Annotated in this window: 57 protein-coding genes (2 of these 57 running past the window's edge); 20 read left to right on the forward strand and 37 right to left on the reverse strand. The window is 34.8% G+C overall.

Annotation, left to right across the window (positions count from 1 at the left end; all coding sequences use genetic code 11):
• The 5 genes in view from hisIE to QYS49_RS17885 are tightly spaced (at most 25 nt apart) and all read right to left on the reverse strand, a layout consistent with a single transcriptional unit that may run on beyond the window.
• Positions 1 to 171 carry the 5' portion of a bifunctional phosphoribosyl-AMP cyclohydrolase/phosphoribosyl-ATP diphosphatase HisIE gene (gene hisIE, locus QYS49_RS17865; RefSeq protein WP_308349318.1) on the reverse strand. Its footprint begins 426 nt before the window's first position, so 171 of the gene's 597 nt are visible here — the first part of the coding sequence; its start codon is at positions 169 to 171; the stop codon falls past the left edge of the window.
• Between the two features lie 25 nt (positions 172 to 196).
• Positions 197 to 952 (reverse strand): imidazole glycerol phosphate synthase subunit HisF, encoded by a 756-nt coding sequence (gene hisF, locus QYS49_RS17870; RefSeq protein WP_308349320.1) that lies wholly within the window; start codon positions 950 to 952, stop codon positions 197 to 199.
• A gap of 1 nt (position 953) precedes the next feature.
• Positions 954 to 1670: a 1-(5-phosphoribosyl)-5-[(5-phosphoribosylamino)methylideneamino]imidazole-4-carboxamide isomerase gene (gene hisA / locus QYS49_RS17875; protein ID WP_308349322.1), complete on the reverse strand. Its 717-nt coding sequence runs from the start codon at positions 1668 to 1670 to the stop codon at positions 954 to 956.
• Positions 1671 to 1674: 4 nt separating this feature from the next.
• On the reverse strand, positions 1675 to 2259 hold the full coding sequence (gene hisH, locus QYS49_RS17880) for an imidazole glycerol phosphate synthase subunit HisH (RefSeq protein WP_308349324.1): 585 nt from the start codon (positions 2257 to 2259) through the stop codon (positions 1675 to 1677).
• Between the two features lie 8 nt (positions 2260 to 2267).
• On the reverse strand, positions 2268 to 2567 hold the full coding sequence (locus tag QYS49_RS17885) for a TraR/DksA C4-type zinc finger protein (protein ID WP_308349325.1): 300 nt from the start codon (positions 2565 to 2567) through the stop codon (positions 2268 to 2270).
• 202 nt (positions 2568 to 2769) lie between these two features.
• On the opposite strand from QYS49_RS17885, the gene QYS49_RS17890 reads away from it, so the two are divergent.
• The gene (locus QYS49_RS17890; protein ID WP_372587679.1) at positions 2770 to 3297 is read left to right on the forward strand and encodes a YceI family protein; all 528 of its coding nucleotides are present in this window, start codon (positions 2770 to 2772) and stop codon (positions 3295 to 3297) included.
• A gap of 39 nt (positions 3298 to 3336) precedes the next feature.
• Here the strand turns inward: QYS49_RS17890 and QYS49_RS17895 are convergent, their stop codons facing one another.
• On the reverse strand, positions 3337 to 4290 hold the full coding sequence (locus tag QYS49_RS17895) for a hypothetical protein (protein WP_308349328.1): 954 nt from the start codon (positions 4288 to 4290) through the stop codon (positions 3337 to 3339).
• Positions 4291 to 4449: 159 nt separating this feature from the next.
• Here QYS49_RS17895 and QYS49_RS17900 point away from each other — a divergent pair, with 159 nt between their 5' ends.
• The gene (locus QYS49_RS17900; protein ID WP_308349329.1) at positions 4450 to 5337 is read left to right on the forward strand and encodes a Ppx/GppA phosphatase family protein; all 888 of its coding nucleotides are present in this window, start codon (positions 4450 to 4452) and stop codon (positions 5335 to 5337) included.
• A 1-nt stretch (position 5338) separates the two neighbouring features.
• On the opposite strand, the gene QYS49_RS17905 is transcribed toward QYS49_RS17900, so the two are convergent.
• The 9 genes from QYS49_RS17905 to pdxA form a co-directional block, all read right to left on the reverse strand.
• A complete protein-coding gene (locus QYS49_RS17905) occupies positions 5339 to 5824 on the reverse strand; it encodes a RidA family protein (protein WP_308349330.1) in 486 nt (161 codons plus the stop codon).
• On the reverse strand, positions 5814 to 6497 hold the full coding sequence (locus QYS49_RS17910) for a hypothetical protein (protein ID WP_308349332.1): 684 nt from the start codon (positions 6495 to 6497) through the stop codon (positions 5814 to 5816). The genes QYS49_RS17905 and QYS49_RS17910 overlap by 11 nt, the downstream gene beginning before the upstream one ends.
• A gap of 21 nt (positions 6498 to 6518) precedes the next feature.
• On the reverse strand, positions 6519 to 7874 hold the full coding sequence (gene accC, locus QYS49_RS17915; protein ID WP_308349333.1) for an acetyl-CoA carboxylase biotin carboxylase subunit: 1356 nt from the start codon (positions 7872 to 7874) through the stop codon (positions 6519 to 6521).
• 53 nt (positions 7875 to 7927) lie between these two features.
• Positions 7928 to 8404: an acetyl-CoA carboxylase biotin carboxyl carrier protein gene (accB, locus tag QYS49_RS17920; RefSeq protein WP_308349334.1), complete on the reverse strand. Its 477-nt coding sequence runs from the start codon at positions 8402 to 8404 to the stop codon at positions 7928 to 7930.
• Positions 8405 to 8446: 42 nt separating this feature from the next.
• Positions 8447 to 9013: an elongation factor P gene (efp, locus tag QYS49_RS17925; protein ID WP_308349335.1), complete on the reverse strand. Its 567-nt coding sequence runs from the start codon at positions 9011 to 9013 to the stop codon at positions 8447 to 8449.
• Between the two features lie 26 nt (positions 9014 to 9039).
• Positions 9040 to 10038 (reverse strand): beta-ketoacyl-ACP synthase III, encoded by a 999-nt coding sequence (locus QYS49_RS17930; RefSeq protein ID WP_308349338.1) that lies wholly within the window; start codon positions 10036 to 10038, stop codon positions 9040 to 9042.
• A gap of 231 nt (positions 10039 to 10269) precedes the next feature.
• Positions 10270 to 10461 (reverse strand): 50S ribosomal protein L32, encoded by a 192-nt coding sequence (gene rpmF, locus QYS49_RS17935; protein WP_013455314.1) that lies wholly within the window; start codon positions 10459 to 10461, stop codon positions 10270 to 10272.
• Between the two features lie 20 nt (positions 10462 to 10481).
• The gene (locus QYS49_RS17940; RefSeq protein WP_308349344.1) at positions 10482 to 11012 is read right to left on the reverse strand and encodes a YceD family protein; all 531 of its coding nucleotides are present in this window, start codon (positions 11010 to 11012) and stop codon (positions 10482 to 10484) included.
• A gap of 56 nt (positions 11013 to 11068) precedes the next feature.
• Positions 11069 to 12079, reverse strand: a complete 1011-nt coding sequence (gene pdxA / locus QYS49_RS17945) for a 4-hydroxythreonine-4-phosphate dehydrogenase PdxA (protein WP_308349345.1) — start codon at positions 12077 to 12079, stop codon at positions 11069 to 11071.
• 86 nt (positions 12080 to 12165) lie between these two features.
• On the opposite strand from pdxA, the gene rsmA reads away from it, so the two are divergent.
• The 6 genes from rsmA to QYS49_RS17975 all read left to right on the forward strand — a co-directional run bounded on the left by rsmA (position 12166) and on the right by QYS49_RS17975 (position 17200).
• On the forward strand, positions 12166 to 12951 hold the full coding sequence (rsmA, locus tag QYS49_RS17950; protein WP_308349346.1) for a 16S rRNA (adenine(1518)-N(6)/adenine(1519)-N(6))-dimethyltransferase RsmA: 786 nt from the start codon (positions 12166 to 12168) through the stop codon (positions 12949 to 12951).
• Positions 12938 to 14317 (forward strand): magnesium transporter, encoded by a 1380-nt coding sequence (gene mgtE / locus QYS49_RS17955; RefSeq protein ID WP_308349348.1) that lies wholly within the window; start codon positions 12938 to 12940, stop codon positions 14315 to 14317. The genes rsmA and mgtE overlap by 14 nt, the downstream gene beginning before the upstream one ends.
• A 10-nt stretch (positions 14318 to 14327) precedes the next feature.
• Positions 14328 to 15263 carry an NAD(P)-dependent oxidoreductase gene (locus QYS49_RS17960; protein WP_308349350.1) on the forward strand — a complete coding sequence of 312 codons (936 nt, stop codon included), beginning with the start codon at positions 14328 to 14330 and terminating at the stop codon, positions 15261 to 15263.
• An 81-nt stretch (positions 15264 to 15344) separates the two neighbouring features.
• Entirely contained in the window at positions 15345 to 16187 is an 843-nt protein-coding gene (locus tag QYS49_RS17965) for a pentapeptide repeat-containing protein (RefSeq protein WP_308349352.1), read from the forward strand.
• 133 nt (positions 16188 to 16320) lie between these two features.
• Positions 16321 to 16794: a transcription elongation factor GreA gene (gene greA, locus QYS49_RS17970; RefSeq protein WP_308349353.1), complete on the forward strand. Its 474-nt coding sequence runs from the start codon at positions 16321 to 16323 to the stop codon at positions 16792 to 16794.
• 10 nt (positions 16795 to 16804) lie between these two features.
• The gene (locus QYS49_RS17975; protein WP_308349354.1) at positions 16805 to 17200 is read left to right on the forward strand and encodes an HIT family protein; all 396 of its coding nucleotides are present in this window, start codon (positions 16805 to 16807) and stop codon (positions 17198 to 17200) included.
• Between the two features lie 87 nt (positions 17201 to 17287).
• Here the strand turns inward: QYS49_RS17975 and QYS49_RS17980 are convergent, their stop codons facing one another.
• From QYS49_RS17980 to QYS49_RS17995, 4 genes are all read right to left on the reverse strand, one after another.
• Positions 17288 to 17968: a CPBP family intramembrane glutamic endopeptidase gene (locus tag QYS49_RS17980; RefSeq protein WP_308349356.1), complete on the reverse strand. Its 681-nt coding sequence runs from the start codon at positions 17966 to 17968 to the stop codon at positions 17288 to 17290.
• Between the two features lie 185 nt (positions 17969 to 18153).
• Complete coding sequence (locus tag QYS49_RS17985) at positions 18154 to 18639, reverse strand: hypothetical protein (RefSeq protein WP_308349358.1); 486 nt, start codon at positions 18637 to 18639, stop codon at positions 18154 to 18156.
• A gap of 29 nt (positions 18640 to 18668) precedes the next feature.
• Positions 18669 to 19067, reverse strand: coding sequence for a response regulator (locus tag QYS49_RS17990; RefSeq protein WP_308349360.1), 399 nt, complete (start codon positions 19065 to 19067; stop codon positions 18669 to 18671).
• A 278-nt stretch (positions 19068 to 19345) separates the two neighbouring features.
• Positions 19346 to 19993: a DUF2459 domain-containing protein gene (locus tag QYS49_RS17995; protein ID WP_308349362.1), complete on the reverse strand. Its 648-nt coding sequence runs from the start codon at positions 19991 to 19993 to the stop codon at positions 19346 to 19348.
• A gap of 406 nt (positions 19994 to 20399) precedes the next feature.
• Between QYS49_RS17995 and QYS49_RS18000 the strand changes: the two genes are divergently transcribed.
• The 3 genes from QYS49_RS18000 (at position 20400) to QYS49_RS18010 (ending at position 27707) form a co-directional block, all read left to right on the forward strand.
• The gene (locus tag QYS49_RS18000) at positions 20400 to 21314 is read left to right on the forward strand and encodes a leucine-rich repeat domain-containing protein (RefSeq protein ID WP_308349363.1); all 915 of its coding nucleotides are present in this window, start codon (positions 20400 to 20402) and stop codon (positions 21312 to 21314) included.
• 401 nt (positions 21315 to 21715) lie between these two features.
• A complete protein-coding gene (locus QYS49_RS18005) occupies positions 21716 to 22450 on the forward strand; it encodes a phosphatase PAP2 family protein (protein WP_308349364.1) in 735 nt (244 codons plus the stop codon).
• 589 nt (positions 22451 to 23039) lie between these two features.
• Positions 23040 to 27707, forward strand: coding sequence for a cadherin domain-containing protein (locus QYS49_RS18010; RefSeq protein ID WP_308349366.1), 4668 nt, complete (start codon positions 23040 to 23042; stop codon positions 27705 to 27707).
• A gap of 747 nt (positions 27708 to 28454) precedes the next feature.
• Here QYS49_RS18010 and QYS49_RS18015 read toward each other — a convergent pair.
• Positions 28455 to 28628 carry a hypothetical protein gene (locus tag QYS49_RS18015; protein WP_308349367.1) on the reverse strand — a complete coding sequence of 58 codons (174 nt, stop codon included), beginning with the start codon at positions 28626 to 28628 and terminating at the stop codon, positions 28455 to 28457.
• Here QYS49_RS18015 and QYS49_RS18020 point away from each other — a divergent pair.
• Positions 28600 to 29733: an FISUMP domain-containing protein gene (locus QYS49_RS18020; RefSeq protein WP_308351596.1), complete on the forward strand. Its 1134-nt coding sequence runs from the start codon at positions 28600 to 28602 to the stop codon at positions 29731 to 29733. The two genes, QYS49_RS18015 and QYS49_RS18020, sit on opposite strands and share 29 nt — an antisense overlap.
• A gap of 715 nt (positions 29734 to 30448) precedes the next feature.
• On the opposite strand, the gene QYS49_RS18025 is transcribed toward QYS49_RS18020, so the two are convergent.
• Complete coding sequence (locus tag QYS49_RS18025) at positions 30449 to 30646, reverse strand: hypothetical protein (RefSeq protein WP_308349368.1); 198 nt, start codon at positions 30644 to 30646, stop codon at positions 30449 to 30451.
• 191 nt (positions 30647 to 30837) lie between these two features.
• Between QYS49_RS18025 and QYS49_RS18030 the strand changes: the two genes are divergently transcribed.
• Complete coding sequence (locus QYS49_RS18030; RefSeq protein ID WP_308349369.1) at positions 30838 to 31599, forward strand: hypothetical protein; 762 nt, start codon at positions 30838 to 30840, stop codon at positions 31597 to 31599.
• A gap of 8 nt (positions 31600 to 31607) precedes the next feature.
• The gene (locus QYS49_RS18035; protein WP_308349370.1) at positions 31608 to 32270 is read left to right on the forward strand and encodes a DUF5675 family protein; all 663 of its coding nucleotides are present in this window, start codon (positions 31608 to 31610) and stop codon (positions 32268 to 32270) included.
• Between the two features lie 674 nt (positions 32271 to 32944).
• On the opposite strand, the gene QYS49_RS18040 is transcribed toward QYS49_RS18035, so the two are convergent.
• Entirely contained in the window at positions 32945 to 33430 is a 486-nt protein-coding gene (locus QYS49_RS18040) for a hypothetical protein (RefSeq protein ID WP_308349371.1), read from the reverse strand.
• Positions 33431 to 34387: 957 nt separating this feature from the next.
• Here QYS49_RS18040 and QYS49_RS18045 point away from each other — a divergent pair.
• The gene (locus QYS49_RS18045) at positions 34388 to 34621 is read left to right on the forward strand and encodes a hypothetical protein (protein WP_308349372.1); all 234 of its coding nucleotides are present in this window, start codon (positions 34388 to 34390) and stop codon (positions 34619 to 34621) included.
• 391 nt (positions 34622 to 35012) lie between these two features.
• Here the strand turns inward: QYS49_RS18045 and QYS49_RS18050 are convergent, their stop codons facing one another.
• The 7 genes from QYS49_RS18050 to QYS49_RS18080 all read right to left on the reverse strand — a co-directional run bounded on the left by QYS49_RS18050 (position 35013) and on the right by QYS49_RS18080 (position 41041).
• Positions 35013 to 35210, reverse strand: coding sequence for a hypothetical protein (locus QYS49_RS18050; protein WP_308349373.1), 198 nt, complete (start codon positions 35208 to 35210; stop codon positions 35013 to 35015).
• A gap of 84 nt (positions 35211 to 35294) precedes the next feature.
• Complete coding sequence (locus QYS49_RS18055) at positions 35295 to 36083, reverse strand: hypothetical protein (protein ID WP_308349374.1); 789 nt, start codon at positions 36081 to 36083, stop codon at positions 35295 to 35297.
• A 107-nt stretch (positions 36084 to 36190) separates the two neighbouring features.
• Positions 36191 to 36742: a hypothetical protein gene (locus QYS49_RS18060; protein ID WP_308349375.1), complete on the reverse strand. Its 552-nt coding sequence runs from the start codon at positions 36740 to 36742 to the stop codon at positions 36191 to 36193.
• Positions 36743 to 37033: 291 nt separating this feature from the next.
• Entirely contained in the window at positions 37034 to 38518 is a 1485-nt protein-coding gene (locus QYS49_RS18065; protein WP_308349376.1) for an LA2681 family HEPN domain-containing protein, read from the reverse strand.
• A gap of 2 nt (positions 38519 to 38520) precedes the next feature.
• Positions 38521 to 39423 carry a hypothetical protein gene (locus tag QYS49_RS18070; protein ID WP_308349377.1) on the reverse strand — a complete coding sequence of 301 codons (903 nt, stop codon included), beginning with the start codon at positions 39421 to 39423 and terminating at the stop codon, positions 38521 to 38523.
• 3 nt (positions 39424 to 39426) lie between these two features.
• Complete coding sequence (locus QYS49_RS18075; RefSeq protein WP_308349379.1) at positions 39427 to 40221, reverse strand: nucleotidyl transferase AbiEii/AbiGii toxin family protein; 795 nt, start codon at positions 40219 to 40221, stop codon at positions 39427 to 39429.
• 25 nt (positions 40222 to 40246) lie between these two features.
• The gene (locus QYS49_RS18080) at positions 40247 to 41041 is read right to left on the reverse strand and encodes a type IV toxin-antitoxin system AbiEi family antitoxin domain-containing protein (protein ID WP_308349380.1); all 795 of its coding nucleotides are present in this window, start codon (positions 41039 to 41041) and stop codon (positions 40247 to 40249) included.
• A 596-nt stretch (positions 41042 to 41637) separates the two neighbouring features.
• Here QYS49_RS18080 and QYS49_RS18085 point away from each other — a divergent pair.
• From QYS49_RS18085 to QYS49_RS18095, 3 genes are all read left to right on the forward strand, one after another.
• The gene (locus QYS49_RS18085; protein ID WP_308349381.1) at positions 41638 to 42693 is read left to right on the forward strand and encodes a DNA/RNA non-specific endonuclease; all 1056 of its coding nucleotides are present in this window, start codon (positions 41638 to 41640) and stop codon (positions 42691 to 42693) included.
• A gap of 224 nt (positions 42694 to 42917) precedes the next feature.
• Entirely contained in the window at positions 42918 to 43142 is a 225-nt protein-coding gene (locus tag QYS49_RS18090) for a hypothetical protein (RefSeq protein WP_308349383.1), read from the forward strand.
• Positions 43143 to 43330: 188 nt separating this feature from the next.
• The gene (locus tag QYS49_RS18095; RefSeq protein ID WP_308349384.1) at positions 43331 to 44365 is read left to right on the forward strand and encodes a hypothetical protein; all 1035 of its coding nucleotides are present in this window, start codon (positions 43331 to 43333) and stop codon (positions 44363 to 44365) included.
• Between the two features lie 150 nt (positions 44366 to 44515).
• Here the strand turns inward: QYS49_RS18095 and QYS49_RS18100 are convergent, their stop codons facing one another.
• The 5 genes from QYS49_RS18100 to QYS49_RS18120 all read right to left on the reverse strand — a co-directional run bounded on the left by QYS49_RS18100 (position 44516) and on the right by QYS49_RS18120 (position 52283).
• A complete protein-coding gene (locus tag QYS49_RS18100) occupies positions 44516 to 45064 on the reverse strand; it encodes an MltR family transcriptional regulator (RefSeq protein WP_308349385.1) in 549 nt (182 codons plus the stop codon).
• A gap of 216 nt (positions 45065 to 45280) precedes the next feature.
• Positions 45281 to 48388 (reverse strand): type I restriction endonuclease subunit R, encoded by a 3108-nt coding sequence (locus QYS49_RS18105; protein WP_308349386.1) that lies wholly within the window; start codon positions 48386 to 48388, stop codon positions 45281 to 45283.
• Positions 48375 to 49559, reverse strand: a complete 1185-nt coding sequence (locus QYS49_RS18110) for an AAA family ATPase (protein WP_308349387.1) — start codon at positions 49557 to 49559, stop codon at positions 48375 to 48377. The genes QYS49_RS18105 and QYS49_RS18110 overlap by 14 nt, the downstream gene beginning before the upstream one ends.
• 1 nt (position 49560) lies before the next feature.
• A complete protein-coding gene (locus QYS49_RS18115; protein WP_308349388.1) occupies positions 49561 to 50739 on the reverse strand; it encodes a restriction endonuclease subunit S in 1179 nt (392 codons plus the stop codon).
• Positions 50736 to 52283, reverse strand: coding sequence for a type I restriction-modification system subunit M (locus QYS49_RS18120; protein WP_308349389.1), 1548 nt, complete (start codon positions 52281 to 52283; stop codon positions 50736 to 50738). The genes QYS49_RS18115 and QYS49_RS18120 overlap by 4 nt, the downstream gene beginning before the upstream one ends.
• A gap of 373 nt (positions 52284 to 52656) precedes the next feature.
• Between QYS49_RS18120 and QYS49_RS18125 the strand changes: the two genes are divergently transcribed.
• Positions 52657 to 53355: a hypothetical protein gene (locus QYS49_RS18125; protein ID WP_308349390.1), complete on the forward strand. Its 699-nt coding sequence runs from the start codon at positions 52657 to 52659 to the stop codon at positions 53353 to 53355.
• Between the two features lie 201 nt (positions 53356 to 53556).
• Here QYS49_RS18125 and QYS49_RS18130 read toward each other — a convergent pair whose 3' ends face one another.
• Positions 53557 to 54924: an ApeA N-terminal domain 1-containing protein gene (locus tag QYS49_RS18130; RefSeq protein ID WP_308349391.1), complete on the reverse strand. Its 1368-nt coding sequence runs from the start codon at positions 54922 to 54924 to the stop codon at positions 53557 to 53559.
• Between the two features lie 223 nt (positions 54925 to 55147).
• On the opposite strand from QYS49_RS18130, the gene QYS49_RS18135 reads away from it, so the two are divergent.
• A complete protein-coding gene (locus QYS49_RS18135) occupies positions 55148 to 56182 on the forward strand; it encodes an ankyrin repeat domain-containing protein (protein ID WP_308349392.1) in 1035 nt (344 codons plus the stop codon).
• Between the two features lie 227 nt (positions 56183 to 56409).
• Here QYS49_RS18135 and QYS49_RS18140 read toward each other — a convergent pair whose 3' ends face one another.
• Both QYS49_RS18140 and QYS49_RS18145 read right to left on the reverse strand, forming a co-directional pair.
• On the reverse strand, positions 56410 to 57384 hold the full coding sequence (locus QYS49_RS18140; RefSeq protein WP_308349394.1) for a hypothetical protein: 975 nt from the start codon (positions 57382 to 57384) through the stop codon (positions 56410 to 56412).
• A 145-nt stretch (positions 57385 to 57529) separates the two neighbouring features.
• A protein-coding gene (locus tag QYS49_RS18145) for a hypothetical protein (RefSeq protein ID WP_308349395.1) crosses the window boundary here: on the reverse strand, positions 57530 to 57671 show its 3' portion. Its footprint extends 608 nt past the window's final position; only the last 142 of its 750 coding nucleotides appear in the window; the start codon falls outside the window, past its right edge; it ends in the stop codon at positions 57530 to 57532.

The raw sequence follows: 57671 nt of genomic DNA on the forward strand, positions 1-57671 counted from the left end.
CCAAAGCCTTTGCTTAGATCTGCTGTAAAAAGTCACTTTACCAGTTGATTGAGTTTTTTCCAAAGCCTCTTCATTCATATAGCCTAACATTAGGACTTTTCCTGTAATAGAATCTTGAATGATGGCCGGCAGTAAACCATTTTCACCTTTTGAAAAATCGGGTTTTTGCATAACTAATATTATTAAAATCTAATGATTAGATTCTTGTAGGTATATTTTTACTCTTTAAAAATGTTTTTAATTCAGGAATTCCAATTTCTTTGAAATGGAATATACTGGCAGCTAAAGCCGCATCAGACTTCCCATTTGTAAAGGTATCACAAAAATGTTGCATATTCCCTGCCCCGCCAGAAGCAATCACAGGAACATTCACCAATGATGAGATTTTAGATAATAATTCATCTGCAAAACCGGCTTTAGTACCATCATGATCCATTGAGGTTAATAGAATTTCACCTGCGCCTAATTCAACGGCTTTTTGAATCCAAGTTTCGGTCTCTAATTCAGTAGGTTTTGATCCACCATGCGTATGCACAATATTCTTATCCCCTACTTTTCTGGAATCTACAGCCACCACTATGCACTGTGAGCCAAATTCATTCGCCATGTCTTTAATAATCTGAGGATTTCGAACGGCTGCAGAATTAATAGATACCTTATCTGCTCCAGCTGCCAAAAGCACTGAAACATCCTCTACTGTACTAATTCCTCCGCCTACTGTAAATGGAATATTAATAGCTTCGGCTACTTTTTCAACTAGCTCAACCAAAGTTTTTCTTTTTTCATTAGTGGCGGAAATGTCTAAAAACACTAATTCATCCGCTCCTTCTTCAGCATAAATTTTAGCCAATTCAACCGGATCACCAGCATCTCTTAACTCCAAAAAATTGACACCTTTCACGGTACGACCATTTTTGATATCCAAACAAGGGATTATTCTTTTTGTAAGCATATTATTGAAACTGCTTTAATTCTGATAAGTTTATTCTCTTTTCATAAATAGCTTTGCCAACGATAGCACCGTAAGCCCTCATTTCTTCCAGGATTTGTAAGTCTTTTAAGTTACTTACGCCTCCGCTGGCTATCAATTTAACATCTGGAAACCTATCTAAAATATCTTGGTACAATTTATTTGAAGTGCCTTGCAATGCACCATCTTTAGAAACATCAGTGCAAATCACATACTTTAATCCTTTTGCTAAATAATGCTCTAAAAAATCAAAAATATGCTTTTCAGAACTTTCTTGCCAACCGTGGATAGCAATATGCTCTCCTTTTACATCAGCACCCAAAATAATCTTTTCTCCTCCAAATTCTTCAATCCATTCGGTAAATAAAGCTTCATTTTTAACGGCAATGCTTCCTCCGGTTATTTGATTTGCACCAGCATCAAATACGGCTTTTAAATCTTCTGTACTTTGAACTCCTCCACCAAAATCTATGGTTAAATTAGTATTCTCCGAAATGGATTTTAGTACCTCCAAATTCACCACCTTTTTTGCTTTTGCTCCATCTAAATCCACTAAATGTAATCTCTGGATTCCAGCTGCTTCAAATTCTTTGGCAACTTCTAAAGGATTATCGTTGTATTCTGTTTTCTGGTTGTAATCCCCTTTGGTAAGGCGGACACATTTTCCATCAATGATATCAATGGCTGGTATTATATGCATAATCTTATAATTCGAATAAAAAATTCTTTAAAAATTGCTCTCCTGCTTCCGCACTTTTTTCGGGATGTGGCTGAATAGCATAGAAATTGTCCTTATGGAGAACATTACTAAAAGGCAACATATATTCCGTTTGTGAAATCGTTTGATTACATAATTCAGCGTAGTAGGAATGCACAAAATAGAAATATGCTGGTGATTTTATCCCCTTAAAAATAACATCTTCTGATATACTTCCAGTATTCCATCCCATATGGGGTACTTTTAATTCATTGGGAAATTTCTTCACTTTAGCATCAAAAATACCTAAGCATTCTGTATCTCCTTCTTCAGAATGACTACATAATAATTGCAAACCTAAACAAATCCCCAAAAAAGGACCCTCTATGGATTGAATCACTTTATCTAGACCTCTATCCTTCAAATATTTCATGGCAGACATAGCTTCTCCTTGTCCAGGAAAAATTACTCGATCTGCTGCTAATATCTCATCAGGATTATCCGTTAAATTTCCTTCAATTCCTAATCGCTTTAATGCCAACATTACTGATTTAATATTGCCCGCATTATATTTTATTATTGCTACTTTCATTTATTGTATTATATATTAGCGCATTTAATAAATCTTGAACTAGAGGGTATCAAAAGTAATCTATTGATATTGATTTCATTATCGCACCTAGAACAATTGCCGAATTTAGGAGAATCATAAAGTGAAAGCCACCTATGCAAACCATTTAATTCGCTCTCAGTCTTTTGAATTTGAGATTCACTGATCGCTTTATTGTTAATATAATCCATTCGACTCAATCTACCTACAGCATTATCCAGACCTTTAGGCTTACTTGCTTCTCTTAGTTCCTTTATGGAAGCTTTAAATTCTATTAATTTAGCTTCCATCTTTTCCTTTAATTACAATTTCTCTTCTTCAGTCATAACACTGTTTTCATCACTAAAAAATGCAAGTTACTAATTGTATTCTTAACCTTTGATAATATTATGATGAAGCTCAAAATTTTATTTTTAATAGGTAAGAACCATTTATATGTATCTACGTTTAATGTTTATACATACATTTTTAAACGAACTTAATAAATAAACAATTATGGCAACTAAATGGAATATTGATCCAACTCACAGTGAAGTGCAATTCAAAGTTAAGCACTTAGTAATCTCAACCGTAACAGGACAGTTTAATAAATTTGAAGGGAGCTTAGAATCAGATAATGAAGATTTTGATGGTGCAAAAGCTGAATTTAAATTAGAGGCCGCTAGTGTTGATACCAACGTTTCAGATAGAGATAACCATCTGAAATCAGCTGAGTTCTTTGATGCTGAAAAATTTCCACACATTAAATTCACTAATGGGAAACTAACAAAGTCAGGCGATAACTATAAATTAATGGGAGACTTAACCATTAAAGATAATACTAAATCGATCACACTTGATGTAGAATATGGCGGATCAATGGTTGACGGATATGGTCAAAACAAAGCTGGTTTTGAAATTACAGGAAAAATCAACAGAAAAGAATTTGGTTTGACATGGAATGCTGTAACCGAAGCTGGCGGAGTAGTAGTTGGCGATGATGTTAAATTAATATTGAACGTACAAGTAACACAATCATAAAAATAAAAAGGGCTGGTTTAAAACCAGCCCTTTTTATTTTTATCTTCTTCGGTTTCTATTAAAGAGACCACCACCTCTTCGACCTCTTTTAGGCTTAATATTATATCTTTTCCCACCAGGGCTAAATATTCTATTTAATAGCGCACCTTGAATATAAAATTCAGCTTTAACATTAAAAGTCATATAATAATCATCACTTTCAGGATTCCCTCTTACGTTATCTCGGCTGGTCCCGTTGGGATCCGATAGAGCAGCTGCAATGGCCTCTTCATCGCTATTTTGCCAATCAAATTGGTCTAAATCAGGATAACCTCTTCCACTTACATCATCTAAATAATCAGTAAATGTAATTCTACCAGTAACCTCTGCTGTAACATCAAGAAAACTTGTGACTTTAACTCTTACACCAGCACCAACTGGAATAACCATAGCAAAACGATCATATGTGTTAGGTCTTTCAGTTTGATATTGACGTAATGAAACCATTTCTCCTGCCCTTGGCACAGCTCTTAGTGTATCACCTGCTTGATTTCTTAAAAACTCAGGAACCTCTGCTCGGGGATCAAACAAAAGCACCCCTATTCCAGCAGATACATATGGATTTATAAATTTCCTTTGTGTAAATCGATTCGGTACACCAAATAAGCTAATTGTTGTAAAAGCCGATAACTCCAAATTATTAGAAACAAATGACAACCCACGAGAACGTGTATTTAATTCTGGATCTAAATTAGCATCATCACCCGAAAGTTGAAAAGCCATTAAATTTACTCCTACATTAATTCTGTCGGCTACCCGATATTGCAACCCTCCTACAATATTTAATTTTGTATCAAAATAAGAACCCGGATTTGTTAAATCCCCTAACATATGAGCATAGCCTACACCACCAGTAGCCATCCATTTCCTACTTATTCTACTTGAATAGAAACTTTGCGCGACAATATCTTGCACAAATAATATTAAAATCGATATGATGAGGAGCTTCTTCATAAAATTCTTCCAATAACAAATATAAATATTTTTTTAGAATATATCATAAAGGATAGACTTTATCCTGATAAATTTAAAAAACTTAAAAATTTTCAAGCATTCAAAGCTTTTTGTTCTATTTAATAGATACAAATCAATTGAATTTTTGTTTTTTTGAATATGTTAAAACTAGCTGCTATTGACATTGGTTCCAATGCTATTAGAATACAATTAACCAGAGTAACGCTTTATCAAGGGAATATTACATTTAAAAGACTTGAGTATGTTCGTTTCCCGCTAAGATTGGGACAAGATGTTTTCACAACAGGAAGAATAAGCGAACAATCTAAAATCAAATTTCTTAAATTAATGCAGGCCTTTAAGATTCTCATAGACCTTTATGAGGTTGATGATTATATGGGCTGTGCTACTTCTGCCATGCGTGAAGCCGAAAATGGGAGATATTTAATTGATCAAGTGAAAGCAGAGTTAGATTTAGAAATCGACATTATAGATGGTAACAAGGAAGCTTATATGATCAATAAAGCCATATTTCCTTATATGGATGAAAAAGCTTATTTGCATATTGATGTTGGGGGCGGAAGTACTGAATTCAATTTTTATCAAAATAATGAAAAACTCTTATCAAGGTCATTTCGAATTGGCTCGGTAAGGCACTTGGAAACCGATAGTAGCCACCATATGTGGGATGAAATGAGGAACTGGATCGAGCAAAAAGTGATTAAAAAATCAGTTAAAATTCATGCTATTGGAACTGGTGGAAACATTAATAAAGTAAAGGATTTAGCAAGAAAAAAAGCGGGGAAACCCATTAGCTTAAATAAAGTTAAGGAAATTCAAAAGTATATTAAAGGATTTGACATGGAGGAAAGGATCAATAAACTACAATTAAATCCTGATAGGGCTGATGTTATCATTCCCGCCTTGGATATCTACATTAATGCTATGGCTTGGTCAAAATCACCAAGTATAATTGTGCCGGACAGTGGGCTTAAAGATGGGATTATGCAGGTGTTATTTGAGCGGAATAAAGAGATATTAAAATGATCTATTTAGCAGCAACAGCCTCCACCTCAACCAATAATTCTGGACGAGCTAATTTATAAACACCTATTGTAGAACGTGCTACTTTATTAGGGTTTTCTTCATTATTGAAATACTCCCCATAAGCTTTAAACCAAGCATCCCAATCAATTTCACCAGTTTCATTAGGCGCTAAGTAAACTCGTAAGAAGAACACATCTTCCATTTTGTACCCTTCTGCTTCAATAATTTCTTTTATTCTCTTTAAAGCGCCTATACTTTGTTGATATGTATTTCCATATTTAGACATGTCTCCTGACGGGGCATCAGGATTTAATACCTCACTTACTAATCCTGATGTATAGAAAATATCTTTTCCTTCAGGTATAAAAACACCCTTTAAAATGCTGGAATCAGTCCGGTCAATTCTTCTGATTTCTTTAGATTCTTTATCCTTTTGGCAAGAAAACGATATTAAAGCCACTAAGATTAAAACAATGCTATTTTTCATAATCAGAATTTTTAAGAGTGAAACGTTTTATAATGGATAGCTGAAGTATAAAAAGATTATCATTATTATCTGGATTTCCGAAATTGGAAATATTATCTAAATAATCAGTTTGAGGATTTAGAAATCCAGTTCTCAGATGAATACCAAAATCATTAGGTAAGAAATAGTAAGCATTAAATGTGGTAGGCAACAGAACCGTAAAATTAGAATATTCTTCACCCTGAGCACGACTATCAAGTTGATTGGCTAAGTTATTATTATCTCTATCGTAAACTGCAAACCTCATGAATCCAAAACCTTGAGACAAGTAAATTGAGTAATTAGGCTTCTTGAGAATGTGGAAACTTGGTTCTATATGTAGCGACTGATAATTTGTTCTAGCAAAGTCATTGAGTTGAAATTCACTTTGATCGAAGAAGCGGACTTCTCTATTCTCGGATTGCACCTCTCCTGCACTGAACCAAATCCCAACATTTAGCCACCGGTTTGGGGTAAATTGCATAAAAGCCGATAGCTGAACTCCTGGCTTTTTGTAAGTAGGCTCTAAATCTGTTTTGGGAATACTAGATCCAAAGCTAATCCCTGCAAATTTTGTGAAAGTGGAATCTTGTCCAGAAACAGAAAAAGCAAGCAGGAAACATATAAAAGTCAATATTCCTGCTTGCTTTCTCATATAATATGAATTATGTTTTATTTATTTTCCACTTTTCAATTTAGTGAAATCATAATCATCTAAAAACTTAGTAGTAAAATTACCAGATTTGAAAATCTCATTATCCATCATTTCGATATGAAAAGGAATAGTAGTTTTCACTCCTTCAATCACGAATTCTTCCAGTGCTCTTTTCATTCTGACCATCACTTCTTCTCTAGTTTGCCCTGAAACAATCAGCTTGGCAATCATCGAATCGTAGAATGGAGGAATAGTATAACCAGCGTAAACATGACTGTCAACTCTTACTCCATGACCGCCTGGTAAGTGTAAATTTGTAATTTTCCCCGGGCTTGGTCTGAACCCATTAGCAGGATCTTCAGCATTAATTCTACATTCCATTGCACAAAGGTGCGGGAAATAATTTTCTCCTGATATGGTCATTCCAGCAGCTACCTTGATTTGTTCTTTAATTAAATCAAAATCAGTAACCTCCTCAGTAATAGGGTGCTCCACTTGAATACGCGTATTCATTTCCATAAAATAGAAATTGTTGTGTTTATCCAAAAGGAATTCAATTGTTCCAGCACCTTCATATCCAACAGCTTCAGCACCAGCAATTGCAGCTTTCCCCATTGCATCACGCAATTCATCCGTCATAACAGGACAAGGAGTTTCCTCAATTAATTTTTGATGTCTTCTTTGAATAGAGCAATCTCTTTCAGATAAGTGACAAGCTCTACCATTTTTATCTCCTACTATCTGAATTTCAACGTGACGAGGTTCTTCTACAAATTTCTCTAAATAAAGCGCGTCATTCCCAAAAGATGCTCCAGATTCTTGACGAGCTGAATCCCATGCTTTTTTAAATTCACCTTCATTATTTACGATTCGCATCCCTTTACCACCACCACCAGCAGTGGCTTTTAGTATTACAGGATAGCCCATATCTTTCGCAATCTTTTTGCCTTCTTCTACGGATTCTAATAATCCTTCAGAGCCAGGTATAGTAGGAACTCCCGCAGCTTTCATAGTAGCTTTTGCAGTAGCTTTATCACCCATTTTACTGATCATTTCAGGATCAGCACCGATAAATTTTATACCATATTCACCACAAATCTTTGAAAATTCAGCATTCTCGGATAAAAACCCATAACCTGGATGAATAGCATCTGCATTGGTGATTTCAGCAGCAGAAATAATATTTGGTATATTTAGATATGAATCTTTACTGGCAGCAGGTCCAATACAAACAGCTTCATCCGCAAAGCGAACATGCAAACTGTCTTTATCAGCTGTGGAATAAACCGCTACAGTACTGATTCCCATTTCTTTGCAAGTTCTGATAATTCGCAAAGCTATTTCACCTCTATTGGCAATTAATATCTTTTTAAACACGATTTCTTTCTTTTAATAAAACATTAAGAATAACTCTTGACTTATGAAAAATATCAAGAAGGATCCACTAAAAATAATGGTTGGTCGTATTCAACAGGCGTAGCATTATCTACCAAAATTTTCACAATTTTACCAGAAACATCTGATTCAATTTCATTGAATAATTTCATTGCTTCAACTATACAAACCGTATCACCAGCTTTTACTGAATCTCCAACATTAACAAAAGCAGGATTGTCAGGGTTTGGCGTTCTGTAGAATGTTCCAATCATTGGAGATTTGATAGCTACATATTTATCATCATCAGAAGCTGCCGGTTTTTCTTCTCCTCCTGAACTTGGTGCAGGCGCTGGAGCTGCTGAAGGAGCAGGTGCTGCTGCAGGTTGCGGAGCTGGAGCTGCCGCTTGAACAACTTTAGCTTCAGTGTTCTTTTTAACTTTAATTTTAAATTCTTCGGTTTCTATATTTACTTCATCCAATCCGGATTTAGAAATAAAATCAATTAGGTCTTGAATCTCTTTCGCTTTCATAGCTGTTGGTTTAGTTAAAAGTCAAAATTTTTAAATTACAATTTATTTTTTTACTCTTTCTGCGTAAGAACGAGTTCTAGTATCTACCTTAATAAGTTCATCTTGATCAATAAACAAAGGTACTTTTATTTCTGCACCTGTTTCCACGGTTGCAGGCTTAGTTGCGTTAGTAGCTGTATCTCCCTTAATTCCTGGTTCTGTGTAAGTAATCTTCATTTCAACAAATGGTGGCAACTCACAACTTAAAGGTTTCTCAGTTTCGGCATGGATTAAAATATCTACTTCTTGCCCTTCTTTATATAAATCCACATTATCGATTACTTCGTCCGGAATAGAAATTTGCTCAAAAGTTTCTGTATCCATAAAGTGCATTCCAATATCATCTTTATATAAAAACTGATGCGGTCTTCTTTCTATTCTTGCTGTGGTAACTTTATGACCAGAAGTGAAAGTATTATCTAATACTTTTCCTGTAGTAAGACTTTTTAATTTTGTTCTTACGAATGCAGGTCCTTTACCTGGCTTCACATGCTGAAATTCAACGATAGTAAACAAATCGTGATTATACTCTATGCAAAGACCATTTTTAAAATCAGAAGTATCTGCCATATTATTTAAGTATTAATTTAATAAAATTATTTAGAATCGTAAGCCCATTTAATATAAACTGAGCCCCAAGTAAACCCACCACCAAAAGCAGCTAATACAATGTTGTCTCCTTTTTTCATTTGATTTTCATACTCCCACAAACATAACGGAATTGTACCACTGGTCGTATTTCCAAATTTATGAATATTAAGCATTACTTTATCTGAACTAACTCCCATCCGTCTAGCAGTGGCATCGATAATTCTTTTATTGGCCTGATGGGGTACTAACCAAGCTACGTCCTCAGAAGTTAAATTATTTTTAGCCATGATGTCTGCAGCAACCTCTGCCATATTGGTAACAGCAAATTTAAATACTTGACTACCCTCTTGATATACGTAGTGTTCTTTAGCAATCAAAGTTTCAGGTGATGCAGGTTTCCTACTCCCTCCGGCTTTCATATGAAGAAATTGTTCTCCAGAGCCATCCGTATGTAAAATTGAATCTCTTATTCCAAAACCTTCAGTGTCAGGCTCAAGTAAGACTGCTCCTCCACCATCTCCGAAGATGATGCAAGTTTGTCTATCTTCATAATCAATAATAGAGGACATTTTGTCTGCTCCAACTACGATTACTTTTTTATACTTACCTGTTTCAATGAATTGGGATGCTGTAGAAAGTGCGAAAATAAATCCTGAGCAAGCTGCTTGTATATCGTAACTAAAAGCATTCTTTGCTCCTACATTATTACTGATAACATTTGCAGTAGCAGGGAAAAGCATATCAGGAGTAGTGGTGGCACAAATCAAGAGATCTATATCTTCGGCTTTGTTACCTGTTTTTTCAAGCAATCCTTTAACAGCTTGAGTTCCTATTACTGAAGTTCCTTGATTTTCACCTTTAAGAATTCTTCTTTCCTTTATTCCGGTGCGGGAAGTGATCCATTCATCATTGGTATCTACCATTGTTTCCAACTCTTTGTTGGTCAACACATAATCTGGCACCCACCCGTGAACTCCTGTAATAGCTGCGGTTATTTTAGTCATGTTATGATTGTATTTTCTTTGGCTATTCAGCTGCTAATATATATAATAATGATTTGAAGCAAGCCAAAATATTAAGAAATGCATAGCTCCACAATAAATCAGCAGTTGATGATTTTAGAATAATTAAATTTAAACATGATAGAATGCCAAAAATAATAATTACTCAAAAAATATAGCCAATAAAAAAAGCTTTGCCGCCAAGCAAAGCTTTGAAATTTTAAATTGACTTAATTAAGCCAATACTTCTTTTTCCATTACTACATTACCTTTGTAGTAAAGTTTACCTTCATGCCAGAAAGCTCTGTGTGGCAAATGCGCCTCGCCTGTAGTAGGACAAATCGCCAATAATTTTGCCGTTCCTTTTTTATGAGTCCTTCTTTTATCTCTTCTAGTTCTAGATATTTTTCTCTTAGGATGCGCCATTTTATTCTAAATTTTAATTCTTATTTCTTTTTATTTAAATCTTTTAATGCTGCCCACCTTGGGTCAATGTTTTCTTCCTCTTCCTCAATTTCGTCTTCAGCATCATCTATGTAAACATAATCATTATGCTCTTCGTCTTCCTCTATTTCGTCAGGATGCAACTTTTTCAAAGGTATTTGCAAAGCGATGGTTTCGTAAATAAAATGCCCCACATTAATCACTTGCGTGTTTTTTGTGATGACCATTACATCCTCTTCCAACTCTTGCTCTTCCTCCCCATATTTATACAACAACTTTTTGTTGATTTCTATGGGATATTGAAACGGTTCCAAGCTTCTGTCGCTGATTAAATCAACATAACCGGAGAAATCTAAATTCAACTCCATTAGATTTTCTCTTTTATCTAATAGCGCTTGCACTATAACTTCTCCACTTTCAACCAATTCACCTTCAAACTCACTGAAAAAGGCTGAATTTACTTTAAATTCATATTCATGCTGCTTGATTCCAAGCTTATAAACCTGAATGTCGAAATCCTTCAACTTTTCCATCCCATCTGAATTAAGAGCGCAAAGATAAAAATATTATTTGATATTACTAAACTGCTTTAAGAATATTCTTTTCTATTCTTTATGATATCGATTGCCAAGAACAAGGCTTGTCGCATAGAAGTTTCATCTGCAAGCCCTTTTCCTGTTAAATCATATGCCGTTCCGTGATCGGGCGAAGTTCTTACAAAAGGAAGCCCTGCTGTAAAATTCACCCCATTTGAAAAAGCCAAGGTCTTAAAAGGAATCAAGCCTTGATCATGATACATCGCCAAAACGGCATCAAAATTTTTATATTGCTGATTTCCAAAGAAACCATCAGCCGGAAAAGGACCGAAAACTAACTTCCCTTTTTCTTTTCTTCTTTCAATTAGTGGCTTAATCATTTCTTCCTCCTCATTTCCTATCACTCCACCATCTCCAGCATGCGGGTTTAATCCTAAAACTGCAATTCTAGGTTTTTTAATCCCGAAATCATGCTTTAAAGATTTTTCTAAGACATCCAGTTTGCTATCTATTTTTTCTGAGGTTATTTTGTCGCTCACTTCCTTAATTGGAATATGACCTGTCACCACACCAACCCTTAAATCTCCATCTACTAAAAGCATCAAGCTATCTTTTACTCCTGCTTCTTGAGCGAGATATTCTGTATGTCCGGCAAATTTGAAATCTTCAGACTGTATATTATGTTTATTAATAGGAGCTGTAACGATTGCATCCACTTTTCCTTCCATTGCATCTTCAACTGCTTTTTTTATACTTATAAAAGCATATTTCCCAGCTTCTTCGGAAGATTGTCCCATGGTGATATTCACCGTTTCTTCCCACAAATTCAGCACATTGAGTTTTTTATCGCTCAATTCTTCCAGCTTTTTCAATTGAAAATAATTGAAATCCCGAATATTTAATGCTTTTCTATAATAAGAAAGGATTTTACCTGAACCATATACCACAGGAGTCATCAGCTTTATAATTCTAGGATCCTCCAAAGCTTTAATGATCACTTCAGGGGAAATACTGTTCACATCTCCGATGGTTATGGCAATGGTTGGTTTATTAAGTTCTTCCATATCTTAATTATGCGCTTGAAGTCGAATTATAAAATAATTATGATTAAATTCTGTGCAATTTAGTTTTTTTTTATCTGCTTTGAAAAATGAAGGGAGTTCGAGCGAAAAAACATTTAGGGCAACATTTTTTAAAAGATCAAAATATAGCCCAGAAAATAGTAGAAAGCCTCACAGGGCATAAAAATTACCAACATCTTTTAGAAATTGGTCCGGGCACTGGTGTGCTCAGTAATTTTTTGATCGATAGAGCAGAATATGAATTGCTTTTCATGGATGTTGATCAGGAATCAGTCGACTACCTTCAAAATCTGTATCCTGATTATAAAGATAAAATTATAAAAGAAGACTTTTTACGAATTGATTTAGGACATTATTATAAGGAGCCTTTCGGTATCATCGGGAATTTTCCTTACAATATTTCTTCTCAAATCTTTTTCAAGGTTTTGGAATATAGAGATCAAATTCCAGAAGTAGTGGGCATGATTCAGAAAGAGGTAGCTGAACGAATTGCTGCAAAAGAAGGAAATAAAACGTATGGGATTTTAAGTGTATTACTTCAAGCTTTTTATGATGTGGAATATCTTTTTTCTGTTCCGCCTAATGTTTTTAACCCTCCACCAAAAGTAACTTCAGCCGTTTTACGCTTAAAAAGAAATGAAACTCAAACTTTAAGCTGCGATGAGAAGTTGTTTTTTAGGGTTGTGAAACAAGGCTTTAATAATAGAAGAAAAACTTTAAGAAATGCTTTAAAGAGTTTCGATCTATCTGATGAAATAAAGTCATTAGATTTGTTGAATAAACGTGCCGAGCAACTGACCGTTAATGATTTTGTAGAATTGACAAACCACATTGCTAGTAATGGAGAAACTTGAGGAAAAAGAGCATATTGACCAATTTGAACTTTCAAAAGAGTATTTAGAGAAATTGCAGCTTGCCATATCTGAGCAAGATGATCAATTTATTAAAAATACACTTGATGAAACTAACCCTGCCGATATCTCCACTATTTTATTGGAGTTCGAAACGGAGGAGTCTCGCTATGTACTGGATGTATTAGAAAATGAGGTCAGTGCGGAAGTAATAAATGATTTAGATGAAGATGTTCGTTCCAAATATCTAAAGGAATTTAATACTACCGAGATAGCTGCAATGCTGAATGAATTAGATTCAGATGATGCGGTGGATATCATTAATGAGTTGCCTTTAAAAGACAGAGAAGAAGTAATTGCTTCTTTGGAAAATAAAGAAAAAGCAAAGAACATTTTAGACCTTTTACGTTATGAGGAAGACGTAGCGGGAGGTTTGATGGCAAAAGAGCTCATCAAAGCCAACGAAAACTGGTCCATTAATCAGTGTATAGAGGAAATTAGAAGACAAGCCGAAAATGTAGAGAAAATCTATTCCGTTTATGTAGTTAATGACCAAAATGTTTTGCTTGGAAGAGTTTCACTAAAGAAAATCATTTTAGCTGATGATCATTTAAAGGTAAAGGATCTTTATGATGAAGATGTTATATCGGTGGAAACCTATATGGACGAAGTGGATGTAGCGGAAGTGATGAGAAAATATGATTTGGATGCGGTTCCGGTTGTGAATGTTCAAGGTAAATTAATGGGACGTATTACCATTGATGATATCGTGGATGTTATTACCGAACTAGCTGAAGAGGAAAGACAGATGATGGCGGGTATTTCCGAAGATGTAGAGGAAGATGATAGTGTTTGGATGCTGACTCGAGCTCGTTTACCTTGGCTAATAATTGGCATGTTCGGAGGTATTTTAGGTGCTCAATTTATCGGAGTTTTTGAAAAAGATATTTTAATGGTGCCAGCCATGGCATTTTTTATTCCCTTGATTACAGCAACCGGAGGAAATGTAGGGATACAATCTTCTTCTATTGTTTTGCAAAGTTTAGCGAGCAAATCTGTTTTTGATGATTCATTTCTAAAGAGAATCACAAAAGTATTAGCTGTTGCCATATTGAATGGAATTGTAATTGCAGGAATAGTAATGGGTATGAACCTCATTTTAGGTCAAGAAATCAAGTTAGCGATTGTGGTCTCAATCGCATTATTTACGGTCGTTTTATTGGCTTCTTTTATGGGAACCGTAACGCCATTAGTGTTGGATAAATTAGGTATAAATCCTGCCTTAGCTGCTGGTCCTTTTATTACTACAGCAAATGATTTATTGGGGTTATTAGTATATTTTTCCGTTGCCCACTTCCTACTTATCTAATTAAAAAATAATGAAAATACTTGTTATAGATGAAATGCATGAAAGCATCACTCCTTTGTTGAATGAACTCAACTTAGAAGTGGATTATATGCCTAAAATAAATCGTGAGGAAATCATTTCAATTATTGGGGATTACGAAGGATTGATTGTTAGAAGTAAAACCTATATTGATGCTGAACTACTACAAAATACTAATAAACTTAAATTTGTAGCCCGTGCTGGAGCTGGTGTGGATAATGTTGAGGTTAATGAGCTAGAGAAAAGAAATATTCATCTCATAAATGCTCCAGAAGGCAATAGAGATGCCTTAGCTGAACATACTATGGGCATGTTGTTATCTCTTTTTAATAAAATCAATTTGGCTGACCAAGAGGTAAGAAACGGAAAATGGGATAGAGAAGGAAATAGAGGAGTCGAATTAATGGGCAAAACAATTGGCTTACTAGGCTTTGGCAATATGGGAGGAGCATTTGCAAAAAGACTTAGTTCTTTTGGTTGTAAAATAATAGCCTATGATGCAGAAAAAACAGGATTTTCCAATGATTATGTAGAAGAAGTAAACTTAGAAAAGATGCAAGCGGAAGCTCAAATTCTGAGTTTGCATATTCCTATGAATGCTCAAAACAAAGGAATTATCAATTCTGAATTCCTTTTAGGATTTAAAAAATTAGATTATATTATCAATACTTCTAGAGGAGAAGTTTTAATCTTAAAAGATTTATTAAAATTGTTAAAATCTGGAAAAATGAAAGGAGCCGCATTGGATGTATTAGAGAATGAAAAAATCAACTCCTTAAAAGATAGTGAACTATTTGTTTTCCAAGAACTTACAAGTTTAAAACAAGTAATATTGACTCCTCACATAGCCGGATGGTCTTTCGAATCATATGAGAAAATAAATAGAGTGCTAACCCAAAAAATTAAATTATTGGTCGAAAAACAATAATTTATATGGTTATAAATATACAAAGATGCTAAAATACCTATAAATTAGAGGATAGAATTCTATTGAGATACAGTATAGCATATGAGCAGAAGCGAATTTAAAATTATAGTAGAAGAAAAAGTTAAAAACATAACAAAGAAGCCAATTCTAACTTCTGTTATCGTTCTTGTTTTTCTTTCTATCTTAGTTTTGGGATTAAGTTTATCCTACTATTTAGAAGATTTCAGAGGTTTCTTTAAGGAAGTTCTAGCGGAAGCTCACGGTATGCTTTTCGATATTGCTATAATCGGTATATTAATTTATTGGCTAAGAGAAAACGGAGAAAAACAGCTTCGAATCAAAATGTATAAAGATGAGATTGATGATTTCCGTCAGTGGGAATCAGAAGAGGCTGCATTTAGAACTGTAGGTAATATCAAAAGATTAAATAGACATAAGATTACGGAAATCAATTTGGTAAATTGTCATATGACCAAGACCAATATGAGTCACGTTGACCTAACTGGTTCTAACCTTAATTCATCCAATTTTAGTCATGCCAATGCTATTGAATGTAATTTCTCTGGCACTAGAGCAAATCAGACTAATTTTGAAAATGCCAAAATGAATCAAGCAAATTTTGAAGGCGCATTTGCTAGTGGTGCAAACTTTAAAGATACCTTCCTTATTAAAGCTAATTTCAAGAATGCTTTTTTAATTAAATCGGATTTCACCAATGCCTATTTAATGGAGGCGGATTTAAGTAATTGCCACCTTACGGGAGCTACATTTGATGAAGCTAGTCTTTATAAAGCCAATCTAATTGGGGCTGAAGGAATAACAGCAGATCAATTGAAAAATGTAAAAACACTTTATCTAGCTGAACTTGATGACGATATTAAAAGCGAGATAAAAGAGAAATACCCTCAACTTTTAGGTAAATAGAACGTTAGCTTCTACATCTTGTTTTCAATATTAAATTCTCGTACATTTGTGTAAATATTTAGAAACAAGATAGACGGCTCATGCAAAATTGTGCCGTTTTTTTATTTTATAGAAATTTCAATTTTTAATAAGGATGAGTACAGTATCATACTACACAGAAGAGGGTTTAAGAAAAATGAAGGAAGAGCTCCATCATTTAAAAACCGTAGAAAGACCGAAAGCTTCAGCTGACATTGCAGAAGCAAGAGACAAAGGAGACTTAAGCGAGAATGCAGAATATGATGCTGCTAAAGAGGCTCAAGGTTTACTTGAAATGAAAATTAACAAATTGGAAACCGTTGTGGCTAATGCTAGAGTCATCAAAGAATCCGATGTGGATACTTCGAAAGTTGGGCTATTAACCAAGGCTAAGATAAAGAATAAGAAGAATGGCATGGAAGTAACCTATACAATGGTTTCTGAAGAGGAGGCGAATTTGAAAGAAGGTAAAATTTCTATCAAATCACCAATCGGAAAAGGAATCATGGGCAAAAAAATAGGGGATGTTGCACAGGTTGACGCTCCTGCCGGAAAAATGGAATTTGAAATTTTAGATATTAGTCTTTAATTAAATAATTATGGCAAGTATTTTCACAAAAATCATCAATAGAGAAATACCAGGACATATAGTAGCTGAAAATGATGACTATATCGCTTTTTTGGATATAAATCCATTGGTAGAAGGTCATGTTTTGGTAGTACCTAAACAAGAAACTGATTATATTTTTGATTTGGAAGATAATGTTCTTTCAGGATTGCATCTATTTGCCAAAAAAGTAGCCAAAGCTATTGATAAATCCATTAAGTGCACAAGAGTTGGAGTGGCTGTAATCGGTCTAGAGGTGCCTCATGTGCATGTGCACTTAGTGCCATTGAACTCTATGGATGATATCAATTTTAGTAAAGGCAAATTAAATCCATCAGAAGAAGAACTGAAAGCTGTAGCTGAAAAGATTAAATCTAATTTGGCTTAATATTTTCATAAAAAATATAAAAAGGGCTGATGTTGAAACATATCAGCCCTTTTTTATTTTCAAAAAACCAACTAATCCAATAGCTAATTAATTAAAAAGTAGCTTTTCTGAGATATTATCATAATCTAACCACATTAAAGTTAATGCAGTCGTATTGATAAATCCGTGAGTCAATATAGTATACCAAATTACTTTCCTATGTTGGATAAAGATAAAACCGAAAATTATAGAGATTAAGCCTGTACTTATCACTCCACTCCAGCCTTGATATAAATGGCTGAACCCAAAAACCAAAGAAGTAAGAATGATAGCGAACCAATTTCCTGCTTTTTCAATTTGGAAAAGTTTCGATAATCTTGTAATTAAATAACCACGAAATAAAATCTCTTCAATAAACCCTCCTACTACCCATCCAATCAATAGCACACTTAAATAATTGATGAAATTATTACGAATGCCATCATAAGCTGTCAAATCAACTTCTGCGGCTGTAATTATTTCAATAACAGGATTAACTACAATCTGAAAACTTACTTCAATTAGGATTCCATAAATTAGGCATAAAAACACTGTTTTGATCCAACCATCCTTTGGACTTCTAAAGCCTATAGATTTGAATTTTTCTTTGTGGTCTTTGCCAACTAACAAATACACCAGAACAATAATAAATCCGATCAATACGCCTATTGGAGGAAAAGCCAATGCAACTAAAAGGCACGCTATTGCTAAAAATAATTCAACTTTGCTGATTTTCTTAAAAAGTCCCATATCATTGCGCTTAAGTCACTGAAATTAGGCTTGTACTAAACCCAACATTTTTTTGTCTATTAATACAATTGTACTTTTCTAAATATATACTAAAATATAAAAATCTAATATATTATAGGTTTTGCATAGAGAAATTTAGGACATATAAGGGTATTAATGTTTCAGATAAGCAAAGGATAAATAAATTAACTTTTCTCTTCCAGCATTTCCTCGAGCTGGAGATTGTAATCATACTGCAAATCTTCCTCCATTTTATTAATGGTTTTGCGAATGGAAATGATTAATCTATCATATAAATTTATCAAAACTGTATTTCCCTTTATTGAAGGAGAAAGCGAAAGCATTTTATGGCAAAAATAAATCAGCAATTCAACCTCAGTTGTTTTCTTTTTTGAATAGCGGATATATTTTCTGGTGAGTCTCAACACTTTCCGGATGGTCTTTTTCATCCAATAGTAATTCTTATTATTGATTTCTGAGAATTGTAAATCAATTTCATCTTTAACTGATTGGATATATCCCTCCTCATTTGCAGCCTCAAAAAGCAAATAAGTCAGAAGCTCTTTATTCTCCTTTTTAAACCGAGATAAGCTCAAGCAATAAGACAACAGCTCTTCTTCTGATTTATGCTTTAATTCTTTTTTGATTTCTGCCAGTGTTGCTGCTTTCATAAAATTTGAGATTTCAGAAAGCAACAAAATCATTCCTTAATTAAAATACTATTATCAGTGATTATTTTTTTCAAGTTCTCTACATCAAGAGGCTTTTCAATATAGGTCAAAGCTCCGTTTTGAAGAGCAAAACTTTTATCTGAATCCAAAACCGAAGTAGTTAAAATTATAATAGGTATATGACCTTTTCCATATGTGTTTTTTACAACTTGCAAAACCTCTAAACCATCAATTTTGGGTAAATTCAAATCTAAAAGCACCAAATCAGGCTCTTCACAATGAGAAAACTCATGCTGCTGTAATAAAAAATCAATAGCATCTGCTCCATTATTAACAACTTCTAATATTAAATCAGAGTAAAACTCCTCTAAATAGACTTGAGTAAGCACAACATCAATCTCGTTGTCTTCTACCAATAAAATTTTCATAGCGTATCATCTTAACAGAAAAAATTAAAATGATGGATGATGAGAAGGTGCCATTAACTATGCTTGATGAAAGCAAAAACCACCTTAATGTTGCTCAATATTAGGTCATCTAGTTTTCATAATTAAGTCAAATTCGATTAAAGTTGATTTATTAAAGACCAATGTGCTTTTTCTTTCGAAATGAAATATCTAACGAAATTTTAGAATAAAAGAACACTATGATAGATCAATTTTTAACGTAAAATCGGAATGCTGATCTATTAGTTTGCTTATAAAAGCTATTTATATTTATTCATTAAGCCAAAATCAAAGGGAGTCCACAAACATGCTTTTAATCCACTTTTTTTAAATCCTTTATTCACCCATGAGTTACAAGTTTTGTAAAAAGAAAAACTCCCTTTTGCTCTATAGAAATCATCTCTTGAAGTATAGCCTTTATTTTTAAGTAATATTAGCTCTCCATTTTTATTAAAATCGAAAGACTCATATAAATATGTATTCAATCTACTGAGCTCAGATTCTGTTATTTTAATTTTAATCCAATGGTTTTGTATATTTTGATAACGAGTGGTATGAATCAATGACGAACCATTTAAGAATACAGCTTTAAATGCCACATCAAATTTCAAATCTCCCCAAGTTCGGGTATTTAAATAAAATTCTTCATCACCCCATCCAAAGCCTAAAAAATTTTCATTTGGTTTATGTACTAAGTTAGACAGTAACGATGAATCAATATTTTTCTTGGGGATGACAATATCTAAATGAACTCCATTTGAAGCTAAATAAATGGTTTTATCAGGTATTTCATAGGATTCATTTCTGTCAATTGTGATGGTACTAAGAACCAAGGAAACAACTAAATAAGTAAAAGGAATTAACAAAAAATATAACCCGTATTTAATTATTTTCTTGACTATTTTCATTTGAATTAATTCATGAATTCTATCATGGCTTTAAGGATTTCGGCTTAATATACAATCAATTTCATTGGTTTTTTTTACAGTCAATTTATGGATTGAATAGTACCTGTAGGGAAACCACCGTCTCTTCTAATTTGATGATTGGTCATATTGAATGAATTTGTTACACTTGGGAGATACTTTTGACAAATAAAAAAACCTAAAATAATTTATACTTTATTCGCTTTTTTTGGCTTAACACTTAAAGTGATAGACGGAAGGCCGTACATTTTCTCAAAGGCTTATATGAATACGAAACAAATTTAAAGCAATAATTTTTACTTTTTATCATATAAATTAAATATTAAATTAATTATATCTTTTTGCTTTTTACTATAACTAATCCTATATTGAAAAAAAACCAATAGCTATGACAAGAACAGTAATATTTATCAAACATTCTATTCGGAAGGTTAGATTCTTGCCACTTGTTTTACTAATATTGGGGACCATCTCCGCCTGCGAACAATCCTCACAACAACTACTCCCTTTAGAGCAGCTCGAAGACGAAAAAACATACAAAAATCTTGAAGAGGCCCTGGAAGAGCCTGAAAATGTGTATAAGCTAGATTTAAAAATGAAAAATCTTACCACCCTCCCTGAAAGCATTGGAAAGCTAAAAAACCTGCAAAGATTGAATTTGGGGGGAAACCAACTTACCACACTTCCAGAAAGTATTGGAAAGCTGAAAAACCTGCAAAGGTTAGATTTATTTGTCAATAAACTCACTACCCTACCAGAAAGCATCGGAAAGCTACAAAACCTAAAAGGGCTATATTTGCGAGATAACCGCCTTAGCAGTCTGCCAGATAGCATTACCAAGCTAAAAAAACTGATATGGCTTAATTTGTATAACAATAAACTCACTAGCCTGCCGGAAAGCTTTGGAGAGCTGAAAAGTCTTGAATACCTGGAATTGCATAAAAATGAACTCACAACTTTACCGGAAAGCTTTGGAGAACTGCAAAGCTTGGAATCTCTTAAATTAGGCTCCATTACCGGTGGTAACAAACTCTCCACCCTTCCTGAAAGCATTGGAAAATTGCAAAAACTACGAATTCTGCGGTTAAACCGTAATCAACTTACCACCTTACCGGAAAGCTTTGGAGAGCTGAAAAGCCTACAAATTTTGCACTTACAAGATAATCAGCTTACTGCTCTTCCAGAAACTATTACTAATCTGAAAAATCTGCAAGGGCTATATTTAGGTGACGAACAACTCTCTAACCTACCGGAAACTATCCTTAAGTGGGCAGAAGAAAATGATGTGGAAATCAGACGGTAGCAAAAACCTAGAGAAGAGAGGGACTTAAGAACTGCACAAATACTTTCTGTCTCTAATCAAAAACTGATGTTTTTTTCGGGCAGTAGACCAATGAATTTTATACCTTAAATTCCCAGTCACCAAAACAACCGAAACCGTTGGACGAGCTAGAATTGCAGCTATAACCACATTCCAGTTCAATTACAATTTTTTATTAGAATTGCTAAATCAATACAGAAGCATACTTAGCCCCAAAACTTCAATTAAAATTGAGCAAAAAACCTCAACAAATTTTGTTGAGGTTTTTCATTTTAGGATACTTGAGCTTCACTTTAATATTTTCATTGGTTCTATTTAGTAAAAGCAATGCGAATTCAGTATTAACAACAAACAAACTGAATTGAGGTTATAGAAATAATAGCATGAAATATATATTTATACTCATCTTTTCCTTCAATATCTTCAGTCTCGAAGCACAGAACTTTTCAAATGAAAGTTCAGATTCTCTGAAAACAAAGAACACCTTTTTAAGAAGCTCCATACTACCTTTAACTATAATAACTGCAGGAGTTACTGCCAACAAAAGTCAGTTTGAAAAAGATTTAAGATATGATATAAGGGCAAAGGTAGGCAATGATTTTCAATTTAAAATTGATGATTATTTCCAATACGCACCCATTTTAGAAATTTACCTCGCTGACGCCCTACATATCGAAGCTAAAAACCATTGGTTCGACCAAACTAAATACCTGCTGATTTCAAATGTCATATCAACTGCTATTACACAAGGTTTAAAACGAATCACCCTAAAAACAAGACCAGATAATTCCACGAATGATTCCTTTCCTTCAGGGCACACCACCTTTTCATTTACCAACGCAAGTGTTTTAATGCATGAATTTAGAGACAGTGCCCCGATTTTAGCTTATAGCGGATATTTCTTTTCCACTACAACAGGCGCTTTCAGAATGATAAATGACCGACACTGGATATCGGATGTATTATTTGGTGCAGGCATTGGGATAATGGCTACTGAACTGGTTTACTATTTGGAACCTCTTAAAAACTTTAACCCTTTTAAGAAAAATGAAAACATCATTTTTTTACCTATGATTAACCAAGATAGTAAGGGATTTTATTTTTCATATACTTTCTGAAGAAATCGGTTTTTAGGGTTATATAATTAACATCTTTTTTGATGAGGAAATCTAATCAATAAAAAAGAACAAAATTTATCAAATTCTTGTCATTATAATCATCAAAAAGCTACTGTCGCATAAATAACTATTCTGATGAGTCTTGCCATGTGGGTTGTATTTCAAACAACAACTTTTTGGCTTGGGAGCCTAAAGACCACTTCCTATTGCTTTTTTACCTCTTTAGCTACTTAACAGAAAAAAACAAACGCCTATGAGCGAAGGTTTGTGTGGGGAAGTAGTGCATGGAAGAATTGTTTAAAGTGTATTAATGCACTTTAACTGTAATGCATCAAAACTGATTTGATTTATTTCGGATTTTGATGATGCAGATCTGAATATAAGAGATTATCTAGAGAAAAGATAATGGGTGCGGAGTAGAATAGAGAAGAATCTATTTCCTAAAATACAATTATCTCTTTAAATCATTTATAAATCCTACTAAAGATAAGATTGATCGAATATTGATAATAATTTTGCATAAACTATTGCACACCTGAAATAATAAGTCAGAACTTGCATAAAGTTTTAGTATATAATCCACAAAGCAATGAGAAAATTATCCTTTATTCTAATCTTTCTTTTTTCACTGAGTCTTAGCTTCGGTCAAGATGTTTCTACTGCTACTTTCTTAAGGGAAAAAGGTCTTTTCCCTGATCTTTCAGGACCTACTGGTTTGGCTATAAGCAGTGATGGAACAAAAATGTTTGTTTCAGGAAATCCAGTCTCAGGAGAAGGTATTGCTCTCTATGATCTGAGCACGGCTTATGATGTAACCTCAGCCATAAGAAATACCACCGTATTTCTTGATATAAGCGCCAGTGGTTATTCACCAGTTGATATCGCTTTTAACTCAGATGGTACGCGACTATTTATCATGGCCAGTAAGTTTGATGGCGTTGAGTATTTTGAAGAAATTTTAAGGTATGATTTAAGCACGGGCTTCGATTTGAATACCGCTTCCTTTGTTACTGCTTTTGATGTTACTACCCAAGAAGATTTTACCACTGGTATTGCATTGAGTGCTGATGGTACCAAAGTGTATGTAATCGGTAAAACCAATAATACGGTTTTAGAATATAGCATGCCTACAGCTTATGATTTGGCAAATGCATCAGCAACGGGTAATACCATAAATGTCTCCACAGAAACAACGGCTCCTGAAGCTATCCGCTTTAGTAATGATGGTAGCCAGCTTTTTGTGCTGTATTCAGAGAATGCAACAGCACTAGAGATTTATGTATACAATTTAAGTTCACCATACACACTTACAGGAGCTAGCTATGCAGGAACAGGAGCCTCTCCAGCTTTAGATTTTAATAGAGTTTGGGCGCAAGGAATGGTGTTTTCGGGAGAAGATAAAATGTATTTAGTTGGTACCAATAGTACTGATGCTCCTATCGTAGAATATGACTTAACAGTACCTGCTGGTGATACAGAACCACCTGTTTTTACCTCACTTACTACTGCAAGTTTTGCAGAAAATGGAACAGGCGTTGTTTATACAGCCGCGGCTTCAGATGCGACTAGCGTTACGTATGGTTTGGCTACTGGAGAAGACAATGATTTATTTAACATTAACGCGACTAATGGTGAATTAACCTTCAAAAGTGCCCCAGATTTTGAGGCACCAGCTGATGGGAATACCGATAATGATTATAAAATTACCATTACAGCGACAGATGGAATAAATGCTGCTTCTGAGCTGAGTGTAAATATCACCGTAACTAATTTAAATGATAACACACCAGTTATCAATGCTTCTCAAAGTTTTACCGTCGATGAAAATGCAGCTGCAGCAACAGCAGTAGGAACGGTTGCAGCCACCGATGAAGATGCAGGAACTACTCTCAGCAGTTGGAGCATTACAGGAGGTACTGGTGCAAGTGTATTTTCAATTGATGCAAGCACAGGTCAAATTACAGTGGCTTCCGGAGCTTCTATAGACTTCGAAACCACACCAAGCTACACGCTAACAATTACAGTGAGTGATGGTGCAAACACCTCAGATGCCGGAACAGTCAATATTGCTGTTAATGACTTAAATGACAATACGCCAGTAATCACAGCTTCTCAAAGTTTTACTGTCGATGAGAATGCAGCTGCAGCAACAGCAGTAGGAACGGTTGCGGCCACCGATGCAGATGCAGGAACTACTTTAAGTAGCTGGAGCATTACAGGAGGTACAGGAGAAAATTTATTTTCAATTGATGCAAGTACAGGTCAAATTTCTGTTGCTACCGGAGCTTCTATAGACTTTGAAACCACACCAAGCTACACCCTAACAATAACAGTGAGCGATGGTACCAATACCTCAGATGCCGGAACAGTCAATATTGCTGTGAATGACTTAAATGACAATACACCAGTTATCACCGCTTCGCAAAGTTTCTCGATCGATGAGAATGCAGCTGCAGGAACAGTTGTAGGAACAGTTACAGCCACAGATGCCGATGCAGAAACCACCTATAGCAACTGGAGCATTTCCGATGGAACAGGATTAAGTGTTTTTTCAATTGATGCAAGCACAGGTCAAATTACTGTTGCTACCGGAGCTTCTATAGACTTTGAAACCACACCAAGCTACACACTAACAATTACGGTGAGTGATGGGGCAAATACTGCTGCACCAGTAGCGGTTGCTATTAATGTCAATGATCGCTTTGAATATAGTGGGGGTAAAGGAACGGCAGAACAACCGTATTTAATTGGTAGTGCAGAGGACCTTATTTTTTTAGCTGCAAACCAAGGAGAATGGGGCTTGTATTTTGAACAAATTAATGACATCACTTTAGCCAGTGATAATTCTCTAGCGTCGATCATTTCATTTACTGGAGGTTATGACGGTGCGGAACATATAATAGGTAATTTGCAGTTTTCAGGTGGTGCGCTGTTTAGTACTATTGAAGAAGGAGCCTACGTACAAAATTTAGGACTTGATATCAATTCTTCGGGATCATCTGGTTTTGTTAGTGAAAATCAAGGATCAATAAACAACTGTTTTGTTACTGGGGATATAGGCTTCACACTGTTTGGTGAAGGTTTCTGTGATATCAATTCTGGAACAATCACCAATTCATATTCACTCGTAAATTTAATTGGTCCAGATAATGCAGTAGCATTTGTTAGAAATAATTCAGGTACAATTGTGAATTGTTATTATGCTGGAAGAATTGATAACGTTCTTAATGCTTCTGGATTCTCTGCAAGTAACAGCGGGTCCATCACTAATTCTTATTGGGATACAACAATAAGCGGAACGACTAATAGCAATGGAGGCGAAGGTAAAACCACTGCTGAAATGCAGACCCAATCCACCTTTGTAGGTTGGGATTTTGAAACTGTCTGGAAAATGGATGATTATCCAGTATTTATTTGGCAGGAGATTGCACCAGAAAGTTGCCCGGTTATAGCCAGCACCACCCCAGTAGATGAAAGCTGTGCAGGATTAGGAGGTATAGATATTACATTAACTTTACCTCAGGATGAAGCAGGAAATGCCATCATTGAAAGCCATGAGGTAAGCATTACCCCAATCACAGCAGATGGTAGTACCGGAACGCCAGTGGTAACTACAGAAACACCTGATGCAAACGGCTTAATTGCTATGACTGGTTTAGCAGCAGGTACTTATCAAGTGAAGGTAAATACTACAGCTAATATTGCAAATGAAGGAGCTTGTGATGCCAATCAAGCGGAAGTAACCATTGCCGCTCCAACGGCACCAAGCATTGTAACAGATAATGTAACTTACGACTGGAATTGTGAGAGCGGAAGCATCTCAGGTATTACCCTAAGCGCAGGTTCAGCTGAGCTCAGTACTATTCAATATCAGTGGCAAGATGCACAAGGTGCTAATGTAGGTGAGCTTACTGCTTATAATGAACCGGAGATTGTTTTAGGTGATGTAGCAGCTGGCACTTATACCTTAAATATTAGTGTAGCAGAAGGGAATGAAATATGTGTAAATACGGCCAGTTTTGAATTAACAAATGATGGCTCTTGTAATCAACTTTCTGGCGAAACCTTAGCAAAGTTATGCACCCTTCATGCATCTCTCCCAGAATATGCTCAAGCAGCCTTAGGTTGGGACTGCTCTACTCAAAGCAACAAAGCTGAAGATTGGCCTAGGGCTACCTTCGATGGCAATGGAAATGTTACAGCACTGGATCTAAGTAGTCTAGAATTAGAGGAATTACGAATTGAAGTATTTGAAAGCTTTCAGCAATTAGAAACTATAAACGTTTCTGATAATAGGCTCACTTTTAAAGATCTAGAAGAATTGTCACCAGTGGTGAAAACCATAATTTCTACTAGCCAAGCGAATGTTGGTGATAGAATTGATGTGTCTTTCAACGAGGGAGAGGATGTTACTTTAAGTATTCCTAATGGAGTGACTGGTATTGACGGCATAGTTAAATGGTATTATTTTGTTTTAGGAGAATCTAGTAACGATAAGAAACCACTAGGTAATGGTCCAGAGATAACTATAGATAATCCTTCTAATGCGTTCAATGGTGCAACCGTTTTTGCTGAAATAACCAATCCAGGCTTTCCTGATCTAACCATTCTTCGACAGGATATACGTTTATTTATGACTCAGCCAGCTGTAAGGGTAAATCCGTTCAAAATTAGATTACGCATGGGGATGGCTGGATATTCAAGTCGGCCAGTAAACCGGATTACTATTTCTAATGGCAATGAGGTCCAAATTGATGGCGAGCCTTTAGTAGGGGCAAGGTTAAGTTTGAGAGATGTGGCCGCTGATGTATTTATTCAAACTGGTTTAACGGATGAAAATGGTGAGTTTGAATTGTTAGCTGAATATGGGAAAGCTTATGAGCTATACATCTTGTTGCCAGACCAATCTCAGCAATATATTATCGAAATTCCAGCAAATGATTCTGGTGAACTGCAAGTAGCAGGTCAAATAAATGCGGATGGAACCTTGGACGTAACGATAGAAAATGTCGTATTGAGCAATGATCAAGAATTGATTGAGGTACAAGTTTACCCTAACCCATTCTTAGATCAACTGATTGTAGATGTAGAAGGCCAGGCAAAATTAAAGGTATTTAATATGTCCGGGGTGCTACAATATGAAGAAACATTTGATAGACATACTACAGTAGATTTATCTAATTTAGCCAAGGGCGTATATTTGTTAGAAATAAACAATGCCAAAGGCAAAGCGGTAAGTAGGGTTGTTAAGAGATAAAGCTCTAACAAACTATAAAATACTACAAAAAGAAAAGGGCGGTCATAACTGCCTTTTTTTTACTCAATTTTGAACATAAATCATTCGCAATTTATATGTTTTCGGTACGCTTGAATGTTCAAAAGGCTTGCTGTTTATTTATAAAGGGTAATTACGGCTATACTTTAGACTAATATCGGTAATTCTCAGAAAGTTTGAGTGCCATTCAATACCATATCAGACAAGGTAATCTTTATCGGAAGTGTGTTTTTGACAAAGGCTATTTGGGAGAATACTCTGGTGGCTCATCAACTATATTAATTATGGCAATACAAAGTGGAATTGTCAAATCCACAGTAAATATGTAGGGTATATCTTTCTACAAATCTATAGATGGTTATTAAGCCATGAGATTGGCTTGTAAGAAAATTAAGAAGAAAAGCCGTAGTTCTTAACTACGGCTTTTTTATGTCCAATCGGCAAAGAAACTAGCTTCATAAAAATAAATATATAATACTAATAATTAAATAAATTCACTTTTAATGTACTTTAATAATAATATATATTATTAAAACTGTATATTTATATGATATATAGTCATATGTTTATATCTGAATTTACAGTGATACTTGAAAATTTAAATATTATTTATGTTTTGAAGTGATTTATACAATGTTATAGCGCTTAAAAAGGGGGTGAAATTATCAGTAGAAAAACAGGAATGCTAGTAAAAATGAGTACAAATATTTATCAGTAATTAAATTAAGTTTAACAAAATAAATTTCCAAAAATGAAAAAAATATCAATACTTTTAGCCCCGATGCTGGCGATACTATTTACCTTCCAAGCCTGCAACGAATAAGATGAAGCACCTGCACCGATAATTTCCGGATTATCACCTTCTGAGTTTACTCTGGCATCAGGTGATACGGAAACCCTCATTATTTCAGGTTCCAATTTTGGTACCGATCAATCGTCAGTGACAGTAGCTTTGGATGGTACAAACTTGACAGTGCAAAGTGTGACCGATACCAGAATAGAGGCAGACGTAACTGCGAGCGCTAGCAGTGGTACAGTAACTGTAATAGTAAATGGGAAGACAACTACCAGCAGCCAGTTGGTAACCATCAATCAGCCACCGGTAATCAGTGACTTTACCCCAAAAAGTGGAGCTGTCGACACGGAAGTAACAATCAACGGAAGTAATTTCACCGCTGATGCAACAGTTACTTTTACTAATAATCATGAAGCCAATGTAGAATTTGTATCAGCCAGTGAATTGAAAGCAATTGTACCGCAGAATGCGGTAACAGGGAAAATTAAGGTAACGGCTTTGGGGATAGCAGTAGAAACAAAAGAAAATTTTGTAGTGGATGCAGAAGAAGAAGAAGAAGAAGAAGAAACCCCCAGCGAACCATTTATTGATTCTCGCGATGGAAAAGAGTATCATACAATAACCATTGGAGACCAAGTATGGATGGCCGAAAACCTTGCATACTTACCAAGTGTAAATCAAGTTGCCGATGGTTCTGAAGATGCAGCGGGTGCTTATTATTATGTATACGGTTATGACGGCACAGATGTAAATGAAGCCAAAGCAACAGACAATTATGTAACCTTCGGTGTTTTATACAATTGGAGTGCCGCTATGAATGGCTCGGAAAGCAGCAGTGGCAACCCAAGCGGAACACAAGGTGTTTGTCCTGAAGGTTGGCATTTACCTAGTGATAGTGAATGGAGACAATTAAAAACTTACCTAGGTGGATCAAGTGTTGCCGGTGGCAAACTTAAAGAAACCGGAACAACCCATTGGAAAAGTCCAAATACTGGAGCAACTAACGAAACTGGATTCACAGCTCTACCAGGAGGCTTCCGTGTCGATTATGGAATGTTCCTCAACGTTGAAAGCGTTGGTTACTGGTGGAGTGCCAGAGAGGACGGTGGTTCGACTGCCTGGTACCATGACATAGACTACGATGAGACCAGCGTAGATAGGAACCTCAGCTATAAGGAGTTTGGGTTTTGTGTCCGTTGCGTGAAGGATTAATTTAATCATTTGATATGGGAATATCTCATAAACTGTGTAAGTTCTAAAATAGGGCTAAATCAGTTTATGAGCTATTCCCTATTTTGTTTTCTAAACAAAAGTCCTTTATCTCTGGGTTATCGGGGTAATCAAGCACTCATGTATTTTGATAATAGTTTATCTGAAATTTCTGAATACTTCAAAAGGTTTTGAATATAGATTTATAACTTCATTCTTTTGATATGTAACTCGATTTTTCTGGCTTGTGAATAATCCTCTCATTTTATTGTGTAGTATAACCTCCAGTCATCTGTTTTCTGAGTGAAGTTTAATTCACTAAAATTCTTTTCCAAATGATTTTTCAATCGCTCTTCCACAGTCAAGATGGTAATTCCAGTATAAAACCTATCTAATTATTCTGAATAATAGTATGTAAACGAATGCTTCCATAACGAAAAAAGCCCCAGAATTACTTCTGAGGCTTGATTTCGTGGGCCCACCTGGGCTACACTAAAACCTTATTAATATCTGATATTCAGATACTTGTGATTTTATTGATTTAAAAGGGCACGAATAGGGCACTAAAAATTTAATCGTTTTTGTCGCCAAATATCGGCTCTTATTGAAGCTAAAACTGCCAAAGAACTTTTCTTTGATATGTTAAATATACACAAAAAAGGGCAAATTTTATGAATAAAAGGCGGGAAATTTCTGGATTAGAACCTAAAAATTTGGCTTAATCTGTGAGGTATTCTTGGACTGTTTCAGCATCTATTCCAGTGTAATCTGAGAACTCGGAAACAGTAATAAGCTGATGTTTCTCTTTTCCTTTTTGCTCTCTTATACGTTCTAATATTCGTCTTCCAGTGCGCTCGCTCTTACCTGTTATCCGCTGGATGTCCTTTGGGTATATGATGGTTCTTTTCAATATCATCTCTCCATACTTTACTGATACTTTATCTATACTTTATCCTTGGCTTTTATATACTCTAATATAGCTAATTTTTAGAAAGCTTGATTGTCATATTTTGCCAATGTAGTCAACACGACCTTTTGCGGAAGTCAGTTTTTGACAAACGCACATTTGAGGAATACTTTGGTGGCTCATCAAATATATTTTCAATTATGGCAAGACAAAATGGAATTATCAATTTTACAGGTAGAATGGGCGGAGTGTCTTTTTACAAGTCCAAGGATGGTTATTTAGCAAGGAAATCCGAAGGAGTTTCAAAAGAAACTATTAAAAATGATCCAGCTTTTCAGAGAACTAGGGAAAATGGTTCTGAATTTGGAAGAGCTGGTAAAGCTGGAAGGCTTTTGAGAACCTCTGTTCGACCATTGCTTTTGAAAGCTGCAGATAGTCGGGTGACCAGTAGAATGACTCGAGAAATGGTGAAGGTCGTGAAAAGCGATACCTCCAACGCTAGAGGGGCCAGGACGGCTGTTGATGGAGACATTGAATTATTAAGAGGGTTTGAGTTCAATCAAAGTGGAAAGCTGAATGCTACCATGTATGCGCCTTTTACGGCTGCTATTGATCGAGCAACTGGCGAAGCAACTGTGGAGATTCCTAGCTTTATTCCTCAGAATACTTTTGCTGCTCCTGGAGGTGCTACTCACATGCGTTTAGTGGCCGCTGCAAGTAAAGTGGATTTTGCAGAGGAAACTTTCAATCTTGATACAGATGAAAGCAGTGAAATTGCTATTGGTCCACAAACTGAAGCTGCCATTACTTTAACAGCTACTCTTCCTACTGGAGGACAAGAGCCAATCTTTTTGCTGTTTGGAGTTGAATTTCTTCAAGAAGTGAATGGGACAATGTATCCGCTTAAAAATGGTGCATTTAACTCACTGGCATTGGTTGAGATCGAAAATGACGCTAAATAATATTTATAATGGAGTTTGAATTAAAGCGAACCTATAGATCAAGCGGAACTAATGGAGCTCTTTGGTATGATGGAACTTTGATCTGTCATACCATTGAACTTCCTTGGAAGGATAATGAAGCAAATATCAGTTGCATTCCTGAAGGGAGATACCTTTTGGAAAAGAGGATTACACATGAAAGAGGATTTCACCTGATATTGAAAAGTGTTCCTGGTAGGAGTTGGATTTTAATCCATGCTGCGAATGATGCCCAGACAGAATTGGAAGGCTGCATTGCACCAGTCTCGGAGCTAACAGGTATTGGAAAAGGAATCCGATCGAGTGAAGCCATGGACAAGCTTTTGGAAGTCTTTGAAGAGGCTCAAGAGAACCAGAATCATATTTACATCACTATTAAAGAGAAATCAGCTATGAATATTTTAGAAAGGGTTAAGAAGCCCACTCCTAAGTTGTTTAGAAAATTGCGGACAGTCGGTTTAATATTGGCTGCTGCTGGAGGTGCTATTTTGGGAGCACCAATCACATTGCCAGCTGGCTTGATCACGGTTGCAGGATATTTGACCGTTGGTGCCAGTGTCCTGACAGCAGTTAGTCAGGTGACGGTGGATGATGAGGTGAAAATTCCTCCACTTCCTGAGGTGAAAAACAAGGGGGATGCAAGTCCACGGTAAGGCAGGCACAGCTGGCGGAACACTGCTCACCGTGCTAGTCAATCTGCAAACAGCTGATATCGTCAAGACTTGCATTTTGGCAGCTGTGGGAGCATTAGTTAGTTTTTGTATGTCATTGGCCATGAAATGGGTGGTCAAGAAAATCAAGAAGAAAAGCCGTAGTTCATAGCTACGGTTTTTTTTATGTCTAGTCTGCAGGGAAATTAGCAAAAAAAAAGCCTGGCAGGCGTAACCTACCAGGAAAGCCCAAACCGCTAAAACGGCACAGGCGAATAATAAAACTGAAACCATAAAACCCTAACCGACAAAGTGCCATAGGGACCTGAACCAAACCGCCTAAAACTAAATTTAGGCTTAGACCAAACGTACGCCACCAACCACCGGCTGGCGATGCGCACTCTTAAAATTAAATTAAACATAGTGCGCATCCACACAGGAACGGTGAGATAGATGCAAGAGCGGCACAAAAAAAATACTACCGCTTGCGGTGGAGATTTTTTTGTAGCCGGCAAAGCGAACTCTTGCATCTTTCTCATCCGCATGCCTGTAAATTTCACTATGTTTGAGTTGATTTTTTCACTGTCGAGTCGCAGTGAAGTTGGCTCGAAGCTTTTTGGGAAAGTGAGAAGTTTAGCTGATAATCAGCTTTGGAAAGCTATCTCTTATTTCTGATTCTAATTAGGTATCTGGAATTGTCTTTTTATTTTCTCCAGAAATTCGAACTGATTTTTGGTTTTGATAAAAATTTCAATCTGAAAATTGTTTCTATTTTGCGTAGTAAATTTTAAATAATTTCCTAAACCTGTTGTGCCTTCATTTGAAAAAGCCAAACCTGTTATTACTTTTCTCTCGTAAGAACTTAGTGTCAGTTTTAGATTCTTTAATTGATTCAAATTTAAATGATGGCTTCCTATAACTCTGCTCCTAATAGTCAAGCTACCACTTGTTGATAATTCCATTACTCCGATTTCTATATACTGCTTCACATATGCTAGTAAAATCAAGCTTAAAGATAAGCAGACTGCTAAAATACCATTTATATTTCTATTAGCGTCAAAAACAAAAACTGCTAATAAAATTGCTATCAAGGATAAAACAAAGAAAATCAATGTCAACAGATAAGTTTTTGTTCGTTTACTGGACACTATAGTGAATTTCATAATTCGGTATTGGGTCGTTTTAGATTAGAAATAAAGTAAAATATTATAAAAAAAAGAAAGCAATAGCTTTAAATTCTATCGAGGCATTTTTCCAAATTTAGAAGCTTACCAATAAAGTAAACTATGGAAAACTTGCAATTAATAACCTACACACCACAGGGAAATATTTTCAAAAGAGAAAAGAAAAAAAACAAAAAAAAAGAAAAGAGAAAGCTTTTCTTTTAGGGTGAATCGCTTCGGGGGCAAGTCTTTTTTGAAAAATACTTCCGCCATTGGGCGGAGGAGATTTTTTAAAAAACCCTACGGGCTTGGACTTGCGGCCGAAAAGCGAGGCATCCCTAACTTGCTTTCCTCTTTTATTTTATTTTTGAAAAGATATTTACTTGAATCAGGAAATTAAGATCGTCCAAATTCCTGGGGCAAACTCAACGCGGCCTAAAGCCGCACCTTAAACGGGTGGTGGGGAATTTGGGAAAAGATGTGGAATGCTGTCCTATCGTATTAGCACAACAGTTTGATCAAGGCACCATGCGGGTAGATGTGGGAAGGTGAACGCAGGAAGAGCGGTTGCAAATAATGGAGTTTACGAAATGGTTTGCAATCCGCTGTGTGTCGAGCCGTCTGCGAGTGCGACCCCGGGTGGTAGACCGAGAGTGACCGAAGGAAACGGGGGCTAGCTATGAGCGGAGAGTAACGGAGCGAGCAAGGCTTGGCGTGGTTTTTAGTTAAAAAAAGCTGTAGCCATTTTAATCATAAACACTAACAGCTTTTTTTGAAAAACCATGACAAGCCGCAGCCCGGGGGCGCCCGCAGGCGAGCCTAACTCTGGCAACCGGGGGCTGTTACTTTTAAATGGAGTTTACGGAATTTTAAAGGAACAGACCAGGTAGGTTGCCGTGATGCAATTGGGCTAAGCTGCAAGGGGCATGACAGCACTTGCCCTGAAAGGGTTGGCTTTTGGCTTTAAATACCTTAAAAATTAACACTTATTTAAAGCCTGAAGCCAATGCTGGCGAGACCCTTTGCCGCAGCCCAAGTGCAGCACACCATAGTGCCTGGCAGTGCGGCTGGTATATCAAACAACAACTTTTTGGCTTGGGAGCCAAAAAGACCGCTTCCTTTTGCTTTTTTACCTCTTTATCTGCTAATCAGAAAAAAGCAAAAGCTATGAGGGAAGGTTTGTGCGGGTAAGTGCGGTTGGTTAGCCGAGGGCCTTTGATTTACCCTTTAGGGAAATTAAAGGCTTTCGGCTGTGGGAGCCATGGGCTTTGGCTAATTTTTTGGATTGTGTAAGGGATGTAGGGAAATTAGGCAATGCACATGGTGGTGGTTTTGTAGCTTTAAGATGTTGTGCCTTTGAATAAGTAAAGCTGCATTGGTTGGATTCAGTGAGGAAATTTCAAGATTTATTCTTAAAATATTTGTATATACCAAAGTAATTAATTTACATTGAAGCTCCTACAAGTTATACTCAAGACTTTAGGTTTTGGTTGAAATAAGCCGACAGCACCCCTGTTGTCGGCATTTTTGTTTAGACTGAAACGATTAGATACTCAGTTGTGCGGTCGTGCTTTCTATTTTTCTAATCTAATTGTATGGTAAATCCATCACCAATTCTTGGAGTAAATGTCGGAATAAAATCAACTGTTTTATATAAGGTATCATCATCATGCTCAACAATAACTCCATCAAGCTTGTTTTGTAATTTTTCATTTTGTATTGCAGAAGGTTCAATTGAAAAACCCACACCAATAATGTATTTATGTGTCTCTTTTGACATTTTTAGCTTTACTCGTTTCAAGTTTAGCATTTCGCATAATTGTGAAAAATTTCTTACTGTCATATTATTATTAGTTTTTGATAGTTACATACCTGCGATTGGTTCTTTAAAATACATTAAATCAATCCATTGTTTTATCTTGTCAAACCTGAATCCATAAATACTACTTTTAGTCGTGTCATTTTCTCCATGAGTTACTAATCCAACTAAATGTCCTCTTGTATCAATGATTGGTGCTCCACTACATCCTTTGAATCTTTTGTGGTCATTAATCGGTGCACCTAAATCAAGTTCTACAAATTCATCTCCAATAGATTTTATTGGTAGGCCCCAATATAAAGCTTCTTGAAAATTCAATATCCCATTTTCAAAATCAGGTTTTATCCGTCCAAAAAAGCTACATTGCTGATATGTGTCAATTTGATAATCATCATCAACAATTACCATCGATTTTCCACCTTCATTTACTGTTATTTTACCGATTCCATTTAAGTCAAATTCTTTTTTGTCTTGCACTATGTTTTCAAGCAAAGAAATCTCTCGAAAAGCAATGTCTAATTTGTCTCCGCTTTGGTCAGGATTCTCGATACAATAGACTAAGTCTTCAGCATCAGGCATATCTTCAAATACAATTTTTGTCATATAAGAAAAGTCGCCCAAATAGTAAATTTCGGTCTGGTTATTTTTCACTCTACCTGTTACAATCCCAATGTTTTCATCTGGATAATCGGAAAAATGAGAAACTGTACAAATGAAGAACCGTTCTTTATATTTAATTATCACTCCTGAACCTATGGAAACAGGCTTCAAGTCGTTAAGATTACTTCTAACTAGGTGAATACATGCGGTTACTGTTAATTCTATTATTCCCATAATTTAAGTTTCAATTTATGTATGGAGCTTTTTTGTATGCCGTAAAACACTTTAAGTATGAAGCGTTACGTGGGTTTGTGTAGCATAATGTTGGCGGTTCGGTATTATTATTTAGTAATGAATGTCGTAGTCCCACCAGACAATGGTATATAACTACTAAGTCCACTAGATAGCACTTCACTTTCTAATTGTTCTAATTCTTTCGCCATTAAAACATTGTTTTGTTTTGTTCTAAGCTCTTTTAGTTTTTTAATATATTCAGTATTACCTTGTGGATAATAGTCTTTCCAATAATCAATCATGTTCAAAATATCCTCAATTAACATATTTCTATTGGTTTGGATAATATTTTGGTCGGATTGTATTCTATTTACCAAAGAATTTAATTGTCTTACGGTTGTTTCAGCTTTAAATTTAAGTGTTTTTTCTTCTTCTATTTTTGAAAATACTGTAGTAAAATGATTAACTGTAATACCAATTAGCAAGGCCGACAATAATTGTAAAACGGCCTTAAAAAATAAATCAGCTGTTGGAATGAAAAAATATGCAGAAATTAATGTTAAAATAGAAATTATGAATGGAATAACTGTCATTGGGTGTCTTATTGCCTCCCAAACCTTATTCCAAGCATTCATTGGGTCTTTGTTTATATTATTCATATGATTTCTATATATTTCTTTTTCAAAATATCTATTTGCTTCTCTACTGGTTTCTAACTGATTGCCAATGAATTGCTAAATATACGAAGAAGTGCATTTAGCTGAACTACAGTTTTGTTGCTATATGTATTATGTAAAATAAACTTAGTTAAAAAAGTATAATATTAAGGTAATTAAGGTGAAAATTTTGGGTAGAATCTTCTTTCTAGTAAATATTGTAAGACGAACATGCTATGCTTCACAACGCGTACGATGGGGTAACTAACAGTTTGAAACAGTCGGTCGATCAATTTACGATTCTTTTTCTCTTTCTTCCCACTGAATGCCAAGTGACAGGTACATTATCGCTTCTCTGGCTGTTTTAATTACCTTTAAGGTTTTCATATATAATTCTTCTAAAGAAACAGAATAAGACATTTTATCCAAAAACATATCTGGAGCTGTTTCTTTTTGAAATGCTTTTTTATAAACTTTGAAACTCTTGTGCTCAATATAATTTCGCATTTTTACTATCTCTGATGCATCGGGCTCTAAAACTGACTCGTATTGGTCATCGTTATAAAAAAGATCTTTACTGATCCAATATAGTGCACGAAACATCAAATTTCTTTTTTTAATAAAATCCTCTCTTAAATTTCCTTTTTTATCGAACCAGATTGTTCTGAAGTTCACCTTATGTTCCTTTATGTCTAAATCAAGGTATGAATTCAGAAAGTAGCTAATTTTATCAAATAGGGAATAAGCTATTCTAAAGGCTGTTTTAATTTGTTCTGTCTGAATTGAATTAATGGAGGAATCAAGCATATCATATCTCAATACACCCCTATCAGCATAATGCTCAGAATCATCGTTGCTTCCTCTGAACAAAAATAGCCGAGCAGTGATGTACTCTTGTTTTATCTGATTGAAAAAACTGTGATAGGATCCCGCTTTTTCAGAAGTTATGACCATATTAGGTAATGCAAATGGGTCATGATTGGCTATTTTAAATGTTCCTAAATCATTCAACGGATTTAAAAAAAGCACATTTTCTAAACACCAAATTCTATATAATTCTTCTTCATTTGTAGAGCTCTCCGAAGATATATTTAAATCTGGATTATAATCCGTGACCCAAGTATACTGAGTTTCCAAATACTGAACTTTTTCAATATAATCGTTTAAAGCGTTTGGTTCTATTGGAAATTGTATTGCTCGTTTTAAATATTTATAACCTAAACCAAAATAAATTGAGCGATGCCCATCATCATACAAGCTGTTAAGGCCATGGTAAATCATGCTATTACCTTTAGCTCCCAAGGCCATACCAAAGGTTCCATCAATTTTGATCGCCTTGTTCCAGTTTTCCATTGCCGCAACGAATCGACCACAAAAATCAAAACTATTAGCCAGGTTAGTATGAATCTGGCAAAAAGTTACAGCGGGATGTTGTACCTTATCCTGATTGAAATACTTAATGGCGCTCCTAAGATGTATGATCTCTTGTTCCACTTGGGGATGATCCCAATTCCAGGATTCTGACTGAGTTTTTCTCAGTTTTCTTAAATCACTCCAAGCAATACTTAAATAGTAGTGATATAAAAAACGTTTTTCAGGAAATAATGAATCCGGTTCGACTTGATATGAAAGTTCAATAACCCTTTTTGTACCTTTATCAGTGCTCAGATCAAAAGAATATTCAACAAGCTTCATAAAAATTTCTAGTGACTCATCTTCTGAAAAATTTTTAAATGATTCAATTCCTAATAGTCTATTTAGTTCGGTTAATTTATCCATACTTATTTTCTAATTAAATTTTTAAGCTTTCGATAAACCTTGCAAAGAAATGATTTGGTTTCCTTTTTATTATGTATAAAGTTGGATGTATTTGATGATTCAGAAACTTGTAGATTTGGAATTACATAGTTTGATCTATCAAGTTTTTGATTGGGGATTTCTGGAACTGATTTTTCTTGACTTGAGTAGGCTGACTTTGCTCTTCTTGTAATTCTACCTTCCTGATATCGTTTGTTTTTTTGACTTGGAAAGTGAAGTACCTTGAAACTCGGATATGAGTTATCAATAAACTTTAGTAATGTTTGTTGGGCTTTCTCTAATTTTTCGTCACTATAAGTAGGGAAATATTTCTCATTTTGATAGCTAAAGCAATCTTTATAATTCACCTCAATTGCTGCTAAGTTTGATTCTCTATAGCCTGATTGTTTTTTTATCTTGGATCTGCTTGAGAAACTGATTTCTATAATAAGGCTATCTGTACCAATATCATTAATAAACCAACTTGGAGAACTTATTTTACCTTGTAGATCAGCATAAAAGTAATTGCTCCCTGATTGAATCTTTACTTCTTGCTCTAAATGTTCAAAACGTAATCTGAAGCGTTTTCCTTTGTAATAGACATTTAACACGTTTGAATCACTGATGTAATCCTGAGCCATTTGATGACAAAATCCTTTTCCTCCACTCCTCAAATGTACTGGGACTGATGAATCTTTAAAACTAAAATGAATTACTTTCTCTGTATTCGTAATTGCTTTCATTTTGTAGTAGGGAGGGTTACAATAGTAGAAGGTTCTACCAGTCCATTGATCAGGATCTTTCAGTTGTAGAGATCGAATCTCCCAAATGTACTTCTCAATTGAATCAAATTTGGGTGCTAACTTACATTTGTATTTGGTTGCCATAGATTAAATTAATCTCTCTGAAAGCTGATTTATTAGCCAGTCAAAGGCTTGATCTTGATTATACTTTAAGTTAGGATTTAGAAGGCCTTCCATGTCACCTAGAAATAAAGGTGACTTTGTCTTTTCCTCCATGTTAAGCAAGAATTCTTTTTGCGTTGGTGGTTTTCCAACTACAAACTTCATGTATTCTTTATAACAATGTATGATTCTGTCATAATCAAGTTTTGCATGTTGGTCTGCATAGTATAGGTCGAATAAATCTCTTCCTTTTTTGCGTTGGTAAAGCGCTCGAAGTTTTGTTCCCAAGAGTTCATCTAAGTGGTAGGTATTGATATTGCACTCACCGGTAAACCATTCGCTATTTACAGAGAAAGGAAATGAATTCCATCCTAGTAAATTGAAATGCTCACGGCAATTGATTTCAATCTTAAGTCTTAATCGGATATCTGGTGAATATTCCGAATCGAATCGATACAGAATGGTATTGTTGTTTGCTTTTTGCTTTATAACTCTTTCCTCTTCAAAAAAGGTTATGACTTCCCCTATTCTTTTTAATATAGGTTTTATTGGTCCTTCTTTGATTTGTACCAGGTCAATATCTTCTGAATATCGTGGAGCTGGATTCAAGTATAGTTTATGTAATGCTGTACCTCCACGGAATGCTAAATTTTCATTAAGGAATTCATCTGAGAAGAGTGCAACCAGAGCCCTAGAAATGATCAGGTCTTGTTCAACTTGTTCGTTGGTAGTCCATGGGGCTTCATCTTTCCATTTTGCTATGTATGGTTTTGAAATCATTTATGAATCTATGTTTTAGGTAGTTTTATAAATCGCTTTCTAGTTCTATGTTTCTATCAACTTTCCAAGGATTATTCGCTTTACCAGGTTTATTTTTGTTTTCTGGACTCAATAATATTGGATACAATGGCTTAGTTTTTAAGAATTCTTCTATGGGCTTAATTAGGTATAATTCCGTTTGAATTTCCTCAAATATAAAACCCAATCTTTGAATTGTACTGGTATGCGGATACCATTGTAATAGATTTATTAAATCTTCTGCTGTTATGGCTTCAGTAAGCTCTTCCAGGATAGTAATTATTCTGTTTAAGCCTCCCATTTTTGATTGATAGTGTATTAAATCAATGGCAGTTAAAGCTGGTGAAGAGATATTAAACAAACCAGCATCTGATTTTCTTTTTATAATATTATTTTTTGGCCAATTACTAGTGGCGGATATGTTGAGGTAATTATTGCCCTTTTTAATATCTCTTACATTCGGGATTTGTGTCATCAGGTAATTTTGCTGTACTTGTTGGTGACTTGCTCCATGAAAAGATGCTGCAGAGTAAAATGCTAAGTAGTATGGTTTATTTAGATATTTAAATAATTTCTGTACATAGAGCTCTATCGGTAGTCTTCCGTATTGTTTGTAGCGTGGAGGAATAATAATATAGAATCCCTGCCTTAATGATATAATCTCTTTCTTTTTTGTTAAGCGAGATAATTCGTTTCTTAAGGCTGAGTCCGATTTATTTAACTGGGTTTTTAATTCATCCCAAGTGAAAGCATACTGCTCATAGGCTAAGCACTGATCTATATAGTCATAAATCTTTTTCATTTTAGTAAATTTATGCAAAAAGTATTGAAAAGTGATAAATAATGCATAAAAATACTATTTTAAATCTTAGATTAAGATGCTGAGGTGATTTAGTTTCTTGTAACAATAGCAAGACCATCTTCGAAAACAATTTCTCTACCGTAAACAGGAAGGGTACAAATATACGCTTGCCTTTTGGAGCTGGCTAGCCGAACGCGTTTTGCTTCGCAACACGCTCGATTGGGTGAAAGTCTGGAATGATTTTGCAGGATCACCACTTTTATCTTTGATTAAATAAATGGCATTGCCAACCTTTGGGAGATACTCTAGTTCTTCGACTGATTCAATGACATACTTATTTATAGGTGTAGTCTTTAGGGCTTTTTCACATTTAGCAATTAGGTTTTTTATATAAATATGTTCCATATGTATAATTAGGCTAATTGAGTTGTAAAAAAAAAGCGCTGGATCCCCACCCAGCGCTTATATTTCAACCAAAACCTTACAAAGTCATTGACTTGTATAAGATGATGTAAATGTAGTGATACCGTTATATATTTACAAGTATTGATGGGTTATATTATCTTTGTAAGTTGAAGATCTAAAATTAGAGTAGTTTGATTAACAGGAATTTACCTTTAAAGGATAGTAAGACTTTATACTTAAAGATAGCTCTATCCTTTGTATTATCCATTGTTAGCTTTTCGCTGATGCATGCGCAAGAGTATCTTCCAGCAACTTCAAGTGGGCAGGTGGTGCATCATGCCCATTATAGTTTGAGTTATTCGGAAGCTCATGAGCAGGCGGAATGGGTCTATTACGAATTAACGGCTGCAGAAGCTCGAAATAATAGTTATGGTCGTTCTGATAATTTCAGGGAAGATTATAATGTAAAAACAGGATCTGCTTCTTTAGCTGATTACAAAGGAAGCGGATATGATAGAGGGCATCTGGCACCTGCCGGGGATATGGGATTTAGTAGTGCTGCCATGTCTGAGAGTTTTTATATGAGTAATATGAGTCCACAAGATCCTTCTTTTAATAGGGGAATATGGAGACAGTTAGAAAGTTTAGTAAGGTCATGGTCAACTGAGAAAGCTGAATTATTTATTGCTACAGGCCCAGTATTGGAAAATGGACTTTCGAGTATAGGATATAATGAAGTAAGTATTCCTAAGTACTACTATAAAGTGCTGCTTGATTATGATAAGCGTAACGGATCGTATGAAGCTATCGGTTTCTTGTTACCCAACCGAAAAGGCCATGGAGATTTAGCGGATTATGTGGTTTTTATTGATCAAATTGAAAAACTTACGGGTTTTGATTTTTATTCTCAGTTAGCTGATAGTATTGAAAATAATATAGAGGCAAGATATGACCCTAATTATTGGAACTGGAAAGCCAGTAAGGTAAAGACTTATGGCAATTCAAATACTTCCACTGCTATTCAATGCAAAGGAAATACTCAAAAAGGTGCTCGATGTCGGAATAGGACTAAGAATGAAATTGGCTTTTGTTATTTGCATGAAAGTCAAGCCGATGGTGTAAGTACTGAACCTGCTACAAGAGCTACTTCAGTTCGATGTTCGGCTACTACTAATGCTGGTACAAGATGTAAGCGAAAAACTAAATCTGCTAATGGTAAGTGTTGGCAGCATGGGGATGATGGATGAGACAAAGAAATTAGGAACAAGCTGGTGATTGAGTTTGCAGCAACTCGTAAAAGTAGCCTAAGCTTATCTGGATGAACCATTATGCTCAGCAAAGTGCTTGATTGCAGTATCTAATCTTTTAACACCAAGTTTCGTTACTTAATTAAGATATTTATTTCAAAGCACTAACAATATAATAGAATTTAATTACCTTTGAATATCATGTCTAAAATAAGCTAACTGTTATGGACTTAGACAAAATAAGCAAACTTATAGGTATAATTGTAATCATTGCGATTGCGAAGTATATATGGAATCTTATTTTCAAAAAGACTAATACTTCAATCATCTCAGATCATGGCTTGGAAATTTTGGAGGATCCAGATAAGAAAAAGCAACTACGAAAAGCAGTGGATGAATACCACGAAACTGGTGATTGGAACGAAACTCAGCTGAAAAGTATTGTTTAAATTAAATGAATCTCACTTTTGGATTCATAGCATTTTTTATAATAATTGTAATACCTGGTCTCATATACCGTAGGTTTTATTATTATGGTGAGTTCTCAAAACAATTCCACACTAAAGAACCAATATTAAATACTATTTTTCTTAGCAGTATACCTGGAGTTTGTATACAATTATTAGGTTTTTATCTTTTGAATAAAATTGCATACTTCGAAACTAACAATATAGATGTCCTAAATATATTTCGGGACTTTGCTTTTTTAAAAGATAGTGATTTAGGCGGAGACACTGAAAAATTCGTCCAATCTGGCTTAGGCAAGTTTATCCTTTATTCAGTTGTCATTTTTATTTCTTCAGCTGTATTAGGCATCTTCAGTTCAAAGCTATTGAGAGCTTTTAATTTAGATAGAAAGTACAAAATCTTTAGATTCAGAAATCAATGGTATTATATATTTAGTGGTGCAGTTCTGAAATTCCAGAAATTTGAATCTGCTCGTGGTCTCCACTATAACAATCTTCCTGAAAATCAGGAAATATTAATGACTTTTGCGGATATAATGGTTAATAACCAACAGGGTGTAAGGGAACTTTATACTGGCTATGTGGTGGATTACGACCTTAAACAGAATGATATTTCAAAGCTGGACAAAATATATTTGTTAGACGCCTACAGATATAAGAAAGGATCAAATTCATCAAACTATTATAGTTCTAGTAATTATATCATCACACAAACCAATTATCACAATAATATCAATTTAAATAGTTCAGAAATCAAATCTGGAACAAGGGAACGAGTTGGTATACCTGGAGATATGTTAGTTATAGAAGGTGAAAATGTTGTTAATATAAACCTGACCTACATACCTTCAAAAGCTATCGAAGATGATAAGGAAGCTAGAAAACAAAAGAAATTTAAAATGGCATATTTAGCGCTAGCTGTTATTAATATTCTTTTTGTAGTTCTTCATGCCATTGGTGAATTTATTGACTTTGAAAAAACAAGTTGGCTCTACGAGTATTATGATACCAATTTATGGGGGAAAATATTTGTGATATTTTTCTCAAATCAAATATTGCTTCCGTTTTTTCCAATCAAAAATGAGAAAAAGAAGTATACTTTTGATTGGAAAGTTGCCATTCTTCGATTCGTTATCCTAATACTGATGTCCATTCCATTTGTTATATTTATAAACAAGGGCTATATAAAACTAAACTTTTGGTGAAAATACTAGCAAATAGGTAAGTTCAGTAAATGACCTGAATAAAATTTCATATTACTTAAATTAAGCGCTGACTCCTCGGTTGATCTAGGTTAGCTAAATGGTACTTACTTTTGGTAATAAGCAGCTAAAAGATGAAATCTTTCAGTCATTCTAAAAATTATTTATGATCTGTCTCTTAGCACTTCTTGCTAAACTAACTGCACCACTCAGGTAGCTTATGACTTGATTTACTCCCACATGAAATAACTGCTTGGCTGTCGCTTCTTTTGGTGGGTTGGCGACATATACTAATTTATGCCATTTCAATGATTGGCACAGTTTTACAATATCATCTCTCTCGAAATTTGCATACAATTGATGAGCAAAAGCGTTTCTTATTTTTCTAACCAAATGTAAATCATCCTTAATTGCCTTTTCGATTAGCCCTAAGGAATAACACATTGAAATTTTACCACTGAAAGTACTAAGCGGACCATTAATGCTAAATAGTTTTTCAACTTCCTTGTCTTTCTCGGGTAAAAAAGCTCTTAGAATGTGTTCAAGTGCCATTTCCAAAAAGGAAGACGCTAAAAGGGCGATACTATGGTCTTCTGTAGATTCTTTATTAAAGAATTCATTGAAAGCAAATGAGGCAGTTTCAAAATCAAAATAGCGAAGCACTTCCTCTTGTTCCATCTGTCGTATTTTATCTCTTCCCATAACCCTCCTATTTTTCAGCGGCTATGTTGCGCTCGTTTTCGTTGATACATATATTTACTTTTTTGATAATTACCCAGCCATTCAGGAGTATGTGTAGAAGCTCATCACGTAGTAGGGAGAATTTTTCTATTACAGGAAAGCATTTGGAAACTTGAGGTAGGTTAAGCGTTTTTGTATTCATTTTGGATTGCATTCTTAAAGTAGGTTTTGTTTATTTTATATTTTACCTCCAACCCCTTTAAATTTCTCAACAAAAGAGGCGATTTTTTGAAATACACTTTGCTTTTTTGTTAGGTACTGAGGATTTAAAGGACTCATTTTCGGCAGAAGTGAGTTGAGTTCAGTTCCATTTTCGCTTGCATATTCTCTTTTTAAAGAGTTTGTTATATATCGTTTTGCTGCCTCCTCATTTAGATTCTCATTGGTTATTAATTCAGATGCTTCTGACTTTTGCCTTCTTTGTGCATAAGTGAAAAATGCATCTATAATACTCGCTTTGTCTTGAATGATGTCAAGGTCTGTTTCATTAATGAAATCAACAACTAAACTCTCTTTAGCTCTACTACCAATACTTGCACGAATAACTCTTCTGATTTCCTCTATTAATGAATCTTTATCTTTATTTTTTTTGTTGTGCTCAAAAATTAATTCAAGGATGTAGTCAAGGTTTATTTCTTGTGACTTCAGTAAGTCAATTTCAAAAACTACATCATCCCAATCAATATCTGATTCTTCTGATTCTTTGCCACTTTTCTCTTTCCTTAGCCAATCTCGAATATCATTGTAAGTAGATCTATAATCCTGAATTAATCGTTCAGGTGGTAAGTCAATCTCTTGCATAGTTGCAATATCTTCATCTGTGATAAAGTGAGTTTCTTTAAACTCTTCTACAGCCTCTGGATCGTTACTATCAATTGTTTGAAGCTCTTTGAGATTAGCAAATTCATCATAATTTTGGAGTATGTTTTCAACTCGTAGGTACTCACCAAATAGCTTCGAAAATTCTTTTTTGTCTTTTTCTGTAGCAATCTCATCAGGGTTAGGAAACTTTTCGTTTAGTTCCTTCACTACTTCTACGTAGCCTCTTCGAGCTTCGCCTGTTGCAATGTCTGTGAAGCCTTCTAAATATTCCTTATAACTTTTCTCTAGGACCACATTTTTGGTGCTACTATCACCAAATAAGGTGATGGCATCAACTGTAGCTTTTTCTAAATCACGGAAGGTAATTATGTTGCCAAATGTTTTTGTAGCGTCATAAATACGATTGGTTCTTGAGAATGCTTGCATTAGACCATGGTAACGAAGGTTTTTATCTACAAAAAGTGTGTTTAGGGTTGGAGCATCAAATCCAGTCAGGAACATTCCTACTACAATGATTAAATCAACTTCCTTATTTTTCACTCTTTTGGCGAGGTCACGATAGTAATTTTGGAATTCTTTGCTTTCAACACCATAACTGGTTTTAAACATGTTATTATAGTCATTGATAGCTTTGGTCAAAAACTCTTTTGCGCTTTGATCCATGGCTGATGGCTCAAAGGTTTCATCCAGTATCTCTCCTTTTGCACTTTGTTCTTCATTTGCTGCGTATGAAAATATGGTGGCTATTTTTAAAGGTTTATCACTGTCTTTTTGCAAGTGATTTATTTCTTCATAATAACATTTCGCAGCATCTACACTATTAACGGCAAACATGGCGTTGAAGCCATTATTACCACCCCGAGTTCTATGCGTTTTTTGTCTAAAATTATTAAGGATATATTGTGAAATCTCTTTTATTCTAACAGGGTGAAGAAGGGCTCTCTTGTTTTCTGCGGCACTTAATTTTTTCTCATCAATTTCTGTTTCAATTCCTTTAAACTGCGGGCGAACATCATTGTAGTCTACTTTGAATTTAAGAACTTTTTCATCTCTAATAGCATCAGTAATGACATAGGAATGTAATTCCGTACCAAATACGCTTGCTGTAGTTTCTGCACCTAATGCATTATCAGGGAAAATTGGAGTACCTGTGAAACCAAATTGATAATACTTTTTGAATTTCTTTTTTATGTTCTTCTGAGCTTCGCCAAATTGAGAACGGTGAGCTTCATCAAAGATAAAAATGACCTGTTTTTGATAAAGAGGTAAATCATTTTCGCTTTTAATCAGATTATTCAGTTTCTGAATGGTAGTGACTATAATCTTATTATCATCTTTGTCAATATTTCGTTTTAATCCTGCTGTACTATCTGAACCATTGACACTATCAGGTGAGAATCTTTGGTATTCTTTCATAGTTTGAAAATCCAGATCCTTCCTGTCTACCACAAAAAATACTTTATCAATGAATTCAAGACCAGTGGACAGTCTTGCTGCTTTAAAACTCGTAAGGGTTTTTCCAGAACCAGTTGTATGCCATATAAAGCCTCCACTTTCATTTGTAGACCATTTCTTAGTTTGATACGAACTTTTTATTTTCCATAAGATTCTTTCAGTAGCTGCAATTTGATAAGGTCTCATGATCAGAAGTGTATCACTTACATCAAACACAGAATAATTGAGCAATACATTAAGGAGGGTACGCTTTTCAAAAAATGTAAAGGTAAAATCCTTAAGGTCCTTAATCAAGGAATTATCAGCTTTTGCCCAGTTCATGGTAAAGTCAAAACTGTTTTTATCTCTTTTTACTGTGTTTGCAAAGTATCGGCTATCGGTTCCATTGGATATTACGAATAACTGTAAGTATTTGAAAAGTGAGTTTTCGCTATTGAAGCTTTCTTTGCTATAGCGGTGTACTTGGTTAAACGCCTCACGGATAGCTACTCCACGCTTTTTTAATTCTACTTGTACCAAGGGCAAACCATTGACTAAAATAGTTACATCATAGCGATTGGAGTGAGTTCCTTTCTGCTCGAATTGCGAGATAACCTGAGCTTTGTTACTAGCAACATTTTTTTTATCCAATAAGTAAATGTTTTGGATATGTCCATCATCAAATACAAAATCATATATATAGTTATCGTGTATTTTTCTAGTCTTATCTACGATATTATCTCCAGGATTATCCAAATACTCTTCTACAAAACGAGCCCACTCGAGATCATTAAATTCCATGTCATTCAGCGCTTGCAGTTGCACTCTTACATTTGCCAACATGGCTTCAAGGGTATTTAGGTTCGTAGGGTTTTCATATCCTTGATTTACTAAGTCTTGGATAAACTCTTTTTCAAGTGCTGATTCTGTTTGATAACTTACTGGTGCCTCATGTACATCCCTATACTGCGTGTATTTATCGAGTACAATGAAATTATTTGATTCGGCTATGGTTTTATACTGTGACATTCTCTTGATTTTCAACTTCCATAATTGTTGGTTTAAAGCGGTATAACTTTATGATTATTTCTCTGACCAAGAAACTCAATACTCTTTTGTCATTATCTTCCAGTATTGATACCTCCGCTCCGTGGTGTTTTGAATGGCTCGACAGATTGATAATGCGATTATAGTATGATTCACGAGCATCTTTTGGTAGGAGATCCTCCCATTTATTGAAGCCAAGGAAAGTAGAGGCCTTCTCGAAAATGTTTCTGAGAAAATTAAAATGGTATTTCTGAATTTCGCCCGATTCAATTGCTTTTTCAAGTTCTGCTAACAGAAACAAGTGATAAGAAAATGGCGAATCTTTTGGTTGATCAATAAGTTCAAAAGTGCCATCAATTAATTTTTCTAAACGCCATTTTCTAGTTCTACTTACTCTATTAAATTCATTAAAGATTACATTGTAAAATAGTGGGTTGTGTGTGGTAATAATGAATTTTAATTCAGATGTACTGGATTTAATCAACTTAGCAATGTCAACGGCTAATTCAATTAAATGTGTATCATCTAATGAACTGACAGGGTCGTCAATGAAAACATACTGCAAATCATTAAATTGATTCGTTTCACGTTCAGCTAGATCAGCTACGTTTAAAACACTAATGGTTTGCTCCAATAAACTGTAAAAAACACTCCAGACAAAACAGCTTTCTTCTCCTTTAGAAATTTTCACATCTTTTGAACCAGATTCATCACCCGTTTCAAATGAGAAATACACCTCTGAATAAGGAGGAATAACTACATCCTTATTGTCCTTATCCTTGATGGTATACTGTTCATTAAAGCGGGGTGTTAGCTTATCATTGGTATAGCGTTGAAAATGGCTTGTGATATTAGATTCTTGGCCTTGTTCGAGAAGAATCCATTTGGTATAACTATTTGTTTGAATCTTTAGCTTTCTATCGGTATCATATTCCAAATCGTTGTCCCAATAGAATAAATCTTCAGTAAATGCATTATAGTACAGTATTTTAACGCCTGATTCATCTTCTTCATCGGGATTTTTTGGTGCAATTAATTCTTTAAACTCACGAGATAACCGTGTTTTTCCAGAACCATTAAATGCATAAATCAGTTGCATTTTTTTATCTGCGTCTATTAGTTTTTGCGCTATTTCTGATAAAGTTTGTCCCATACTATTCTTCTATATTATCCTTTGGAAATGTTAGTAACAGATTTCGGTAGTATTCATACTGCTGTTGTCTAAGCTCTATCTCTTTTGGGAGATCTTGGCTTATTGAGGTAGTGAGCACGTCAAATTTGTCGAGAATTGAAACAATTCGTTCTTGTGCATCTTTCGAAGGGACTGGGATAACGACTTTACTTAAGCCTTTTGAGTGGATTGCAGAAATTTTACCTGAAGAAATATGTTTTCTTATTTGGTCGTGATACTGTCTTGTGCGAGTAAAATAAGCTACATATTTTGGGTGCAAAGGACTTCTATATGAAAAACAAGCATCATGAATAACAACGCCTTCATCTCCTAACCAAGCCGTCCCTTTTCCTAAGTCCTCAATCGTCTCTCCAGCAGCAACAATAACAACATCTCCTTTTTCTGCTACTCTAAGTTTTTTTTTCGCAACGAGCTCGTCACTTACAAAGGATTTAGTTTTATCTGCCCAAGTTCCATAGTGCGTGTACATTTCACCATAATGAATTGTAGGTACTCCTTCAGAGATTAAATCGGTTCTTACAAAACGTTTGCCTCTTTGAAACTCTCCAATTTCATTTAGCGATATCCAATCCGCTTCGCCTTCTTCAAAACAGAACAATTGCTCACGATAATAACTATACTGTTGCTTACGAGCTGCAAGCTCTGTTGTAAGCTCTGTTGTAAGCTCTGATGTAAGCTCTGCAAATGAATCTAGAATAAGAACGATTTTTTTTTGAATTTCTAACGAAGGAATTGGAATATTAAGAATTGCCAAGTCTTTGGGATATACGTGTGGTACACCCACTCCCTTCTTCAAATTGTGTATCCAATATTGATGATTAAGTAAGAAGTGGTAAACATACCTGGTATGCAGAATTGATAGATCCGGTTTTACAGAAAAAGCATCAGAAACAAAAATGGGTGTATTCCAATAGCTAATATAACCGGCATAAGCACCACTTCCTGCAACAGTAATAGTCTCACCATCCCTATTGTAATCCCCATTATAATAAGCTGGTTTTTGCCCCCCACTAATTACTGGGATATTACCCTCAGTCTTGGTTTTTCGAGTAATCGTTTTTCCTCGTTTAAGCTCGGCTACTTCACCAAGAGGATGCCAGTCAAATTCGGCATTTTCTAGTATCTTTTCCAAATAACTCATGCCTCAATCTCTTTAATTATATCATCAATTTTAGCACGTAATTTCTCGATTTTCTTTACCTTTAACGAGACTTCAGTATTCAATTCTTCTATATCAATCTTTTTGCGAGTATCTTCAGGCTCTACATAAGAACTGACAGAAAGGTTATAATCGTTTTTGGTAATTTTACTATTATCGATAGATGTTGCTACGTGTGCTACTTCCTCTTTAGTATCAAACAATTTCATGACTTTTTCAATATGTGCATCAGTCATCAAATTGTTATTGGTCACTTTTTTAAAGAAATCCTCTCCACTTGCGTCAATAAATTGAGTTTTGGTATCTTTTTTGTTTTTTGAAAGTACCAAAAGGTTTACTGCTATAGATGTGCCATAAAAAAGGTTAGGAGCCAATGAGATAATACTTTCCACAAAGTTATTATCTATTAAATACTTTCTAATCTTCTGCTCGGCACCTCCTCTATAGAAGATACCTGGAAAACAGACCAATGCGGCTCTTCCTTTACTGGATAAGTAACTCAATGCATGCAATACAAAGGCAAAATCTGCTTTAGATTTGGGAGCAAGTACTCCAGCTGGAGCAAAGCGGTCATCATTGATCATAGTCGGGTCCTCGTCACCAATCCATTTGACCGAATAAGGAGGATTAGAAACAATGGCATCAAAAGGTTTTTCGTCACCTAGCTGTGGGTTTGTCAGTGTATTCCCTAATACAATATTGAACTTGTCGTAATTGATGTTATGAAGGAACATATTCATACGAGCCAGATTGTAGGTGGTATGGTTTACTTCTTGCCCAAAGAAACCTTCTTCAATAATATGGTTATCAAAATGCTTTTTCGCTTGTAATAGAAGTGAACCAGAACCTGCTGCCGGATCATAAATTTTGTTAATGGTAGTCTGCTTATGCATTGCTAATTGCGCAATTAGCTTAGATACATGTTGTGGCGTAAAATACTCACCTCCTGATTTCCCTGCATTTGCAGCATATTTAGAAATGAGAAATTCGTAGGCATCACCAAAAAGGTCAATTTGGTTCTCCTCAAAATCACCAAAGTTCAATTCAGCAACTCCTTTTATTACTGCTGCTAATCTGCTATTTTTATTTTCAACCGTATTACCAAGTCTTGTACTCGTTGTATCAAAATCAGCAAATAGTCCTTTTATATCTTTCTCAGATGGATAACCATTTGCTGAACTCTCAATAGCGTCAAAAATGGCTTTTAGGTCTGTGTTAAGATCCGGATTGGTATTGGCTGTTTTTGCTACATTGACAAATAGCTCACTGGGATATATGAAGTAGCCTTTAGTTTTGATAGCATCGTCCTTTATTTCGGGTGTGATTACATCATTTGATAAGCTGGCATAGTTTACACTGTCATCACCGCCTTCAATGTAATTGGTGAAATTTTCACTTATAAAGCGATAGAAAAGTGTTCCCAACACAAACTGTTTAAAATCCCATCCATCTACTGAGCCGCGCACATCATTAGCTATTCTCCATATTTTAGCTTGTAATTCAGCTCTTTGGTTTGTACTTGTCATTATATTTTTAATGATTAAATCGTAATTAAGAATGCTAATATAATTCAAATACATCTTTTTAGAGAATGAATGGGAATTAATACCATCAATGCTTGAAGATTAACTTGCAAAATGATTTTACTTTCTAGTAAGATTTATTAGTCATCCTTCCTGTGTTCATGAGGTTATAAGGAAGGAGTGTTTTCTGGAGTTTCTTTATTATCTCTTTGACATCTTTACGCTTTTCCTGTTGATTTTGCTGTTCTTTTAGATCCAGGTTTGATTCCGATAATTAATGTAATTTGATAAAGTATGATGGAAATTAACTGTTTTTGTATATTAATACAAATTGTTATGTTTGCTTTTTGCTTAGTTCTAAATCAAAACCTTAAATATGAAATCTAGAATAATCTTTCTTTTCTTCATTTTATTTATTTATTCATGTAGTCCTGGACCGAAATCATTTACCAATTATGATGAAAGTGCAGAGCTTAGGAATCGATTGGCTTATATCAATAGCTTGCCATCAACCTTAAAACGAGATTCAATATTTGAAGCTTTAGAAAAAGCGGAAAAATCAATACCAGAAGACATTTGTTCTGAAGGCTTGATTATTAAATCATATGATCTCCAAGGTTATTTGGATTACCTGGAGGTTAAAATTCATTTAACTGTTGATTCTAGTCGTTATCTAAAAATGAAACAAAACAATGAATTAATTACCACAAGTAATGATTTAACCTTTATTCATAGAGATTCAAAACGGGTCGTTCGCTTTATGCCTGAAATTAAAGAGAAGCGCGTTGAGCCATATGGCTACCTAAGTTTAAATCATAAAAAATTCGAGAGAAAATTTGAAGGTAATTATGTAAGTAGTGAGGATTACTCTGAGTTGTCTAAAGATGATTATAAATATGTGCTTTTTTCAATTCACAAACTAGAGGATCATGATGATAAGATGGCGTTACGAAAAGATGAAATAATTACTGGTTGGTTTGCTCGCAGAGGTTTTTACATTTATGATAGAGTAAATGATGAATATTTTAATCTTTTTTATGATTTGAAGGATCTGTATCAAACCTGTGAAAGTTAAATAATTATTTTATAAACCTCTTTTCTTTTACTAGTAAGATTTGAAGCATAATTATTCTCCCTTTTGTGAAAAGGACTAAAGCAGGTTAAGAGAATTTAAGCTAAGAATCTTTAACAAAATTTTGATGATGAATTTTAAGCTGAGGAAGTATCATGATTGTCCTTTTCAGTATCAAGTAAATCAATATAAGTATGTACTAAATCAATTGTTTGAAACCTGTTTTATCAAATGACTAACGTGTCGACCATTTTTATGAATTTCAAGTAGTTGGTCCTCATCAAAGCCAATCTCAACAAGGATACATGTAATGAGCAGTAATTGTAAAATCCCTGTTACGCGCATAAGTTCTGAAATGTTCATTTTGGTGTTTTCCAATCTTCGATCATAATGAGTGTAAAAGTTCCTGTCATTTACTACAGCCGCAATGAAATCATCTCGGTTTCCAATAAGTTTAAGCACTATTTCAGTTGAATAATTGTCTAGGATGTTGTTTAACCGATCTTGTAAGGACGGTTCGAAAGCATATTTGAGTTTATATTTTATCCATTTTTTATCTTTTCCAGTTAATGAGTCAGAAATTCTTTTAACACGAGCTTCATGTTTTTTGATTGTACTTTCTGGAGTTTGATTCAAGTAGCGATGAAATGTTTCTAAAGCCTGAATAATTGCTAAAAAAGAAAAGGAACTAAATTTCTTTTTATTATAAAGATTATTAAAAAGTAAGTATATGACTGGTTGTAATTCATCGCATTTTAAAAACCAGTTTTTCAAAATCGACTCAAATCTAGATTCAATGTTCTTAAAATTGAATAGCATGAATTTATCAATTTTTGATTCAACAGAAGTTTGATCTTTCGCATGAGGGGTAAAGTATACTTCTAAAATTTGGTTCTGTTGATTTTGAACTTGCGTATTTGTCACTTCTATTTTTTTTGGAAACACGTTTTCAGCTGTTGCAAGGGTTAAGAAGTACTGAAATTTGCGTTGATATTCTAGTAATGATTCAAGACTAATTAATTGATTAAATTCAAGTTCAATTACATTTTCTTGTTCTAGCACAATCTTTTTTTGTAGTCGTTGCCTTGATAAGCCAGTTCTGTTAAAATGTATTTTTCCTTCGGTTATATCGTCAATGGAAAATTCTATCGCATCAGTTTGGTTTGTCTTAACTTCAAGTATTCTGTTTGCAAAACTTTCATCAATATCAAATATGCTTTTTCCTATCCATTCTTCGAGCAAATTGAATTGAAAATAAGCACAATCAAAATAAAGTTCATCTATGCTAGAAAAGTGACCATTTTTGATGGTTTCATGAATAGAGTATTTCCTTGTAGGTATTCCTTTACTACTAAAATGACTTTGTACTGTTAAATTGTCGATTAAAGTATAATGGTGTCCTTCGGTAGATACTCCTAATATAATTTCTGGGTCTTCATCATGGCTTGACAAACTTCCAATTGTCTCAAGACTCATTCCTATGCCAACTTCAAATCTGAGAGTACCAGCAACTTTTTTTGTTAAATCGTGCGGCTGAAACCACTGGCCTTTTACTTCAAAATCTGTAAACATTAATTATAGGATTAGGGGTTTTGACAATAAGTTAAAGTAACTTTAATAATTTAGTTAACAAATAAACTACATTTAATCGATTAGATAAAAATAATTGAGGAAGTGTATTAAGCCTATTTGTCCTTTGGACTGAAGGCTATTAAATTATCATTTCTCTCATTCTTGACCTCACTCTATTTCTGTTGAGATTTTTAAGTTAATCGAGATATAAGTTGGTGGTAGCATGATTGATCATTCCTCTTGTAGTAAAAAGGCTATAGCAAGTGAGGAAGATTTCGGCCACGGTGTTAGCTCCATCCTTAGTCCTTCCCCAAAAGGGAAGGAGATTGAGATACTTAAGAGGTTTGATTTGAATTTGTACCAAAGTGCAAGGGTGTATATTTCCAGGAAGAATTTGAGGGGTGTAGCATTTTATTTTTCTGAATTTATTGGTTACTTTCACCATCATTCAATGAATGTCAAATCAAAACCATTTTCAAACTTCGCTAATCAACACAATCAATTGCCACAATTTGAGTTCGGCTCAGCCCTGAATGACGAACTCTATGAGAATTTAAAGAGTGGATCTGGCTTTATGGATAGGATAAAACCTTTGATTGCCCAAGGAGCTGATATTAATGCCCGGAATTTAGATAAGGAAACTATTTTTCAGGCTACTGCAAGCTATTATAGCAAATTAGATTATGATGTAATTCGTTATTTAGTGATTGAAGCCGGAGCAGATATTAATGTGCATGATGATGAGTATGTTACTAGTTTGTATTCCTTGGTTTTAAGTGAAGACCCTGAGCGTTTGAAATTATTTCTGGAATTGGGTGCTAATCCGAATACTATAACACCTGATACTTTCGAGACGGTACTGGATGATATTGAGGATCTACATTACAGTAGTTATGAAGTTTTTGGACAGAAGGAGGAATCTTTTTTGGAAGCTATTGAAATTTTAAAAGCCAATGGCGCCAAGAGTGCTCATGAATTATTTACCACTGAGCCAAAAGAATATATTGCTGTGAATATGTTTTACCTTACCTTTTTGGTTTCTAAATATGGGCAAGTGAAGGTGGCGGATTTGACTACTGCCCCTTCAATATTAAAGGAATTTGACAGGTTGAAAGAGTTAAAGCAACAACATGAGGACATGATTGATGAAAAAATGAAATCATCTTTTTATAAAGAGATTGTAGGGAAACATGTCCGGAAAATTAATGGGATGTTGGAAGGGTTGGATGTTTTGAAGGGGGTGGAGATAGTAAGATAAAATGACAAGTTATGACTTTGGGTCGTGCGAGTAACTTTTTGTAGGAGTATACTTAAAGAAATTGGATTGCATTGCAGTATCTAGATATGATGAGAGTGGATTAGAAATCACTGTACTTTCCACGTATGCACAGCCACTTCTTATAGTGAATTTAAATCATGAGTTGGACTTTTAAATACCCACCAAAATACCCTAATCGATGAAACTCCATTCATTCAATGGGTATGTTAGCTAGAATAATTTTCTATTTCGAAAATATTGAAGCGGCCATTCGATTTAGTTAGTTCAAAGTTTTGAAAGTGTTTTTTTAATCGTCCAGTTTTATGTGTATAGAAATTAGTTTGTTCGTGACCAGTAATAAGTTCTAAGGCTAATGCTCTTACGTTAAGTTCATATAATTTAGAATAAGAAACATGAGACTTTGAAGGAAAAATTTCTTTGAATTTCTCATTGTACTCAGGACTGAAATATTTTATTAGCATTCCTTCAGTAACAGATATTAGTTGACTATCGGAAAGGTTTAGCCCTGAATTCTGGAAAAAATGTTGCTGAGTTTCTTCATTATCGTTTTTAGGATATTGCTCACAAGGTAATGACACCATGAAATACTTTTGGGAAAAGTTCCCTATTAAAACGAACACTTCTTTGTCTGGGTGATCGTTCATAGAATCAGTCAAAATCTGCTGATAGGTCTCATGTTTTACTAATCTATCAAGAGAATTTCTATTCCCATCTGTTCCATAAGATTTGCCAATATACAGAACTTCATAATCTAATAGATATTGAAACTTCCCAATTTCCTGATTGGAATTCCCAATAATTGAAGTGGGTCTACTTGAGATAGAATTTCCGTAAGAGTCCACTAATTTAAATTTTGTAAAAGGAAATTCACTTTCAATTTTTATTTCCCCTCGCATCTTTGGAAGGTTTATTTGAGAAGATAAAATAAGCTTATCCTGCTTGTCACAAACTTCGAAGCTCATTGAAACAAGAGTTCCTTCTGTTTGAAAACTTTCAGGAATTAGACAAATCTTTGGTTTGCGAAGAATGAAATATATGTTACTTTGATCTTTAGAGTTATTTTCTTTTAGCTCTTGTATATACCCTTTAATATCTCCAGAATGTAATATTTGGAAAGGATCTAAAAACGAGAGCATGAAAAACTCTGTTCCAATTTCATATTTTTTTTTAGGGTGGTACATTCAATTCTTGTTAATGTTAATGATATGGCGTGGTAGCGGGTTTTAAAGTACATCTCTCACTATCTAAGTCATTGTTCTTTAAATCTACAAAATCTTCCTTTATTGCTTCACCCGCCATAAACTATATGTAGTGTTGTTTGTATTTTTATTCATTTAATATTTCGTTGGTTAACTCAATTTTGTCTGTACTGTAGTTTTCTATAAACTCCACTAATCCCTTTATATTATTTATTTTTTTTGGCAATGATTCTGCCATTAAGATTGTTAAGTTTTCTATCTGTTTTATT

The sequence above is a fragment of the Marivirga salinae genome, assembly GCF_030503855.1.
In the GTDB taxonomy this organism is placed as follows: Bacteria; Bacteroidota; Bacteroidia; order Cytophagales; family Cyclobacteriaceae; genus Marivirga; species Marivirga salinarum.

Excerpts from the sequence above, each read along its gene's own strand:
- QYS49_RS18075 (WP_308349379.1), bottom strand. The coding sequence starts at position 40,221 with ATGATTTCAAAACCATACATAGCAAAATGGAAAGATGAAGCCCCATGG.
- QYS49_RS18120 (WP_308349389.1), bottom strand. The coding sequence starts at position 52,283 with ATGACAAGTACAAACCAAAGAGCTGAATTACAAGCTAAAATATGGAGA.
- QYS49_RS18005 (WP_308349364.1), top strand. The coding sequence starts at position 21,716 with ATGAAATATATATTTATACTCATCTTTTCCTTCAATATCTTCAGTCTC.
- QYS49_RS18090 (WP_308349383.1), top strand. The coding sequence starts at position 42,918 with ATGGACTTAGACAAAATAAGCAAACTTATAGGTATAATTGTAATCATT.
- QYS49_RS17960 (WP_308349350.1), top strand. The coding sequence starts at position 14,328 with ATGAAAATACTTGTTATAGATGAAATGCATGAAAGCATCACTCCTTTG.
- QYS49_RS18035 (WP_308349370.1), top strand. The coding sequence starts at position 31,608 with ATGGAGTTTGAATTAAAGCGAACCTATAGATCAAGCGGAACTAATGGA.
- QYS49_RS18030 (WP_308349369.1), top strand. The coding sequence starts at position 30,838 with ATGGCAAGACAAAATGGAATTATCAATTTTACAGGTAGAATGGGCGGA.
- greA (WP_308349353.1), top strand. The coding sequence starts at position 16,321 with ATGAGTACAGTATCATACTACACAGAAGAGGGTTTAAGAAAAATGAAG.
- mgtE (WP_308349348.1), top strand. The coding sequence starts at position 12,938 with ATGGAGAAACTTGAGGAAAAAGAGCATATTGACCAATTTGAACTTTCA.
- QYS49_RS17930 (WP_308349338.1), bottom strand. The coding sequence starts at position 10,038 with ATGACTAAAATAACCGCAGCTATTACAGGAGTTCACGGGTGGGTGCCA.
- rsmA (WP_308349346.1), top strand. The coding sequence starts at position 12,166 with ATGAAGGGAGTTCGAGCGAAAAAACATTTAGGGCAACATTTTTTAAAA.
- pdxA (WP_308349345.1), bottom strand. The coding sequence starts at position 12,079 with ATGGAAGAACTTAATAAACCAACCATTGCCATAACCATCGGAGATGTG.
- QYS49_RS17900 (WP_308349329.1), top strand. The coding sequence starts at position 4,450 with ATGTTAAAACTAGCTGCTATTGACATTGGTTCCAATGCTATTAGAATA.
- QYS49_RS18080 (WP_308349380.1), bottom strand. The coding sequence starts at position 41,041 with ATGAAAAAGATTTATGACTATATAGATCAGTGCTTAGCCTATGAGCAG.
- QYS49_RS18000 (WP_308349363.1), top strand. The coding sequence starts at position 20,400 with ATGACAAGAACAGTAATATTTATCAAACATTCTATTCGGAAGGTTAGA.
- accB (WP_308349334.1), bottom strand. The coding sequence starts at position 8,404 with ATGAAAGCGAAAGAGATTCAAGACCTAATTGATTTTATTTCTAAATCC.
- QYS49_RS18060 (WP_308349375.1), bottom strand. The coding sequence starts at position 36,742 with ATGAATAATATAAACAAAGACCCAATGAATGCTTGGAATAAGGTTTGG.
- QYS49_RS17905 (WP_308349330.1), bottom strand. The coding sequence starts at position 5,824 with ATGAAAAATAGCATTGTTTTAATCTTAGTGGCTTTAATATCGTTTTCT.
- QYS49_RS17895 (WP_308349328.1), bottom strand. The coding sequence starts at position 4,290 with ATGAAGAAGCTCCTCATCATATCGATTTTAATATTATTTGTGCAAGAT.
- QYS49_RS17985 (WP_308349358.1), bottom strand. The coding sequence starts at position 18,639 with ATGAAAGCAGCAACACTGGCAGAAATCAAAAAAGAATTAAAGCATAAA.
- QYS49_RS17910 (WP_308349332.1), bottom strand. The coding sequence starts at position 6,497 with ATGAGAAAGCAAGCAGGAATATTGACTTTTATATGTTTCCTGCTTGCT.
- QYS49_RS18010 (WP_308349366.1), top strand. The coding sequence starts at position 23,040 with ATGAGAAAATTATCCTTTATTCTAATCTTTCTTTTTTCACTGAGTCTT.
- QYS49_RS17965 (WP_308349352.1), top strand. The coding sequence starts at position 15,345 with ATGAGCAGAAGCGAATTTAAAATTATAGTAGAAGAAAAAGTTAAAAAC.
- QYS49_RS18115 (WP_308349388.1), bottom strand. The coding sequence starts at position 50,739 with ATGAGTTATTTGGAAAAGATACTAGAAAATGCCGAATTTGACTGGCAT.
- QYS49_RS18135 (WP_308349392.1), top strand. The coding sequence starts at position 55,148 with ATGATTGATCATTCCTCTTGTAGTAAAAAGGCTATAGCAAGTGAGGAA.
- QYS49_RS18140 (WP_308349394.1), bottom strand. The coding sequence starts at position 57,384 with ATGTACCACCCTAAAAAAAAATATGAAATTGGAACAGAGTTTTTCATG.
- rpmF (WP_013455314.1), bottom strand. The coding sequence starts at position 10,461 with ATGGCGCATCCTAAGAGAAAAATATCTAGAACTAGAAGAGATAAAAGA.
- QYS49_RS17990 (WP_308349360.1), bottom strand. The coding sequence starts at position 19,067 with ATGAAAATTTTATTGGTAGAAGACAACGAGATTGATGTTGTGCTTACT.
- QYS49_RS18040 (WP_308349371.1), bottom strand. The coding sequence starts at position 33,430 with ATGAAATTCACTATAGTGTCCAGTAAACGAACAAAAACTTATCTGTTG.
- QYS49_RS18125 (WP_308349390.1), top strand. The coding sequence starts at position 52,657 with ATGAAATCTAGAATAATCTTTCTTTTCTTCATTTTATTTATTTATTCA.
- QYS49_RS17975 (WP_308349354.1), top strand. The coding sequence starts at position 16,805 with ATGGCAAGTATTTTCACAAAAATCATCAATAGAGAAATACCAGGACAT.
- QYS49_RS18105 (WP_308349386.1), bottom strand. The coding sequence starts at position 48,388 with ATGTCACAGTATAAAACCATAGCCGAATCAAATAATTTCATTGTACTC.
- efp (WP_308349335.1), bottom strand. The coding sequence starts at position 9,013 with ATGGCAGATACTTCTGATTTTAAAAATGGTCTTTGCATAGAGTATAAT.
- QYS49_RS17940 (WP_308349344.1), bottom strand. The coding sequence starts at position 11,012 with ATGGAAAAGTTGAAGGATTTCGACATTCAGGTTTATAAGCTTGGAATC.
- QYS49_RS18025 (WP_308349368.1), bottom strand. The coding sequence starts at position 30,646 with ATGATATTGAAAAGAACCATCATATACCCAAAGGACATCCAGCGGATA.
- hisF (WP_308349320.1), bottom strand. The coding sequence starts at position 952 with ATGCTTACAAAAAGAATAATCCCTTGTTTGGATATCAAAAATGGTCGT.
- QYS49_RS18015 (WP_308349367.1), bottom strand. The coding sequence starts at position 28,628 with ATGAGGGTTTCCGTATCACCTGATGCCAGAGTAAACTCAGAAGGTGAT.
- QYS49_RS17885 (WP_308349325.1), bottom strand. The coding sequence starts at position 2,567 with ATGGAAGCTAAATTAATAGAATTTAAAGCTTCCATAAAGGAACTAAGA.
- QYS49_RS18055 (WP_308349374.1), bottom strand. The coding sequence starts at position 36,083 with ATGGGAATAATAGAATTAACAGTAACCGCATGTATTCACCTAGTTAGA.
- QYS49_RS18050 (WP_308349373.1), bottom strand. The coding sequence starts at position 35,210 with ATGTCAAAAGAGACACATAAATACATTATTGGTGTGGGTTTTTCAATT.
- QYS49_RS18070 (WP_308349377.1), bottom strand. The coding sequence starts at position 39,423 with ATGGCAACCAAATACAAATGTAAGTTAGCACCCAAATTTGATTCAATT.
- QYS49_RS18100 (WP_308349385.1), bottom strand. The coding sequence starts at position 45,064 with ATGGGAAGAGATAAAATACGACAGATGGAACAAGAGGAAGTGCTTCGC.
- hisA (WP_308349322.1), bottom strand. The coding sequence starts at position 1,670 with ATGCATATAATACCAGCCATTGATATCATTGATGGAAAATGTGTCCGC.
- QYS49_RS17995 (WP_308349362.1), bottom strand. The coding sequence starts at position 19,993 with ATGAAAATAGTCAAGAAAATAATTAAATACGGGTTATATTTTTTGTTA.
- QYS49_RS18065 (WP_308349376.1), bottom strand. The coding sequence starts at position 38,518 with ATGGATAAATTAACCGAACTAAATAGACTATTAGGAATTGAATCATTT.
- QYS49_RS18110 (WP_308349387.1), bottom strand. The coding sequence starts at position 49,559 with ATGGGACAAACTTTATCAGAAATAGCGCAAAAACTAATAGACGCAGAT.
- hisH (WP_308349324.1), bottom strand. The coding sequence starts at position 2,259 with ATGAAAGTAGCAATAATAAAATATAATGCGGGCAATATTAAATCAGTA.
- QYS49_RS18130 (WP_308349391.1), bottom strand. The coding sequence starts at position 54,924 with ATGTTTACAGATTTTGAAGTAAAAGGCCAGTGGTTTCAGCCGCACGAT.
- QYS49_RS17980 (WP_308349356.1), bottom strand. The coding sequence starts at position 17,968 with ATGGGACTTTTTAAGAAAATCAGCAAAGTTGAATTATTTTTAGCAATA.